Source organism: Streptomyces sp. VTCC 41912 (assembly GCF_045799175.1).
GTDB classification, from domain to species: Bacteria; Actinomycetota; Actinomycetes; order Streptomycetales; family Streptomycetaceae; genus Streptomyces; species Streptomyces albulus_C.
The window spans coordinates 1-57,105 of the sequence record NZ_JBJMAB010000018.1; the positions used below are offsets into that span (position 1 = coordinate 1).

The following is a 57,105-nucleotide window of genomic DNA, read 5'->3' on the forward strand; positions in this document are numbered from 1 at the left end:
CATGTTCAGCCGCGGGAACGCCACGTCCGGCGCGCCGATCTGCAGCGGCATGATCCAGTTCGCGAACCCGGCGAACAACGGCGTCGCGAACATCAGCAGCATGATCGTGCCGTGCATCGTGAACGCCTGGTTGAACTGCTCGTTCGACATGATCTGCGTACCCGGACGGGCCAGCTCGGCGCGCATGAGGAGCGCCATGATGCCGCCGATGCAGAAGAACGCGAACGACGTGACCAGGTACATCGTGCCGATGGTCTTGTGGTCAGTGGTCGTCAGCCACTTGACGGCAGCGATACCGGGTTGCTTCTTGCGTACGGGTGGTGCTGCCGGAGCCGATTCGGCGGCGGCACCCTGAGGTTCGTTGAGGATGCTCACTGGTTCTTGGTCTCCGCATTCCTGGCGTGGTCAGTCTGCTCGATACCCGCCGGCAGGTACCCGGTCTGTCCCTTCGCCGCCAGGTCCTTCAGGTGCTGCCGGTACTTGGCAGGCGAGACGACCTTGACGTTGAAGAGCATCCGGGAGTGGTCGACGCCGCAGAGCTCCGCGCACTTACCCATGAAGGTGCCCTCCTTGTTGGGGGTCACCTCGAATACGTTGGTGTGGCCCGGGATGACGTCCTGCTTCATCAGGAACGGCACCACCCAGAAGGAGTGGATGACGTCCCGCGAGGTCAGCACGAACTGGACCGTCTCGCCCTTCGGCAGCCAGAGCGTCGGACCGGGGTTGCCGGTCTGCGGGTTGCGCGTGGCCGGCGTGCCGTAGTCGTAGACGCCGTCCGCACCCTGCGGCGCGGACTTCTTCCACTTGTCCGGGATCGCCTTGAGCTCCGGAGAATTGATGTTCGTCGTCTTCGGGTTGCCGTCGACGTTCTCCAGGTAGTTGAACGCCCAGCTCCACTGGAATCCCACGACGTTGATGACGTGGTCCGGCTTCTTGGACGTCTTGAGGAGCGCGCTCTCATCACGCGCGGTGAAGTAGAACAGCACCGCGATGATGATGAACGGGACGATGGTGTACAACGCCTCGATCGGCATGTTGTACCGCGTCTGGGCAGGAACCTCCACCTTGGTCCTGCTGCGACGGTGGAAGATCACGCTCCAGATGATCAGGCCCCACACCAGCACGCCCGTTGCGAGGGCGGCGGCCCAGGAGCCCTGCCAAAGAGAGAGGATCCGCGGCGCCTCGTCGGTGACGGGCGTTGGCATGCCGAGGCGGGGGAAGTCCTTGTATGTGCAACCAGTAGCGGTCGCCAGGACCAGGCCCGCAGCAAGCACCTGCGGCAGCTTCCGCCGCATCGGGCGCCGCGACGAGCGGTCGGAGCCGTTGGGACTCACGTAGCGCCTTCCCGAGAGTCTCGCCCGAGCGGTCGGCTGCGGCCTTACTCGCTGGTCGGTCGCCGCCCTGCTTCGGGCAGGGGTTTGGATGTTTATGCGGACCAAACCCTACTGGACGCTATTTGGGGTCGCGCGGGGAGGGTGCCCAACGCGCCGCATCGCACCCCTAAGGGGTGGCCGAGCCCTTCCCCCACCGGCGTCGCGGGCCCCGATCGCCGCCCGCCGCGGGGCATCTGACGGCCCGCCCGGCACCCCCGCGAAGGGTGCTCTACCGTCTCGTACGTGCCCTACTTCGACGCGGCGTCGGCCGCTCCGCTGCACCCGGTCGCCCGGGAGGCCCTGCTCGCCGCGCTCGACGAGGGGTGGGCCGATCCGGCTCGCCTGTACCGCGAGGGACGGCGGGCCCGGCTGCTGCTGGACGCCGCGCGGGAGGCCGCCGCGGACGCGGTGGGGTGCCGCCCCGACGAGCTGACGTTCACCCCTTCGGGGACACATGCGGTGCATTCCGGCATGTTCGGCGTCCTGGCGGCCCGTCGGCGTGTCGGGCGGCGGCTGGTGCACTCCGCCGTGGAGCACTCCGCGGTGCTGCACGTCGCCGAGGTGCACGCCGCGGCCGGCGGGACGGTGACCGAGGTACCGGTGGACCGGACCGGCCGGGTGGCCCGGGCCGCGGTGGCCGACGCGCTCGGCGAGGACGCCGCGCTGGTGTGCCTGCAGTCGGCCAACCACGAGGTGGGCACCGCACAGCCGGTGGAGGAGGTGGCCGCGGACTGCCGGGAGGCCGGGGTGCCGCTGCTGGTGGACGCGGCGCAGTCGGTGCCGTGGGGGCCGGTGCCCGGCGCCTGGTCGGTGCTGACGGCGAGCGCGCACAAGTGGGGCGGGCCGCCCGGGGTCGGACTGCTGGCCGTCCGCAAGGGGACCCGGTTCGCACCCCAGGGGCCGCTGGACGAACGGGAGTCGGGGCGCAGCCCGGGCTTCGGGAACCTTCCGGCGGTGGTGGCCGCGGCGGCGGCACTGCGCGCGCTGCGGGCCGCGGCGGCGGGCGGGGCGGACGAGGCGGGGCGGCTCGGCGGGCTGGTGGACCGGATCCGGGCCCGGGTGCCGGAGCTGGTGCCGGACGTGGAGGTGGTCGGCGATCCGGTGCGCCGGCTGCCGCACCTCGTCACCTTCTCTTGTCTCTATGTCGACGGTGAGGCGCTGTTGCACGAGCTGGACCGGGCCGGCTTCTCCGTTTCTTCCGGTTCGTCGTGTACGTCCAGCACCCTGACGCCGAGCCATGTGCTGCGGGCGATGGGGGTGCTGTCGGAGGGGAACGTCCGGGTCTCGCTGCCGTACGGCACGGAGGCGGCGGACGTGGAGCGGTTCCTGACGGTGCTGCCGGAGGCGGTGCGGTCGGTGCGGGAGCGGTTCGGGGTGCCGGTTCAGGAGCCGGCGGCCCGGGCCGCGGGGGCGGCGGAGGTCGCCGAGCCGGCGGCGGCGCCGGGGTTGGTGGTGGACGCGCTCGGTCGGCGCTGTCCGGTTCCGGTCATCGAACTGGCGAAGGTGATCGACCGGGTGCCGGTCGGCGGCACGGTGACGGTGCTCTCCGACGACGCGGCGGCCCGGCAGGACATCCCCGCGTGGTGCGCGATGCGGGAGCAGGAGTACGTCGGCGAGGAGCCGGCGGAACGCGGCGCCGCCTACGTGGTGCGGCGCCGCGTCTGAGGCCGGGCGGCCCGGTGGGTCAGAGCAGGAACTGACGGACCTCGCCCGCGGCGTCGTGGCCGTACGCCTTGGTGAAGCGGTCCATGAAGGAGCTGCGGTGCAGCTCGTACTCCTGGGTGCCGACGGTCTCGATGACCAGGGTGGCCAGCATGCAGCCGACCTGGGCGGCGCGCTCCAGGCCGACGCCCCAGGCCAGGCCGGACAGGAAGCCGGCGCGGAAGGCGTCGCCGACGCCGGTCGGGTCGGCCTTGGCCTTCTCCTCGGGGACGCCGACCTCGATGTCCGGCTCGCCGACCCGCTGGATGCGGACGCCGTTGGAGCCGAGGGTGGTGACGCGGGTGCCGACCTTGGCCAGGATCTCCTCGGCGGTCCACCCGGTCTTGGACTCGATGAGCCCGGCCTCGTACTCGTTGTTGAAGAGGTAGGTCGCGCCCTCCATGAGGATGCGGATGTTCTCGCCGTCCATCCGGGCGATCTGCTGGGAGAAGTCGGCGGCGAAGGGGATGCCGCGGGTCCGGCACTCCTCGGTGTGCCGGATCATCGCCTCGGGGTCGTCCGCGCCGATCAGGACCAGGTCCAGTCCGCCGACCCGGTCGGCCACGGTCTGGAGCTCGATCTGCCGGGCCTCGCTCATGGCACCGGTGTAGAAGGAGCCGAGCTGGTTGTGGTCGGCGTCGGTGGTGCAGACGAAGCGGGCGGTGTGCAGGACCTCGGAGATGTGCACCGAGTGGGTGTCGACACCGTGCCGGTCGAGCCAGGCGCGGTACTCCTCGAAGTCGCTGCCGGCGGCGCCGACCAGGATCGGCCGGATGCCGAGCTGGCCCATGCCGAAGCAGATGTTGGGCGCGACCCCGCCGCGGCGGACGTCGAGCTGGTCGACCAGGAAGGAGAGGGAGATCGTATGCAGCTGGTCGGCGACCAACTGGTCGGCGAAGCGGCCGGGGAAGGTCATCAGGTGGTCGGTGGCGATGGAGCCGGAGACTGCGATACGCACGGCGGGTCTGCTCCTGCGGAGGGCGTGGGGTTGTGCGGACGGAGGGCAACGCTACCCGGCGAGGGGCCCGGCTTCTGCCCATTCCTGGACACTTCGAAAAGCGCGAAAACATCTCATGATAGGTCGTTTCGATCGGGGCGTACGGACGTCTCACGTGGTGCGCACCGTCCGCTGTGAGGGCCGTCACAGGGGGTGCGGGGCGGCGGGCCGGACGGCGCGCAGGGAACCGTCCGCGCCCCCGCTCCGTCCCATCGGCGTCCACCCTGCCGGGTGGCACGTCAGATGACCGGCGGAGCTGAAGGAGCGAAGCGGTGAGCACCGAGGAGACCCCGGAGACCCAGGACACCCCCCAGGCCACCCGACCCGAACGGCGCGGCCGGCGCACTCCCCTGGTGGTCGCGTCGGTGGCCGGCGCGGTGCTGGCCGTCGGAGGCGGCGCGGCGTACTGGGCCTCGTCCGCGTCCGACGGCGCCGGGCCGGCCGGCGCGGCCGACGGCGGGCCGCCGCCACTGGCGCTGGATTCGGCGTCGATCGCGGTCGGCGAGCCCGCCCCGCACCACGATCAGTACCGCGTGGTGGGCAAGCTCCCCGACGGCCCGCGGTCCGCGCCCGTCTACCGGCCCACGGGCGGAATCGACCAGTCCGCCGTGGCGCGACTGGCGAAGGCGTTGGACGTGGCCGGATCGGTGCGGTCGGACGGCAACTGGTGGGCGGTCGGCACGCCCGGCCCGGACGGCCGGGGCACCACGCTGCGGGTCGCCAAGACCGGCGCGGGGAACTGGGTGTTCAGCCGGTTCGGCAGTGGGGACGGGACCAAGTGCCCACTGACCGACGGCCCGTCGGGCTGCCCGTCGTACCGGGGCGGGACGGACGGCGGGAGCGGGGCCGGCGGGGACGCCGGCAGCGGTCCGGCGTCCGAGGCGACGGCCCGGCAGGCGGTGCGGCCGGTGCTGGCGGCGCTCGGCCAGCCGGACGCCCGGCTCGACACGCACCAGACGTTCGCCGCGGTGCGGGTGGTCACCGCCGACCCGGTGATCGGCGGGCTGCCGACGTTCGGCTGGCAGAGTCGGCTCCAGGTCGGCTCGGATGGGCAACTGGTCAGCGGCAGCGGCGAGTTGGCGAACCCGGTGAAGGGGGCGGAGTACCCCGTCCGGGATGCCCGGACGACGCTGACCGAGCTGAACGGCGACGGTCGGACGATGCACCCGCTGGGCCACTGCCCGTCGGCGCCCACCTTCCAGCACAAGGGCGACAAGGCCCCCCAGGGCGGCGGGATAGCGCCCTGCGAGCCGTCGCCGAACGGCAAGCCGGCGGTGTCCGAGGTGACCGGTGCGGTCTTCGGTCTCGCCACGCGGTACTCGCACGGCGGGCAGGTGCTGGTGCCGTCCTGGCTGTACACGGTGCGCACGCCGGGCGCCGCGGGCACGCCGGGCACCACCTCGACGATCGCCGGGACCGCGGTGGACCCGAAGTTCCTGCGGGGCAGCGAGCCGGCGGGGCCGAAGCCGTCCGAGCCGGGGACGACGGCGATGACGCTGTCCGGCTACCAGGTGGCGGACGACGGTCGGACGCTGACCGTCCACTTCTGGGGCGGGGTGTGCAGCACCTACGAGGCCAGCGTGCAGGAGTCGGGCGGCACGGTACGGGTCACGGTCACCGGGAAGGACAAGCGCCCCCACCAGATCTGCGTGAAGATCGCCAAGGACTTCAGCAAGACGGTGACGCTGGAGAAGCCGCTGGACGGCCGGAAGGTGGTGGACGCCACGTCCGGCAAGACGGTGGCACCGCGGTAGCCGGCGGTCTCACGCGTGAGAGGCAGCACGCGTGAGAGGCGCCACGCATGAGAGGCGCCACGCATGAGAGGCAGAACGCGTGAAAGGCGGCACCCCCGGCCGGGGGTGCCGCCTTTCTCACGTGCCGTGGCCCGTGGGCCCGAGCAGGATCAGCTGAAGGAGTCGCCGCAGGCGCAGGAGCCCGTGGCGTTCGGGTTGTCGATCGTGAAGCCCTGCTTCTCGATCGTGTCGACGAAGTCGATGGAGGCGCCGCCCAGGTAGGGAGCGCTCATCCGGTCGGTGACGACCTTGACGCCGTCGAACTCCTTGACGACGTCGCCGTCGAGCGCGCGCTCGTCGAAGAAGAGCTGGTAGCGCAGGCCCGAGCAGCCGCCGGGCTGGACCGCGACGCGCAGCGCGAGGTCGTCCCGGCCCTCCTGCTCCAGCAGGGTCTTGACCTTCGACGCGGCCGCGTCGGACAGGATGATGCCGTCGGTGACGGTGGTCTCGTCCTGAACGCTCATCTACATCTCTCCCGGGTTGTACGGACCGCTTGCCATCGGTTGCGAACAGGTCTAACCAGTGGCGTCCCGGATTAATTCCGGCTGCGCGTGATCTGTCCTTCTCTTCCTTCATGCTCGCACACCGACGGGCGGACGCCCCAGGCCCGACCGGCGGGCGGAGCGGCCCGCGTACCCCGCGGCTGACGCGTCACATCGACGCTATGGCCATCGTCAAAGTGACGTGAACCAGCTATGATAGATAGCGTCAAATAGACGAAAAGGCGGAGCCGCAGCGCATCCCGCCGCCCCCGCAGAGACCGTCCGCAAGGACTTTCCGCAGAGAAGAGAGGGTGCGTGTCGTGACCACCGCCCAGCCCCTGGACGTCCAGCCGACCCCGCTGGCGCTGCTCCTCCTCGGCCGCGAGGCCGACCCGAAGAGCGAGCGCGGCGTGGAGTGCCCCGGTGACCTGCCGGCGCCCTCCGACCCGGACCTGGTCGAGCGTGCCCGCGCCGCCAAGGCCAAGCTGGGCGAGAAGGTCTTCGTCCTCGGGCACCACTACCAGCGCGACGAGGTCATCGAGTTCGCCGACGTCACCGGCGACTCCTTCAAGCTCGCGCGGGACGCCGCGGCCCGGCCGAACGCCGAGTACATCGTCTTCTGCGGTGTGCACTTCATGGCCGAGTCCGCGGACATCCTCACCGGCGACGACCAGCAGGTGATCCTCCCCGACCTGGCCGCGGGCTGCTCGATGGCCGACATGGCCACCGCCGAGCAGGTCGCCGAATGCTGGGACGTGCTGACCGAGGCGGGCGTCGCCGACCAGGTCGTGCCGGTCTCGTACATGAACTCCTCGGCCGACATCAAGGCGTTCACCGGCAAGCACGGCGGCACGATCTGCACGTCGTCGAACGCCGAGCGGGCGCTGGAGTGGGCCTTCGGGCAGGGCGAGGACCGGGCGACCACCAAGGTCCTCTTCCTGCCGGACCAGCACCTGGGCCGCAACACCGCCGTGCGGGACCTGGGCCTGTCCCTGGACGACTGCGTGGTCTACAACCCGCACAAGCCGAACGGCGGCCTGACCGCCGAGGAGCTGCGGGCCGCGAAGATGATCCTGTGGCGCGGTCACTGCTCGGTGCACGGCCGCTTCTCGCTGGACTCGGTGAACGACGTGCGGGCCCGCATCCCGGGCGTGAACGTCCTGGTCCACCCCGAGTGCAAGCACGAGGTCGTGGCGGCGGCGGACTACGTCGGGTCGACCGAGTACATCATCAAGGCCCTGGAGGCGGCGCCGGCCGGCTCGAAGTGGGCGATCGGCACCGAGCTGAACCTCGTCCGCCGCCTGGCCAACCGCTTCGCGCCCGAGGGCAAGGAGATCGTCTTCCTCGACAAGACGGTCTGCTTCTGCTCGACCATGAACCGCATCGACCTCCCGCACCTGGTGTGGACGCTGGAGTCGCTGGCGGACGGCAAGGTCGTCAACCGCATCCAGGTCGACGAGGAGACCGAGCACTTCGCCAAGCTGGCGCTGGAGCGGATGCTGGCGCTGCCGTAGCGGCGCGCCGCAGCAGGGCGGGGCGTCCCTCCGGGGGCGCCCCGCCCTGCCGTTTCCGCCGCCTGGTGCCCGCTGGTCGGTGAACTCGACTAGCCGGTGTACTCGACCGTCACCGGCGCGGAGTTGTTCTCCTGGTTGGGATCGGCCGCGGGGTCGGAGGGCGCGGAGACCGTGCCCCGGGCGCCGTCGACCCGCTCGTCGATGCGGACCACCAGGGTTGTGCCGTGCGGGCCCCAGGAACAGCTCGCGCCCCCGTCGGCGGGTCGGCAGAACGTCATTTCGCTGGGGTGCTCCTCGGGGTTCACCGGGGCCGGGCTGACGCCCTCGGGCAGGGTCACCCTGACGTCCCCCTCGCCGAGGTTGCGCGGCCACGGCACGTCGACCTCGACCACCTCGCCGACCTTGCCCTTGATGGCGAACCCGACCGCCTGCACGTCATGGATCTGGTCGGTGTCGAAGGCCAGGTCGCCGCCTGCCATCTCGGCCTTCCAGTGCGCGGACGTCGCGAACTCGGCGCCACTGCCGTCGATCGGCCGGAGGCCCAGCGGCGCGCCGGTGCCCCGTACGGCCGTGGCGGGCAGCTGCTCGCCGGGGTAGCGCGCGTCCAGCCGGTCATGGGCCCGGTACACGGCGTAGGTGAGCTTGCCGTGCATCGCGGTCGCGTCGGCCACCGCGGTGAGCGGCCCGTCGGTCTCGTACGCCGCCCCGACCCGCAGCGGTCCGGGGAACGTGCACTCCGCCTTGGTGGGCGCAACGGGCTTGTCGTAGCGGCAGTTGCGGTACTGCGGCCGCAGCGTGGCCTCGGTCGCGCGCACCGTCACGAGGATGTCGTCGTCGACGTCGGTGTCCCCCTTGTTGCCGAAGGCCGGTGTCAGCGGCACCTCGGAGCCGGGCTTCACGCCGGTCAGCGGCTTGTCCTGGCGCGCGGTCAGGCGGGGCGCACCGACGACGATGTCCGTGGTGCGCCGGACGGTCGGTGCGTTGGCGCTGGTCACGGTGATGTGCAGGGCACCGGCCGGGCCCTTGGGCGCGCCCGGCAGCACGGACACCGCGAACGGCGAGAAGGACGCACCGAGTTCGACATCCTTCAGGTCGCAGGTCAGCTCGTCACCGGAGCGGACGCAGGTGTCCGGATGCCGGTTCCCCTGGTTGATCCAACGGACGGTGGCGATGTCCTTGAAGACCGACAGGTCGAAGTGCGCCTTGACGTCCTTGACGACCGACGGCTTCGCGCCGGTCCATCCGGTGGACTGCAGGTTGACTTGGTACTCGGTGGGCTCGTCGTTCGCGTCCGATCCGGTTGGCCGCGGGAGGTAGTACGTCCGCATCGCCGCCGTGATCTCAAGCTTCGTCCCCTGGGGGTGCTTCACGCCGGCCGGCGACGAGTGCGCTCCTGCCGTGGCCGGTGTGGTCACTTCCTTTCCGACACCCGGAGACCGCTGCTCGCCGCAGGCGGCCATCCCGGGTGCGAGGACGACCAACAGGGCGACCGCCCCCGTCCGCACCGCACGCCGCCTTCGCCCGCTCGTGAGTGATCCCTTCATGCGGGTCCAGACCACGAGGCCGGCCGAACGGTTGCACGATGCACGGAGGGTGTGCCGATCCGTTACCCGGCCTCGTCACAGTCGAGATCCGGCAACCGCTCGCCCCGGCTGACGGCGATCCGCCGGACGTCGCGCAGCGCCGCACGCAGCCCGGCGACCAGCCCGCGCAACTCCCGTCGGCCGGCCTCCGGCCCGGGCGGCGGGTCGGTGGCGGCGAGCAGTTTCCCGGCGGCGGCGAGCATCTCCTCCTCCACGTCGTCGGCCAGCAGCGACATCCGGCTGCACGGGTCGTCCGTGATCAGGTAGCACGGCGCCCCGTCGTCCCGGGTCCAGGGCAACAGCCTTGGCGAGGTGGTGCGTTGGGCCATGGGGGCGTCCTTTCGGCGGGCTCCGCCCCGGGGCGAGAAGCACGCTTGCGGGGGCTGGAGTTCGGATCTCGACTGCGCTTACCGTCTGTATCGCCATCGTCGCGCTGTGAGACATGGCCTCAATAGGTCCGCACCGTCCCCGCGTTGAGAGCGGGAGCATTCGAAAGCCCGAAACCCCGGAAGGCGCAACAGTGAAGTACGCACCCAAGTCCCTGACCCCGTACGTATCGGCCCGGCACTACTTCGGCTCGGAACTGCGCCGCCACCGCGAGGAGGTCGGGATGTCGCTGGTGCAACTGGCCGACATCGTGAACTCCAGCAAGAGCAACCTGGCCCGCGTCGAGACCGCCGAGATGATGCCCCCGCCGGAACTCCCGTCCGCCCTGGACGCGGCCTTCGGCACGGGCCAGCACTTCCACGGGCTGTACCAGTTGGCGAAACGGGAGGTGCATCCGGATCAGTACCGGCGTTACATGGACCTCGAAGCGCAGGCCGAGAACATCACGCAGTACGGGGGCCAGGTGCTACCCGGATTGCTACAAACCAAGGACTACGCGTACGCGTTGCTGCGTTGCCAGGAAGACCGGACCGAAGCGCAGGTCGAAGAACGCGTCACCGCCAGGATGGCCCGCCAGGAACGACAGCGCTCAGACTCGCCCCCGCTCCGTTGGGCGATCATCGACGAGGCCGTGTTGCGCCGGCAGGTTGGAGGCCGGAAATGCATGGCAGAGCAGCTGACTTCGCTGCTTGAGCAGGCGGATACTCCGGACAGTAAGGTTCAGGTCATGCCGTTCCGAGCGGGCCCGCACTCGCTCATGGGCGGTGCGCTTACTCTGCTGAGGCTCCCCAACGGGGCCGAAGTCGCCTACGAAGAGGGCATCGAGGCCGGTCACCTCAACGAGGATGCGGAAGCGGTGAAGAAGTGGCAGCGGCGGTACGACGTACTGCGCGCCAATGCCCTGTCCCTAGGCGAGTCGGCAGAGCTGATCCGGCAAGTACTGGAGGACTACTCGTCATGCGACACACCCCCGAACTGAGCACCGCCCGCTGGCGCAAGAGCAGCTACAGCAACACCAACGGCGGGGAATGCGTCGAGATCGCCGACCACTTCCCCGGCGTCGTCCCCGTCCGCGACAGCAAGACCCCCGACGACCCCGCACTCGTCATTCCCACCACCGCCTGGACCGCCTTCGTCCAGACACTCAAGGGCTGAGGCAGAAGAGCCGGACAGCGCGAGGAAGCCCAGGTCAGCCCGTCCCGATCGACTCTCGGGACGGGTTGATGCCGATGCGGTGGGCGGAGCGCGGCGGGCTGCCGGCCGCGTGCCAGTCGCGGTAGGCCGCCGCGACCTCGCCCCACAGGCGGCAGAACGTCGCGTACATGACACCTCTTGTCGCTCTCCGCGCGAGAGACCCCGTGACCAGCAGAAACAAGACTCCGCCCCCCTTCCTCTTTTCCGGTGCGGCGCGGGAACCTCGGGACCGCGGGAACCGGGGAAACCATCGGGCCCGGTACGGCACAGGGGCCAAGGAGGCAGAAGGACCGTGAACACCACAGCGGACGACCGGTCGGCGCCCTTAGCGAAGGACGGCGGCGGTGAGTGGTACGTGGACGACCGGTGCACCAACTGCGACGTGGCGCGGCAGCTCGCGCCGGAGCTGATCGAGGAGGTCGACGGGCGGTCCGAAGTGGTCCGGCAGCCGCGCGGGGACGCGGAGGAACGGCAGCTGCACGCGGTGGCGTTCGCCTGTCCGACGCGGTCGGTCCGGCGGCGCGAGGGGCGGGTTGCGGCGGAGCTGGACCCGTTCCCGCTGCGGCTCGACGACGCGGTCAGCTTCTGCGGGCACAACTCGCCGCACACCGCGGGGGCCAACGCGTACCTGCTGCGGCGGCCGGGCGGCACCCAGATGATGGTCGACACCCCGCGGTTCAGCGAGGCGTTGGCCGGGCGGTTCGAGGCGGCCGGGGCGGTGACGGACGTGCTGCTCACCCACCGGGACCACGCCGCGCACGGGCGCCGCTACGCCGACCGCTTCGGGGCGCGGCTGTGGATCCACGAGGGCGACCTGGACGCGGCGCCGGACGCGGACCGGGTGCTGCGCGGCACCGATCCGGTGGAGGTCGCCGCGGGGGTGGTGGTGCACCCGCTGCCCGGCCACACCCTGGGCAGCGTGCTCTACGTCGCGGACGAGCGGTACTGCTTCAGCGGCGACAGCTTCTACTGGTCGCGGGCGACCGGGGACGTCGCGGTGGCGGACAGCGTCACCTGGTACTCCATCACGGAGTTGGCGGCGTCGCTGGCCCGGACCGCCGGCCGGCTGCGCTTCGAGTGGCTGCTGCCCGGGCACGGGGACCGCAAGCGGCTGCCGGCGGCGGAAATGGCCCGGCGGATGCGGGAGTTGACCGAACGGACACAGGCCCTGCGGCCGCGGCCGGTGGACTTCACGGTCGTCCGGTGGTGAGCCGGGCCCGGGCGTCCCGGGCCTGACGCGGGAGCCCCCGCGGCCGTCGGACGCGGTCGCGGGGGCTCCGTGGGGTCGTGCGGTGGAGGGCCGTCAGACGCCGGCCGGCTCCGGGGTGCGGTCGGCGTCCGCGGGGGCCGCGGGGCCGCCGCCCTGCCCGGCCCGCTTCGCCGCCTTCTTCTTCGCCCGGCGCTCCTTGCGGAGCTCGATGATCGCGTAGAGCGTCGGGACGAGGAGGAGGGTCAGCAGCGTGGAGGTGATCAGACCGCCGATCACGACCACCGCCAGCGGCTGGGAGATGAAGCCGCCGCTGTCGCCGGTGATGGACAGCGCCATCGGCAGCAGCGCCATGATCGTGGCCAGGGCGGTCATCAGGATCGGGCGGAGGCGGTGCCGGCCGCCCTCGATGACCGCCTCGACGACGCCGTAGCCCTGCGCCCGGTACTGGTTGATCAGGTCGATCAGCACGATGGCGTTGGTGACCACGATGCCGACCAGCATCAGCATGCCGATCATCGCCGGGACGCCCATCGGGGTGCCGGTGGCGACCAGCAGGCCGAGCGCGCCGGTCGCCGCGAACGGGATCGAGATCAGCAGGATCAGCGGCTGGACGATCGACCGGAAGGTGCCCACCAGCAGCAGGAAGACGATCGCGATGGCCGCCAGCATGGCCAGGCCCAGCTTGCCGAACGCGTCGGACTGGTCCTGGGAGACGCCGCCGATGGTGGCGGTGGCGCCGGCCGGCAGCTTCAGTGCGTCGATCTTGCTCTGGAGCTTGGTGGAGACCGCGCCGGTGTTGTCACCGGTCGGCTTGGCGGTGACGGTCGCCGAACGGGCGCCGTCGATCCGGGTCATCTGGACCGGACCCGCCACGGTCTTGACGGTGGCGAGGTCGCCGAGCCGGGCCATCCCGGACGGGGTCGGCAGCGGCAGGTCCTTCAACTGGGCCTCGGTGGTGGCCGGGTGCGCCGACTTGATCACCACGTCGCGCTCGGTGTCGTCGAGCACGGCCTTGCCGCTGGGGGTGCCGCTGACGGCCTGCGCGACGGCCTGGCCGAGCGTGGCCTGCGAGTAACCGGCCGCGGCGGCCTTCTCGTTGGGCGTCACGGAGATCCGCGGCACCGACTGCGAGAGGTCGCTCTGGACGTCGGTGACGTGGTCCAGGCTCGCGACGGCCTTGCGGACCTGCTCGCTGGCCTGCGCCAGGACGTCGGCGTCGCCGGCCTTGACGACCACGCTGAGGTTCTGGTTGCCGAAGCCGCCGCCGCCCGCGGAGACGGAGGTGTCGCCGGCTGCCTTGCCGAGCTTGGCCAGGTCGGCGCGGAGGTCCTCGGTGACCTTGTCGGAGTCGGCGGAGCCCTTGAGCTTGACCTGGTAGCTGGCCTGGTTGGCGCCGGAGCCGCCGCCGAAGGCCGCCATCATCCCGGAGGAGCCGACGGTGACCTGGTAGTCCTGCACGTCCTTGTTGGCCGCGAGGACCTTCTCGACCCGCTTGGCCTGCGCGTCGGCCGCGCTCAGGCTGGTGCCCGGCTTCAGCTCCTGCTTGATGCTCAGGGTGTCCTGCTTGCCCTGGTCGAAGAAGGTGGTCTTGAGCAGCGGGGCCATCCCGAAGGTGCCCAGGAGGACCACCACGGCGATCAGCACGCTGATCGCGCGGCGCCGGGTGGCGAAGCGCAGCACCGGGACGTAGAGCCGCTGCAGCGCGCTGCGGGTCTCCTTCTCCTCGGCCTTGCGGCGCAGTTCCTCGGGGTCGGCGCCCTCGGGCAGCCGCGGGGCGCGCAGGAACCAGTAGGACAGCACCGGCACCACGGTCAGCGAGACCAGCAGCGAGGAGAGCAGGGCGACGGTGACGGTGATGGAGAAGGAGCCGAAGAGGGCGCCGACCATGCCGCCGACCACGCCGATCGGGAGGAAGACCGCGACCGTGGTGAGGGTCGAGGAGGTGATCGCGCCGGAGACCTCCTTGACGGCCTTGAGGATCGCCTCGCGGCGCTCCTCGCCGTAGCCCAGGTGCCGCTTGATGTTCTCCAGGACGACGATCGAGTCGTCGACGACCCGGCCGATCGCGATGGTCAGACCGCCCAGGGTGAGCACGTTCAGGGAGAGGTCACCGGTCCACAGCACGATCAGGGTGATGACCACGGACAGCGGGATGGAGACCGCGGTGACCAGCGTGGAGCGCAGGCTCAGCAGGAAGACCAGGATCACGATCACGGCCATCACCAGGCCGAGCAGGCCCTCGGTGGTCAGCGACTCGATGGACTTGGAGACCTGCGGGCCCTGGTCGGAGGCGATGGTGACGCTCGCGCCGGTGCCCAGGTCCTTGCGGATGGCGTCCAGCTTGCCCTTGACCGCGTCGGAGATGGCGACGGCGCTGCCGTCCTGGTTCATCGTCACGGTGACCGAGAGGCTGGGCTTGCCGTCGGTGCGGGTGATCGAGGTCGGGGTGGCCGACGCCTCCTTGACGGTGGCGACGTCGCCCAGCCGGACCGGCTTGCCGCCCTGGCCGCCGCCCATCGGGCCGGCCGCCGGGGTGACCATCAGGTCCTTGATCTGCGCGACGGAGGTGAAGCCGGCGCCGACCTGCACGGTCTTGCTGCGGCCGTCCTCGGAGAAGGCACCGGCCGGCACCGACGTGCCGTTGGCCTGGAGCGCCTGGCCGAGCGCGGCGGAGTTCAGGCCCGCGGCGGCCATCTTCTTGTCGTCCGGGGTGACCGCGACGATCCGGTCCTGCACGCCGCCGACGTTGACCTGGCCGACGCCGTCGATGTTCTTCAGGTCCGGGACGACGGTGCGGTTCAGCTGGTCGGCGAGGGTCTGCTGGTCCTTCGTGGTGGAGGAGACGGCGAGCACGACCGTGGGCAGGTCGTCGGTACCGCCGGAGACCACCTGCGGGTCCACGTCCTTGGGCAGCTTCGCCCGGGCCCGGTTGACGGCCTGCTGGACGTCGGCGACCAGGGTCTTGGAGTCGTTGCCGTAGTCGAACTGCGCCATGATGACGCCGGAGCCCTCGCTCGACGTCGAGGTGACGCTCTTGATGCCGTTGACCGCCTGGATGCCGTTCTCCAGCGGCTCGACGACCTGCTTCTCGACGACATCGGGGGAGGCGCCCTGGTACGGGGCGATCACGGAGACCATCGGCAGGTCGATGGAGGGCAGGAGCTGCTGCTTGAGCTGCGGGATCGCGATAGCGCCGAAGGCGATCGCGACGATCGACATCAGCGCTATCAGGCCCCGTTGTACGAGGCTGATTCGGGACAGCCAGGACATGGGTGGGGTCTCTCTCTTCGGTTCAGAAAAGCGGGTACCGAGGGCGGGGAACGCCGGCGGGAGCCGTGTTCGGGCCCGGCGGGAGGGCCGACACCGGCCCACCTACACCTTCGGCCATGGCCAGGCCGGTTTTCCTCGCTCGCAGGTCGGTTTCCGGCCGCCGCCCGTACCGCGTTCGGAGTACGGGGGACTCCACCCGCCCTGCACCCCTGGGCGTACGGGCCGGGCCTCCGCTCAGTGCGCCCGCGGGCGGACCAGTCCCGACTCGTAGGCGATGACGACCAGTTGGGCGCGGTCGCGGGCGCCGAGCTTGGCCATCGCGCGGTTCACGTGCGTCTTGACGGTGAGCGGGCTGACGTCGAGCTGCACGGCGATCTCGTCGTTGGACAGACCGCCGGCCACCAGCACCAGCACCTCGCGCTCCCGGCCGGTCAGCGTGGCCAGCCGCTCGGCGCCCGCACCGCCGGGCCGTTCCCCGTCCGCGTCCTCGCCCTGGGCGAGGAACTTGGCGATCAGTCCCTTGGTGGCGACGGGCGACAGCAGCGCCTCCCCGCCGGCCGCGATCCGGATCGCGTGCAGCAGTTCGTCCGGCTCGGCGCCCTTGCCGAGGAAGCCGCTGGCGCCGGCCCGCAGCGACTGCACGACGTAGTCGTCGACCTCGAAGGTGGTGAGGATGACCACCTTGACGTCGGTCAGGTCCGGGTCCTGGCTGATCATGCGGGTGGCGGCCAGGCCGTCGGTGCCGGGCATCCGGATGTCCATCAGGACGACGTCCGGGCGCTCCTCGCGGGCCAGTTCGTACGCCTGCGCCCCGTCGGACGCCTCGCCCACCACCCGCATGTCCGGTTCGGAGTCGACCAGGATGCGGAACGCGCTGCGCAGCAGCGTCTGGTCGTCGGCCAGCAACACCTTGATGGTCATCCCCGTCGCCCTCGCGCTCATGTCGTTCCGCCGGTGCGCGCGCCGCCCAGGGGCAGGGTGACCCGCACCTGGAAGCCACCGGCCGCGCGGGGGCCGGTGACGACCGTGCCGCGCAGCGCCTGGACCCGTTCGCGCATGCCGATCAGACCATGCCCGCCGCCGCCCTCCGGCACGGCCCCCTCCCCCGAGGTGCCCGCGGCGTGCGCCCCGGCGCCGCGCCCGTCGTCCTGGACGGTGACGGTCAGCGCGCCCTCGGTCCGCACGATCCGCACCGCGGCGCGGGCCCCGTCGCCGGCGTGCTTGTGAACGTTGGTCAGCGCCTCCTGGACGACCCGGTAGGCGGTCAGGTCCACCGAGGCGGGCAGGGCGGGCTGCGGTCCGGGCGGCAGCTCCAGGGCGACCGGCAGCCCGGCCCGGACGAACCCGTCGACGAGCTGGTCCAGGACGCCGAGGCCGGGCGCCGGCTCGGTGGGCGCCTTCGGGTCGTCGGACTGGCGCAGCAGACCGACGGTGGCGCGCAGCTCCTCCAGTGCCGACCGGGACGCCTCCCGGACGTGCGCCAGGGCCTGTTTTGCCTGGTCGGGGCGGTTGTCCATGACGTGGGAGGCGACCCCGGCCTGGACGTTGACCAGGGCGATGTGGTGGGCGACCACGTCGTGCAGTTCGCGGGCGATGCGCAGCCGCTCCTCGGCGACCTGGCGGCGGGCCTCCTCCTCGCGGGTGCGTTCGGCGCGCTCGGCCCGTTCGCGGATGGCGTCCACGTAGGCCCGGCGGCTGCGGACCGCGTCGCCGGCGGCGGCCGCCATGCCGGTCCAGGCGAAGATCGCGAGGTTCTCCTGGGCGTACCAGGCGCGGTGCCCGAAGAACATCGCGGCGGCGGTCAGCACCACGCAGGTGAGCGCGCCGATCCGCCAGGTGGTGGGCCGGTCGGTGTGGGAGGCCACGGTGAACAGGGCGATCACCGCCGCGCCGGCGACCGGGGCGCGCGGGGCGTTGGACTGGGCGACCAGCTCGACGATGGTCAGCGCGCCGGTCACGGCCAGCACCGTGCGGGGCAGCCGGCGGCGCAGCACCAGCGCGCCGCAGGCGAGCGCGGCCAGCAGCACCGTGGTGACGGTGAGCTCGCGGGCGGCGAACCGGGGCAGGTGCGTGCCGTGCGCGCCGTGCGGGCCGGCCACCGCGCCGCACAGGATCGCCACGAACGCCACCACCGCCACGGCCGCGTCGAACGCGAGCCGGTGGTGGCGGTGCCACTGGCGAAGGCGGGCGACGCGGGTCGCGTCCCCGTCGGCCTTGTCGCCGTCGCGGCGCGACGCGCCGGGGCTCGGGGCGGTGGCGGGCCGGGGGCACCTCCCGGCGGCAGCCGGGGCACGAAGGGGTGTCACAGCAGGCAACGGTAACGCCCCGGTCCCCCGAAGGGGCCGGGGCGCTGTCGGTAGTGCGCTGGGTGTGCGGTGCGGCCCGGGACTCAGCCCGGGATCAGGCCGTCGTCGCTGAGCATCTCCCGGACCTCGGCAAGACTGGCGTCGGGGCCGGGCAGGATGAGTTCGGAGGGTTCCAGGGCGTCGTCCGGCAGCGGGGTGCCGAGGCGGCGGACGGAATCCAGTAGGGCCCCGAGGGTGCGCCGGAATCCGGCTTCGTCACCGCTCTCCATTTCGGCGAGCAGCTCGTCGTCCAGCTTGTTGAGCTCGATGAAGTGGGCGTCGTCCAGCTTCACCTGCCCCTCCCCCATGATCCGTACGATCACGACGGTCTCCCTTGTTCCGGTCGGGCGGGGTCGCCGCGGCGTCGCCGGACCTGCCGCGGGGGCGGTCCGGCGACGTCCGTCACTGCTTGTCGAGACGCGGGTGCTGCTGCTGCGGAGCCTGCTGGGCGGCACCGCCCTGGCCGCCCTCGATGGCCTGCTGCTGGGCGGACGAGCCGCCCGCCAGCTCGGCCTTCATCCGCTGGAGCTCCAGCTCGACGTCGCTGCCGCCGGAGAGCCGGTCCAGCTCGGCGGCGATGTCGTCCTTGGCCATGCCGGACGGGTCGTCCAGCGCGCCGGAGGCCATCAGCTCGTCGATGGCACCGGCCCGGGCCTGGAGCTGCGCGGTGCGGTCCTCGGCGCGCTGGATCGCCAGGCCGACGTCGCCCATCTCCTCGGAGATGCCGGAGAACGCCTCGCCGATCCGGGTCTGCGCCTGGGCGGCCGTGTACGTGGCCTTGATCGTCTCCTTCTTCGTGCGGAAGGCGTCGACCTTGGCCTGGAGCCGCTGCGCGGCGAGCGTCAGCTTCTCCTCCTCGCCCTGGAGGGTCTGGTGCTGCGTCTCCAGGTCGGTGACCTGCTGCTGCAGCGCGCTGCGCCGGGACAGCGCCTCGCGGGCCAGGTCCTCGCGGCCGAGCGCCAGCGCCTTGCGGCCCTGGTCCTCCAGCTTGGCGGACTGGCCCTGGAGCTGGTTGAGCTGCAGTTCCAGGCGCTTGCGGGAAGTCGCCACGTCGGCGACTCCGCGGCGTACCTTCTGCAGCAGTTCGAGCTGCTTCTGGTACGAGTAGTCGAGGGTCTCGCGCGGGTCTTCAGCCCGGTCAAGGGCCTTGTTGGCCTTCGCGCGGAAGATCATCCCCATCCGCTTCATGACACCATCGCTCATGGGCCTCGCGCGCCCCCTTCTGACCGACTTGCATCGGGCTTCGGCTCCAGCACATCTACAGACCCCACAGTACGGGCCCTGGTTCCATTACCGCACTGTTCGGGCCCGGATGCGCTCCTCCTCCAGGACGATCGGACCGCCCGGCTTCTCCAGCCCAGGGAGTAGTGCGGCCCCCAGATGCCACCGCGCCGCCCGGTCCGTCCCTTTATGCCCCCACGGGAGGGCCGGTGCCGTTGCCGGATCGTTCCCCGTCGCCCCGTGGCCCATTCCCGGCGAGCACGTACTCTTGGGTGTTGTGTTCCGAAGCCGTTCGAAGGATGAGCAGGCCGCGGCCGCCAAGGTGACCGCGTCCCAGCCCCAGCAGCCCCGCGATCCGCAGGCCCCCAAGGGCCGTCCGACGCCCAAGCGCAGCGACTCCCAGTCGCAGCGCCGCACCCGCGCGCAGACGCCGACCAACCGCAAGGACGCCTCGAAGGCGCAGCGGGAGGCCCGCCGCGCCGACATGGCCCGCCAGCGCGAGGCGCTGGCCAACGGCGACGAGCGCTACCTGCCGGTGCGCGACAAGGGACCGGTGCGTCGCTTCGCCCGGGACTACGTCGACTCCCGGTGGTGCGTGGCGGAGTTCTTCCTGCCGGTCGCCGTGGTGATCCTGGTGCTGACCATGATCCGGGTGCCGCAGATCCAGAACCTCGCCCTGCTGCTGTGGATGATCATCATCGTGTTGATCGTCCTGGACTCGGTGGTCATCTGGATCCGCCTGGGCAAGCGGCTTCAGGAGCGCTTCCCGAAGGAGAACGTCAAGGGCGCCCGCGCCTACGCGGTGATGCGCACACTCCAGATGCGGCGCCTGCGCCTGCCCAAGCCGCAGGTCAAGCGGGGCCAGCGGCCCTGACGCCGCACTGAGCTCGGACGACTTCCCACGGGGGCCGGCGGCACGCCGGCCCCCGTTCGCTCATTCCGCGTCGGCGTGCAGGCTCATCGCCTGCGGGTAAATCTCCGTGTCGTCCTCGAACAGCCGGACCTGGTCGACGCCGCCGTCGCGCAGGTCGCGCCACTGCTCCCCGATCCAGGACTCGGCGTCCCCCTGGGTCGTGAACTCCTCCGGTTCCACGGTGGGCACCGCCTCCGAACCGTCCGTCTTCTCGAACCGCCACGTCCACGCCATGTGCGCCTCCTGGAGTCCCACCGGGTCCGCCGGGTCCGCCGATCCCACCGCGCACGCCGGGGACCCCCGTCGTGCGCCGTGCCCGAGATCGCGCCTTCCCGCTTGATCGGAAGCCTAACGGCCCTGTCGAGGGGCGTCCGGTGCGTTCGGCAAGCCCAACGGCGGCGCCCGAAGGCGCCCCGCGCGCTGGTGCCGGTGGGACGCGAGAGACTTACCCGGGTGGACCTGACTCTTCTCGGCACCGGGGCCCCGCAGGGGCTGCCGCGCCCCGACTGCCCGTGCGCGGCCTGCGCGACCGCCGTCGGCGACGCGGCGCGCGCCGCGACCGCCCTGCTCCTCGACGGCGCGCTGCTCATCGACCTGACCCCCGGCCCGGCGTTCGCCGCCGCCCGGGCGGGCCGGTCCCTGGCCGGAATCCGCCAGGTCCTGCTCTCGCACCCGCACGACGGGCCGGCGCTGGAGGTGCCCGCCGGGCTGCCGCAGCCGGGCCGGGTCGCCGACGGGCGGGAGCTGGCGCTGCTGGACGGGCACCGGGTGCGGGCGGTCGCGGTGGACGTCCCCGGCACCGGCTACGAGGTCACCGGCGCCGACGGCGAGCGGCTGCTGTACCTGCCGCCGGGTGCCGCGCCGGCCGGACTGGGCGAGCCCGGCGGCCCGAACGACGGGGGCGCGGCACCGGGTGGTCCGGCGCCGTACGACCTGGTGCTGTTGGACGCGCTGGCGCGGCCGGACGCGCTGGCCCGGCTGCGGGCCGGCGGCGCCGTGGACGCGGCGACCGACGTGGTCGCGGTGCACCTGGACCACTCCGTGCCGTCCGGGCCCGAGCTCCACCGCCGGCTGGCGTCGCTGGGCGCGCGGGCGGTGCCGGACGGCACCTCCCTGGTGGTCGGCGAGTACCACGCGGTGCCCGATCTGCCGCGCCGGACGCTGGTGCTGGGCGGGGCGCGCAGCGGCAAGTCGGTGGAGGCCGAACGACGGCTGCTGGCGTTCCCCGAGGTGCTGTACGTGGCCACCGGGGGCACCCGGGAGGGCGACGAGGACTGGGCGCAGCGGGTGGCGCTGCACCGCGAGCGGCGGCCGGCGGGGTGGCGGACCGCCGAGAGCTGCGACCTGGTGCCGCTGCTGGCGGAGCCGGCGACCGCGCCGCCGCTGCTCGTCGACTGCCTGGCGCTGTGGCTGACGCACGCCATGGACGAGGTCGGGGCGTGGGACGACGCGAGTTGGGAGGCGGGCGGCCGGCGGGCGCTGCGGGAGCGGTGCGACGCGCTGGTGGCGGCCGTGCGGGCGACCCGGCGGCGGCTGGTGGCGGTGAGCAACGAGGTCGGTTCGGGGGTGGTCCCGGCGACCCCGGCGGGCCGTCGCTTCCGGGACGAACTCGGCCGGTTGAACGCCGCGTTCGGCGCCGAGTGCGAGCAGCTGTTGCTGGTGGTCGCGGGTCAGGCGCTTGCGCTGCGCGGCTGACAGCGGCCCGGTGCGGCCCGTGTCCGCTTGCCCGGGGGCGCGGCGGCGGGTCCGCTGGGGACGTGACCGAACTTTCCCGTCATCACGGACATCGCCTACCTTTTCGCCACTCCCCCGTACCTTCGTCGCCGCTCCGTCGGCCGCTGCGGTGGCTGTCCCGCACCCTGGGGCGGCCCCACACCGGGCGTTCCGGGCCGGGCGGGCCGGGTGAGTTGAGCGCCCCGGCCGAGGCGGCCGTCCGCGGCTACCTGGCACACCGGCCGGACGCCACCGTGGTGGTGCTCGGCGAGGGCCTGGGAACCGGCTTCGGCCGGCTGGACAACGGGCGGCTGACCTGGCTGTCGGTGCTGCCGCCCGGCGACGCGGCGGCCCGCCGGCTGCTGCTGCCGGACGGCCCCCGGCGCCGCACCCTCGACCGCCCGGGAACCGGCGCCGACTGGCCGAGCCTGGTGGCCGCGCCGGAGCACGGGGTGGTGGTGGCGGTGCCGGACGCGCCCGCGCGCCTGTCCACCGTCGCGGTGCGGGAGTTGCTGGCGGTGTGCGCGGCGCGCTTCCCCGGCGGGGCGCTCGTCCTGGACGCGCTGCCCCGGTGGAGGGCGGCGGCGGTGCTCGCGGCCGGCCGCCACCCGGCCGTCGCGGCGGTGCGCACCCGGCCCGTACCGGCGGGCGCTCCGTCGTCCGGCCGGCCCCGCCGGGGGTGGCGGTGGCCGGTGCGGACGGTGGTCTGCGAGGTGCGCTTCGCGGTCCGGGCGGCCGCCTGACGGACCGTGGACGGCACCGGCACCGGCCGGTTCCCCACGTGCGCCGCGTCACCGCGCGGTTGCGGGTAATCTGCGCCGAATGAGCGCCCTGAACCTCGATGACTTCGCCCAACTGATCGAGCGCCCCGACGCCGACCTGCGTCGGGCCGCCGAGGACCGACGGGCCCGCACCCCGGTGCCGCCCGGCGCCCTGGGGCGGCTGGACGAGCTGGGCGGGTGGCTGGCCGCCGTGCAGCAGCGGGTGCCGGTGCAGCCCGTGAAGCGGCCGCGGGTGGTGCTGTTCGCCGGCGACCACGGCGTGGCCGAACTGGACGTCTCGGCCCGGCCGGCCGGCGGGACCAATGACCTGGTGCGGGCCGTGCTGGACGGCGTGAGTCCGGTGGCGGTGCTGGCCCGCGACGCCGCGGTGCCGGTGCGGGTGGTCGACATGGCCGTGGACTGCGATCCGGCGGAGCTGCCCCAGGAGGTCACCCGGCACCGCGTCCGCCGGGGTTCGGGGCGGATCGACGTCGAGGACGCGCTGACCGCCGAGGAGGCCGAGGCGGCGTTCCGGGCCGGCATGGCGATCGCCGACGAGGAGGCGGACGCCGGCACCGACCTGGTCGTGCTGGGCGATCTGAGCGTGGGCGGCACCACCGCCGCCGGCACCCTGATCGCGGCGCTGTGCGGGACGGACGCCTCGGTCGTCACCGGGCGGGGCGGCCGGCCGATCGACGACCTGGCGTGGATGCGCAAGTGCGCGGCGATCCGGGACGCGCTGCGCCGGGCCCGGCCGGTCCTGGGCGACCAGTTGGAGCTGCTGGCCACCGTCGGCGGCGCCGATCTGACCGCGACCACCGGCTTCCTGTTGCAGAGCGCGGTGCGCCGCACCCCGGTGATCCTGGACGGCGTGGTGTCGGCGGCCTGTGCGCTGGTGGCGCAGCGGGTGGCGTTCCGGGCGCCGGACTGGTGGGTGGCCGGGCAGGCCAGCGGCGAACCGGCACAGGCCAAGGCGCTGGACCGGATCGCGCTCAACCCTCTGCTCGATCACGGCGTCACAGCGGGCGAGGGGGCCGGGGCGCTCCTGGCCCTGCCGCTGGTCCGGGCCGCCGCCGCCCTGGCGGCGGAGCTTCCGGTACGCGACTGAATCCACCGGACGCGCCCGCGCACCGCCCGCTGGCCACCGCACCGCGTCGGCCCCGCGTCGGCTCCCCGTAAGATCGCGTTTTGCACGTTTTTATCGGGAGACATCGCTGTGAATCCGGAGGATGGACGCCGGCCGAGACCGACGGCCGCGGCGTGGTGCCACGGGCCCGCCGACCGCGGGGTGCGCGTCGAGGGCCGTCGCGCCGCGCCGGCCGGGGCCGGGCGACGCCGCGGGCCCGCGGAGCGCACGCGATGAGCACATCCGGGGCGGACCGCCGGCGCGGCACCGCCCTGCGCCGCGCCGCACGCGTCGAGTGGGGCCCGCTCCTGCGGACCGTGTGGCCGGCCCTGGTGGCCCGCCGGCTCCGGGCGATCCCGCTGACCCTCGCCGCGGTGGGCCTGACGCTGGCGTTCCACTTCATCCAGCAACAGCCCTGGGGCTACCGGACCGTCCAGAACATCGGCTCGGTGCAGGCGTACGAGCACCTGTGGTTGGCACTGCTGCGGACCCCGCTGTCGCTGTTCGTGCCGGCGCTGGACCTGCCGGTGTGGGGCGCGCTGGCGCAGGTCCTGGTCGTCTTCGGGATCGCCGAGATCTGCCTCGGCCGGTGGCAGACGCTGCTGGTCGCCTACGCGGCCACGCTCGCCGGGACGACGTACGCCCGGATCGGCCTGTGGCTCGGCCCGGACAGCCCGGTCGGGCTGTCGGAGGTCGACAAGTTCGTGGTCGACACCGGCCCGTCGGCGGCGGTGGTCGGCCTGGCGGTGGTCGTCTGCTGGCGCTACCGGGCCCGCTTCACCTGTGCCGCGGTGGTCGTCGCGATGGTCGTCGAGGTGGTGTTCATCAAGAACAACCTCGCCGGCAAGGAGCACGTCGCGGCGGTGCTGGTGGTGCTGGCGCTGTGCGCGGTGTGGGACTGGTGGCGGCCGCGGAAGCCGTGGGACGTCCAGTACGCCCGGGGCCGGACCGGCCCCTGAGCGGCGGCGCGGGCCGCCCCGGCCGGGCCCGACCGGGCCCCGGGTACCCTGCCGCGGTGAACGACACCGCCCCCGCCTCCCCTGCCTCCCCCGCCGACGCGCTCCGCTTCGCGTTCGGCACGCTGACCGTGCTGCCGGTGCGGGTGACCCGCTGGGACCGGGCCGCGGCCCGCGGCGGGATGCTGTGCGCGCCGGTGGCCGGGCTGGTGGTCGGCCTGTGCGCGGCGGCGCTCGGCGGGCTGCTGTTGCTGCTCGGCGGCGGGCCGCTGCTGGCCGCGGTCGGCAGCGCCGTGGTGCCCGCGGTGCTCACCCGCGGACTGCACCTGGACGGGCTCGCGGACACCGCCGACGGCCTGGGCAGCGGCAAGCCCGCCGAGGAGGCGCTGGCCATCATGAAGCGCTCCGACATCGGACCGTTCGGCGTCGTCACCCTGCTCTTCGCGCTGCTCGCCCAAGTGGCCGCGCTGTCCGGGCTGTACGCGGCGGGCTGGGCGGTCGGCGCGGTCGGCGCGGTGGTGATGGCGGTCACCGCGCGCGCCGCGCTGACCCTGGCCTCCCGGGCGGGGGTGCCGGCGGCCCGTCCGGAGGGGCTGGGCGCGGCGGTCGCCGGGAGCGTTCCGGTGCCGGCCGCGGCGGGGTGCGCGGCGGTGGTGGCGGTCGGCTGCGCGGCGGCCGGTGCCGGGGTGGGCGGCCCGTACGGGGCGCTGCACGCCGGGTTGGCCGCGCTGTTGGGGCTGGCGGGCGGGGAGTTGCTGCTGCGGCACTGCCGGCGGCGGTTCGGCGGGGTGACCGGCGACGTCTTCGGGGCGCTCGCGGAGGGCGCCGGGCTCACCGCGCTGGTGCTGCTCACGCTCGGCTGAACATCCGACGGAACCGACAACTGCTCCATATGGCGGGATAGTTGGCGCATCCGCCCGTCGCCAGCCGACGCCCCGTCAGATCCCGGTGCCGTAACCGGCCGGGCCAGGCGCCGCTCCCGAGCGTAGGCTCGGCCGCAGCAGCGCGTACGCGCGAAACGGATTCCCCGGACGGAACAGGACCTTCATCACCGTGACTGCACTGAGCCTCAGTACTTCTTCCGCCGCAACGGTGCGTGCGGATGCCGTCGTCGTCGGCGTGGCCAAGGGCGCCAAGGGCGTCGTGGTGGCCCCCGGCGCCGAGGCCGTGGACGACGCGTTCGGCGGCAAGCTCGCCGCCGTCCTGGAGACCCTCGGCGCCACCGGCGCCGAGGGCGAGGTGACCAAGCTGCCCGCCGCCGACGGCATCAAGGCGCCGGTCGTGCTGGCGGTCGGCCTGGGCGGCGCCCCGGCCAAGGACGACTCCTACGACCACGAGGCGCTGCGCCGCGCGGCCGGCAGCGCCGCCCGCACCCTGACCGGCGCCAAGAAGGCCGCCTTCGCGCTGCCGGTCGAGCACGCCGGAGCGGCCGCCGCGGTGGGCGAGGGCGCCCTGCTCGGCGCGTACTCCTTCACCGCGTTCCGCAGCAACGGCGCGAACGGCAAGGGCGCCAAGGCCCGGAAGGACGACGCCAAGTCGGCGCCGCTGGGCGAGGTCGTGGTCCTCGGCGGCAAGCCGCGCGACAAGGAGTTCAAGGCGGCCGCGGAGCGCGCCGAGGTGCTGGCCGCGGAGATCAACCGCGCCCGCGACCTGATCAACACGCCCTCCAACGCCCTGGACCCCAAGCAGTTCGCCACGCACGCGCAGGCGGCGGCCAAGGAGTTCGGCCTCACCGTCGAGGTGCTGGACGAGAAGGCGCTCAAGAAGGGCGGCTACGGCGGCCTGATGGGCGTCGGCCAGGGCTCGGAGGCGCCGCCGCGGCTGGTGCGGATCGCGCACACGCACGCGGCCGCTGAGCGCACGCTGGCGCTGGTCGGCAAGGGCATCACCTACGACTCGGGCGGCATCTCGCTCAAGCCGGCCGGCCACAACGAGACCATGAAGTGCGACATGAGCGGTGCCGCCGCGGTGTTCGCCGCGGTGGTGGCCGCCGCCCGCCTTGACCTCCCGGTGAACGTCACCGGCTGGCTGGCGCTCGCCGAGAACATGCCGTCCGGCTCCGCCACCCGCCCCGGCGACGTCCTGACCATGTACAGCGGCAAGACCGTCGAGGTGCTCAACACCGACGCCGAGGGCCGGCTCGTGCTGGCCGACGCGCTGACCCGGGCCTCGGAGGAGACGCCGGACGCCATCGTGGACGTGGCGACGCTCACCGGCGCGATGGTGCTGGCGCTGGGCCACCGCCACTTCGGGATCATGGCCAACGACGACGCCTTCCGCACCTCGATCCACGAGATCGCCGAGGAGGTCGGCGAGGAGTCCTGGCCGATGCCGATGCCCGCCCACCTCCGCAAGGGCATGGACTCCCCGGTCGCCGACATCGCCAACATGGGCGAGCGGATGGGCGGCGGCCTGGTCGCCGGCCTCTTCCTCAAGGAGTTCGTCGGCGAGGGCATCCCCTGGGCCCACCTGGACATCGCCGGCCCGGCCTTCCACGAGGGCGCGCCCTGGGGCTACACCCCCAAGGGCGGCACCGGCTCCGCGGTCCGCACCCTGCTGCGGCTGGCCGAGCGCACCGCCGAGGGCGACCTGGGCTGACCCGGCGGCACGACCGCAGGACCACCGACGGCCCCGGGTGCCCCCCGGGGCCGTCGGTACGCTTACCACGTCGTGTTCGCCCTCAACGAAATCCGTACGTGAGTACGCAGCAGTAACCCCCGATGGAGCGGCTGATCGGCCGTCCAGAGCCCGGCCCCGCGTCCCGCCTTCGTTGAACAAGTGCGAAGATGGGTTCTCGGCAGGACAGGGCCCCCCTTACCCAGGGCCGAAGCAAAGCGGCCGAACAACAGCCGCGGTCCGGTCATCGCAGACCGGCTCCGGCGCACCCATGCATGGAGGACGTGACGTGGCGAACGACGCCAGCACCGTTTTCGACCTAGTGATCCTCGGTGGCGGCAGCGGTGGTTACGCCGCCGCCCTGCGCGGGGCGCAGCTGGGTCTCGACGTCGCCCTGATCGAGAAGGGCAAGGTCGGCGGCACCTGCCTGCACAACGGCTGCATCCCCACGAAGGCTCTGCTGCACGCCGGCGAAATCGCGGACCAGGCTCGCGAAAGCGAGCAGTTCGGTGTCAAGGCCACCTTCGAGGGCATTGACATCGAAGCGGTCCACAAGTACAAGGACGAGGTCATCTCGGGCCTGTACAAGGGCCTCCAGGGCCTGATCGCTTCCCGCAAGGTGACCTACATCGAGGGTGAGGGCCGGCTGTCCTCGCCGACCTCCGTCGCGGTCAACGGCCAGCAGGTCCAGGGCCGTCACGTCCTGCTCGCGACCGGCTCCGTTCCGAAGTCGCTGCCGGGCCTGGAGATCGACGGCAACCGCGTCATCTCCTCGGACCACGCGCTCACGCTCGACCGCGTCCCGAAGTCGGCGATCATCCTGGGCGGCGGCGTGATCGGCGTCGAGTTCGCCTCGGCGTGGAAGTCCTTCGGCACCGACGTCACCGTCATCGAGGGCCTCAAGCACCTCGTCCCCGTCGAGGACGAGAACAGCTCCAAGCTGCTGGAGCGGGCCTTCCGCAAGCGGGGCATCAAGTTCAACCTCGGCACCTTCTTCGACAAGGCCGAGTACACCGCCGACGGCGTCAAGGTCACCCTCGCCGACGGCAAGACCTTCGAGGCGGAGGTGCTGCTCGTCGCCATCGGCCGCGGCCCGGTCTCGGCCGGTCTCGGCTACGAAGAGCAGGGCGTCGCGATGGACCGCGGCTACGTCCTGGTCGACGAGTACATGCAGACCAACGTCCCGACCATCTCGGCCGTCGGCGACCTCGCCCCGACCCTCCAGCTCGCCCACGTCGGCTTCGCCGAGGGCATGCTGGTGGCGGAGCGGCTGGCCGGCCAGAAGGTCGTCCCGATCGACTACGACGGCGTCCCGCGCGTCACGTACTGCCACCCCGAGGTCGCTTCGGTGGGCATCACCGAGGCCAAGGCCAAGGAGCTGTACGGCGCCGACAAGGTCGTGGCTCTGAAGTACAACCTTGCGGGCAACGGCAAGAGCAAGATCCTCAAGACCTCGGGCGAGATCAAGCTCGTCCAGGTCAAGGACGGTGCCGTGGTCGGCGTCCACATGGTCGGTGACCGTATGGGCGAGCAGGTCGGCGAGGCCCAGCTGGTCTACAACTGGGAAGCCCTGCCGGCCGAGGTTGCGCAGCTCATCCACGCGCACCCGACGCAGAACGAGGCGCTCGGCGAGGCCCACCTGGCCCTCGCCGGCAAGCCCCTCCACTCCCACGACTGACCCCCAGTCCCGGGCGCGACCACATCCGTACTTGCGATAGGAGCAACTGAAACCATGGCGGTTTCCGTAACCCTGCCGGCGCTCGGCGAGAGCGTCACCGAGGGCACCGTCACCCGCTGGCTGAAGGCCGAGGGCGAGCGCATCGAGGCCGATGAGCCGCTGCTCGAGGTCTCCACCGACAAGGTTGACACCGAGATTCCCGCGCCGGCCTCCGGCGTGCTGGCCTCCATCAAGGTGGCCGAGGACGAGACCGTGGAGGTCGGCGCCGAGCTGGCCATCATCGACGACGGCACCGGTGCGCCGGCCGCCGCGCCGGCGCCGGCCGCGGCCGAGGCTCCGGCCCCGGCTGCGCAGCCCGAGCCGACTCCGGCCCCCGCGGCCGAGGCCCCCGCCCCCGCCGCCGCCCCCGCGGGTGGCGCCGAGGGCACGGACGTCCTCCTCCCGGCGCTCGGTGAGAGCGTCACCGAGGGCACCGTCACCCGTTGGCTGAAGGAGGTCGGCGAGGAGGTCTCCGAGGACGAGCCCCTGCTGGAGGTCTCCACCGACAAGGTCGACACCGAGATCCCCGCCCCGACCTCCGGCACCCTGCTGGAGATCCTCGTGGCCGAGGACGAGACCGCCGAGGTCGGCGCCAAGCTCGCGGTGATCGGTGCCAAGGGTGCGGCTCCGGCCGCCGCCCCGGCCCCGGCCGCCCCGGCTCCGGCCGCGGCACCCGCCCCGGCGCCCGCGCCCACCCCGGCGCCCGCCCCGGCTCCGGCTCCGGCCGCTGCCCCGGCTCCGGCTCCGGCCCCCGCGCCGGCTCCCGCTCCGGCTCCGGCCCCGGCCGCCGCCCCCGTCACCCCCGCCCCGGCGGCCGGTGAGGCGGACGGCGCCTACGTCACCCCGCTGGTCCGCAAGCTCGCGGCCGAGAACGGCGTCAACCTCGCCACGGTCAAGGGCACCGGCGTCGGTGGCCGGATCCGCAAGCAGGACGTCATCGCCGCCGCCGAGGCCCTCAAGGCCGCCGTCCCGGCTCCGGCCGCGCCGGCCGCCGCCCCGGCCAAGGCCGGCGCTCCGGTCATCGAGGCGTCGCCGCTGCGCGGTCAGACCGTCAAGATGCCGCGGATGCGCAAGGTCATCGGCGACAACATGATGAAGGCCCTGCACGGCCAGGCGCAGCTGACCTCCGTGGTCGAGGTGGACATCACCGCGATCATGCGGATGCGCAACAAGGCCAAGGACGGGTTCGCGCAGCGCGAGGGCGTCAAGCTCTCCCCGATGCCGTTCTTCGTCAAGGCCGCCGTCCAGGCGCTGAAGGCCCACCCGGTCGTCAACGCCCGGATCAACGAGGACGAAGGCACCATCACCTACTTCGACACCGAGAACGTCGGTATCGCGGTGGACGCCGAGAAGGGCCTGATGACCCCGGTCATCAAGGGTGCCGGTGACCTCAACATCGCCGGCATCGCCCGCAAGACGGCGGAGCTGGCGGGCAAGGTCCGGGGCAACAAGATCACCCCGGACGAGCTGTCCGGCGCGACCTTCACCATCAGCAACACCGGTTCGCGCGGCGCCCTGTTCGACACCGTCATCGTGCCGCCGAACCAGGTCGGCATCCTGGGCATCGGTGCCACCGTCAAGCGTCCGGTGGTCATCAACCACCCGGACCTCGGCGAGACCATCGCGGTGCGCGACATGACCTACCTGGCTCTCTCCTACGACCACCGTCTGGTGGACGGCGCGGACGCCGCCCGCTACCTGACCACGGTCAAGCAGATCCTGGAGGCCGCGGAGTTCGAGACCGAGATCGGTCTCTGATTCCGACTCCCGTCAGGGAAGCGGTAGTTGTGCAAGGGGTCGGCCCCGGTTCGTTCCGACGAGCCGGGGCCGGCCCTTTTGCGTGCCCGAGTCCGGCGATAATGGCCCCCGCACCACCCGCGGCCCCACCCGCTCTGAAGGAGCACCTCATGACCCCGCCCGTCGTCCACTCGCTGCGCGAACAGATCCGCGAGCACATCCTGGAGGGGATCGTCAGTGGCCGCTGGCAGCCGGGTGAGCGGATCGTGGAGCGGCGGATCGCGGCGGAGCTGGAGGTCAGCCAGACGCCGGTGCGCGAGGCGCTGCGGGAGCTGGAGTCGCTCCAGCTGATCGAGTCGGCACCGAACAAGGGCGTGCGGGTCCGCAACCTCACCGCGGACGACCTCAAGGAGAGCTACCCGGTCCGGGCCGGTCTGGAGCAGGTGGCGGCGGAGCTGGCTGCGGGGCGGCTGGCCCAGGACACCGCGGCGCTGGAGCGCGAGGTGGCGGCCCTGCGGGACGCGGACGCGGCGGGTGACGGCGAGGCCCAGGTGCGGCACACGGTGGCCTTCCACCGGGAGATCGTCCGGGCGGCCGGGAACGCCGTGCTGCTGCACACCTGGGAGTCGCTGGGCGTGGAGGTCTGGACGACGCTGTCGATCCGCTGGTTCAGCCCGGAGCCGCGCTCGCACGCCCAGGACCACCAGGAGCTGGTGGACGCGTTCCGGCGGCGCGACCCGCGGATCGGGGCGCTGTTGAAGGCGCACGTGCTGAGCTGCGCGCCGCGGGTCTAGCCGGCCTCGGACATCCCGGTCGGGCGGCCCCGCCGAGCGTCGTGCGGGGCCGCTTCGCCCTGTCGGGCGGGAGCGTTCCGGGGTGGTCGGTTCCGGGGTGTGCCGGAGGGGCTCCGGGGCGTAACGGAGGGGGGCTCCGGGGCTGGCACGCGGTGCCCTGCATCGCGGCACCCCGTGCCGACCTGCGGTTTTTCCTCCGGCCGGCGTTGATCGATCATCGATCAGAGGGTTATCGTCGATGACTGGGGCGCGACACCCCTGCCTGCCGAATGCCTGCCGAACTCGCATTCCCACCCGTCCGGAAAGGGGCCACCCATGCCCGACCCCGTGCGCCTGCCGTACAGCCAGCTCGACCAGCTCCCGGACCGCGACCCCGAGGAGACGGCCGAGTGGCGCGAGTCGCTGGACGCCGTCGCCAAGGCCGCGGGCCCGCATCGCGCCGCATACCTGATGCGCCGCGCCCTGGAGCACACCGCCCGCACCGAAGGCACCGACCTGCCGTCGCTGCTGGAGACGGACTACGTCAACACCATCCCGACCTCCGCCGAGCCCGCGTTCCCGGGTGACGAGGCGCTGGAGGCCCGGATCACCGCCTGGAACCGCTGGAACGCGGCGGCCATGGTCACCCGCGGCTCCAAGCTGGGCCTCGGCGGCCACATCGCCACCTTCGCCTCGGCGGCCTGGCTCTACGAGACCGGCTTCCAGCACTTCTTCCGCGGCAAGGAGGGCGACGGCTCCGGCGACCAGCTCTACATCCAGGGCCACGCCTCCCCCGGCATCTACGCCCGCGCCTTCCTCGAAGGCCGGCTGACCGAGGAGCAGCTCGACCACTTCCGCCAGGAGGCCGGCGGCGAGGGCCTGCCCTCGTACCCGCACCCGCGGCGGCTGCCCTGGCTGTGGGAGTTCCCCACCGTCTCGATGGGCCTCGGCCCGCTGTCCGCGATCTACCAGGCGCGCTTCAACCGCTACCTGGAGCACCGCGACATCAAGGACACCAGCAACTCGCACGTCTGGGCCTTCCTGGGCGACGGCGAGATGGACGAGCCGGAGTCGACCGCGGCACTGGCGCTGGCCGGCCGCGAGGGCCTGGACAACCTGACCTTCGTCATCAACTGCAACCTGCAGCGCCTCGACGGTCCGGTCCGGCCGAACTTCAAGATCGTGCAGGAGCTGGAGGCCCAGTTCCGCGCCGCCGGTTGGAACGTCGTCAAGGCCCTGTGGGGTCAGGCGTGGGACGAGATCTTCGCGCTCGACGCCGACGGCGCGGTCATCCAGCGCCTGCGCGAGACCCCCGACGCGCAGTTCCAGACTTACGCCACCCGCGACGCCGCCTACCTGCGCGAGCACTTCTTCGGCGCCAACGACGCCCTCAAGGCGATCGGCGCGCAGCTCTCCGACGCGAAGCTGCTGGAGCTGTTCCAGACCTCCCGCGCCGGCCACGAGCCGCGCAAGGTGTACGCCGCGTACAAGGCCGCCGCCGAGCACAAGGGCGCGCCGACGGTGATCCTGGCGCAGACCGTCAAGGGCTACACCCTCGGCACGGGCTTCGAGTCCCGCAACGCCAACCACCAGATGAAGAAGCTGACGATGGCGGAGTTCCGCACCATGCGGGACCTGCTCGAACTCCCCATCCCGGACAGCGCGCTGGAAGGCGACACGGTGCCGTACTGGCGCCCGGCCGAGGACTCGCCGGAGATGCAGTACCTGCGCACCCGGCGCGCCGCCCTCGACGGCCCGGCCCCGGCCCGCCAGGTCGCGGCCAAGCCGCTGCCGATGCCCGCCGACAAGAACTTCGACGCGCTGAAGAAGGGCTCCGGCAGCCAGGAGATCGCCACCACCATGGCGTTCGTCCGGCTGATCAAGGACCTGATGCGGGACAAGGAGACCGGCAAGCGCTGGGTCCCGATCGTCCCGGACGAGGCCCGCACCTTCGGCATGGAGTCGCTCTTCCCGACCGCCGGCCTCTACTCCCCCAAGGGCGCGACCTACGACCCGGTCGACCGGGACCAGCTGCTCTGGTACAAGGAGGCCAAGAACGGCCAGATCCTCAACGAGGGCATCACCGAGGCCGGTTCGCTGGCCGACTTCACCGCCGCCGCGACGTCGTACGCGACGCACGGCGAGCCGATGATCCCCTTCTACATCTTCTACTCGATGTTCGGCTGGCAGCGGACCGCCGACCAGTTCTGGGCGCTCGCCGACCAGCTGGGCCGCGGCTTCGTGATCGGCGCCACCGCCGGCCGCACGACGATGACCGGTGAGGGCCTCCAGCACGCCGACGGCCACTCGCACCTGATCGCCTCGACCAACCCGGCGGCGCTGTCGTACGACCCGGCGTTCGCCTACGAGGTGGCGGTGATCGTCAAGGAGGGTCTGCGCCGGATGTACGGTCCGGACGCCGAGGACGTCTTCTACTACCTGACGGTCTACAACGAGACCAAGGTGCAGCCGGCGATGCCGGAGGGCGTCGAGGAGGACATCCTCAAGGGCCTCTACCGCTTCAAGGAGGCCACCACCATCGAGGGCGCCGAGGTCCCGCGGCTCCAGCTGCTGGCCTCCGGCACCGCGATCCACTGGATCCTGGAGGCGCAGCAACTGCTCGCCGCCGACTGGGGCGTGGCGGCGGACGTGTGGTCCGCGCCGTCCTGGACGGAGCTCCGCCGGGACGCCCTGGAGTGCGACGCGGCCCGCCTGGAGGGCGAGGACCGGGTTCCGCACGTCACCCGTGCGCTGGCCGGTGCGCCCGGCCCGGTCGTCGCGGTGAGCGACTGGATGCGGGCGGTACCCGACCAGATCGCCCCGTGGGTGGAGCAGGACTGGACCTCCATCGGGACGGACGGCTTCGGCCTGTCCGACACCCGTGACGCGGCCCGCCGCCACTTCGGCGTCGACCCGCAGTCGGTGGTCGTCCAGGCGCTGGCGGCCCTCGCCCGGCGCGGGGACGTCAAGCCGGAGACGGTCAAGGAGGCCCGCGAGCGCTACGGGCTGTGACACCGGGCCCTCGACGGTGCCGAGGCGCCGCAGGGCCCCCGGGACGCGGGCGGCCCCGGCCGACACCGGGCGCCGCCCGCCCATGAACTCCCGTGCGGAGACCACCCACCGCGCCCGGGGTCTTCGCACGGGATCCCTCCCGTCCCGCGTCCGCGGGGCGTTGTCAGTGCCGGCACGCATGATGGATCCATGCGTGCCGCACGGCTGATCAAGATGGTGTTGCTGCTCCAGTCCCGGCCGTCGATGACGGCCGGCGAGCTGGCGCGGGAGCTGGAGGTCTCGGAGCGCACCGTCGCCCGGGACGTGCTGTCGCTGTCGGAGGCCGGCGTGCCGGTCTACGCGGACCGCGGCCGCTCCGGCGGCTACCGCCTGATAGGCGGCTATCGCACCCGGTTGACCGGGCTCGGCCGCAGCGAGGCGGAGGCGCTCTTCCTGTCCGGAGTGCCCTCCGCGCTGCGCGAGATGGGCCTGGCCGACGTCGCCTCCGCGGCCCGACTGAAGGTTTCCGCGGCGCTGCTGCCGGAGCTGCGGGACGCCGCGTCGGGCGCCGCCCAACGCTTCCACCTGGACGCGCCGCGCTGGTACCACGATCCCGAGACGCCCGAGCTGCTGCCGGTGCTCGCCGACGCGGTCTGGGACGACCGCCGGCTGACCGTCCGCTACCTCCGACGGGACCGCGAGGTGGTCCGTGAACTGGAGCCGTACGGCCTCGTGCTGAAGGCCGGCGTCTGGTACGTGGCGGCCCGGGCGGCATCGGAGCGGGCCGCGTCGCCGCCGGCCGGTGCGCCGCCCGACGGCGACGGGGAGCGGGCCGGGTTCCGGGTCTACCGCGTCGACCGGTTCACCGCCGCGGCGCCGACCGTCCCGCCCGAGGACCTGCGGAGCGGCCCGCCCGGCGCCGACCCGGTGCGCGCCGGGCGGTTCGTCCGCGATCCGGAGTTCGACCTGCCCGCGTTCTGGGCCGAGCGGGCCGCGCAGTTCCGCCGCTCACTGCTGCGCGAGGAGGTCGTGGTCCGGCTCTCCCCGCGCGGGGTCCGGCAGTTGCCGTACGTCACCGAGCCGGCCGCGGCACGGGAGGCCGTCGAGCGGGCGACCGCCGCGGGCGGGCCGGACGCCCGGGGGTGGTTGACGGTCACCCTGGCCGTGGAGTCCGAGGAGGTCGCCTACGGCCAGCTGTTGGGGCTCGGCCCGGAGGGCGAGGTGTGCGAACCCCCCGCCCTGCGGGAGCGGTTCGCGGTGGCCGCCCGCCGCGCCGCCGCGCTCTACGCGCCGTCGGAAGAAGCAGCCGCCGACTCGCGGTAGTCCTCGGGGCCCGCGTCCTTGCCGCCCATCACCACGTCCAGGAAGTAGCCGAAGCAGTCGGGCCGGGTGTCGTCCGTGTCCGTGAAGTCGTACTCCTTCGCCAGTTGGCCGCTGGAGAGCGAACGGCCGGTCCAGCGCGCCCGGTCCGGGTCGGCGGCCAGGGCCCGCACCGCGCGGCCGATCAGCGCCGGTGACTCGGCGATGGCGAAGTGCGGTTCCTGGGCGATCGCGTCGCGCCAGGTCTCCTCGGTGACGCCGAAGTGGTCCAGCATCTCCTCGGACCGCAGGAAGCCCGGGGTGAGCGAGACCGCCGTGCCGCCGTACTCCGTCAGCTCGCTGGCGAGTCCGAAGGCGATCCGGTGCGGGACGTTCTTGGTGATGTCGAAGCAGAGGCTGTCGCGGTAGGTGCCGTTGAACTCCGCGGTGCCGTCGGTGACCTCGACGACCAGTCCGCCGGGCCGCCGGATCAGCAGCGGCAGCGCGAAGTGGTGGGTGATGACGTGGGAGTCGATGCCGAGCCGGAACATCCGCAGTCCGCCGGCCAGGTCGAGGTCCCACACCTTGGTGTCGAACTGGATCAGCCGGTCGCCGCCCCAGATGCTGTTGACGAGGACGTCCAGCCGCCCCTGCTCCCGGTCGATGCGCTCGACCAGCGCCTTGACCTGGTCCGGTTCCAGGTGGTCGGTGGGTACCGCGATCCCGGTGCCGCCCGCGGCCGTCACGAGTTCCGCCGTCTGCTCGATGGTCTCCGAGGGCCGGCCGACCTCGCTGGTGCGGTGCCGGGTCGTGCGGCCGGTGACGTAGACCGTCGCGCCGGCCCGGCCCAGTTCCACCGCCATCGCCCGTCCCGCGCCCCGGGTGGCCCCGGCGACCAGGCCCACCCGGCCGGTCAGGTCACCCGCGGGGTGCCGCCCGCCGGGTGCCGCCGCTGCCGTCCGCCGGTCCGCCGCCTTCTCCTGCGCCGTCACGTGTCACTCCTCGCTCTGCTGCCTGCTGTGCGGTCGTACGCGGTGACCCTGACAGCCAATCCCGACACCTTCTGTCGGGATTCCTCGGGCGGTTGCCGGGCGTCGCCACGGACCCGCCGGCGGCCGGCGCGCCCCGTCCGCTGGCCCCGCCGGAGCCGCCCTACGGGCGCAGCGCCAACAGGCTCCGGCCGTCCCGCAGCCGCCCGGCGACCTGCGCCGGGGCCTGGGGCCCGGCCGGCACCGCCAGCGTCGTCGCCGCGGCGCCGGCCCGCACCCCGCCGGTCACGTCGATCCCGGCCACCTCGCTGCTGCCCGCCGCGAGCAGGTACCACTTCCCGGACTTCGCCTGCCAGTGGACGTCGCCGAGCACGTGCCGCCCGAACGGACTGCACGCCGCGGTGCCGACCGCCCGGCCGGCGGTCCTCCCGGGGTCGGCCGGCCCGGTGGCGGGCGGCAGGAACTGCACCACGGCCCGGCCCGGTCCGCGCCAGGTGTCCGCGCGGTTGCAGACCCAGGTGGCGGTGCCGCCGCCCTCGGGGAGGTCCTGCTGCGCGTAGGCCCAGTTGTTGACCGCCCGCACGCCGGTGCCGCGCAGCGACCTCAGGGTGCACGCGGTGCGCGCCCAGCTGTGCAGCGCGGGTGCGCCGGTCACCTCGCCGGGGCCGCCAGCGGTGGGCGACGCCAGGTACGTCAGGTGCGCCGGCGCCAGGTCGCCGAGGTCGGTGACCAGGAACGAGCGCCGGTCGTCGATCCGCGGTGAGGAGCGGAACTCGGCCACCGGCCAGTGCCCGCAGGGGGCACCGTCCGCCGGTGGGAGCGGGATGCGGTCGGTGACGCCGTCCGGGGCCAGGTGCAGCCCGTGCGGCGGCGCGTCGGGGGCGAGCAGGTCCCGGACGGCGACGTCGGAGACCCAGGGGGCGATCAGGTACCGCAGCCAGCCGTTGCCGCGGCCGATCACCAGTCCGCCGGCGGAGGTGAGGTCGGCGGCGTCGACCCGGGCGAAGTGCAGGGTGGGCGTGGCCCCTTCGGGCTCCGCGTACCGCACCAGCCGCTCGCCGTCGTGGAGGACCACCACCATGACGTTGTCGATCAGGCCCGCGTACAGCAGCCGGGGCGGGGCGGCGGGCGGCCGGGTGGAGGTGTCCGCCGCGGCGACGATGCGGGTGCCCGGGGGCGGCGCGGCCCAGACCCGCAGCGCCCGCGCCAGCAGCTGCCGGTCGCCGGCCTGCCGGCCGCGCGGCGGCCAGGCGGTGAAGTCCACCCGGGAGGTCTCCGCCCACTGCTCGTGCGGCGTCCGCAGCAGCCGGTCGGGGTCGAGGGCCTGCTGGGCGGCGGTGGGGACGGGGCCGGCCGCGGGGCGGCCGCCGGGCAGCGCCGCCACCGCGACCGTCCCGGCCACCAGCACCGCAGCCAGCACCGCCGTCGCCCGCACCCGCTGTCGACGGCGCAACAGGTCCGTCGGCCGGGCCTGGACCGTGCAGGGGTCGAACTCGCCCGAGTTCAGCAGGGCCGCGGTCCCGGCGGTCCGCCGGTCCAACTGGCCGGCCGCCCGCTGCGCCGCGTCGGGGTCCGCGACGCCGGCCCGCACCAGGACGGCGCGCGCCGCGTCCGCGTCCAGCCCCTCCAGCTGCCACAGCCCCAGGGCGGCCCGCACCGCGGCCGGGACCGCCGACAGGGCCTGGTCCAGGGCGAGTTCGTCGGCGCCCCCGGCGCGCGGGAAGAGCCGCAAGCCCCAGACGAACGGCACGGTCGGCAGCAGCACCGCGGGCCGCTGACGCTCCTCGTAGGCCAGCGCCAGCTCGACCGTGCGCTGGCGGACCAGGTCGTAGCCGGCGCCGGTGTCCGCGCCGCGCTGGGCGGGCAGCGCACCGGCCGGCCGGCGCGGCGCGCGCCATGGCAGCGCCCGCTGCACCAGGCCGTGCGCGGTGAGGACCTTGCGGTGCCGGCCCATCGACGGGGGCAGCACCAGATAGGCGAGGCGGACCAGGCGCGGGTAGTGCTCGACGAGGGCCGCCTCGGCGCGTTCGACCTCGGCCCGGGTTCGTTCGTCCATGGGCATGGCGGTGTGCGCCCTTCACGAAGTGGGAGTGCCGGTGGGGGGAGGAGAGGTGGGGTGCGGGGGGCTGCGGTGGGGGGCTGCGGTGGGGGGCTGTGTGGGGTGTCTGTTCTGCCGTCGTTGCATGCCGCACAACGAGGGAGTCCCGGCGCGGTCACCCGCCGGAGCGTCGCTCCTGACGCCCCGGCGCGCCGCCCGGAAGGGCGCCCGGCCGGGTCCGGGGCACTCCGCGTGCGGGCCGCGGCGGCAGGACGGATGCTGGAGCGGTGATGGACGAGACGGAGTTCTGGGAGCTGGTCGACGGCTCCCGCGCGGGGGCCGCCGGCGACCCCGAGGAGCAGGCCGACGCGCTGGTCGAGCGGCTGCTCGGGCTCGACCCGGACCGCATCGTCGACTTCGCCCGCCACTTCGAGGCCCGCTACAACCGGGCGTACACCTGGGACCTGTGGGCCGCCGCGGCGTTGATGCTGGACGGCGCCAGCGACGACGCCTTCGACTACTTCCGCTGCTGGCTGATCGGTCAGGGCCGGCACGTCTTCGAGGGCGCGCTGCACGACCCGGACCAGTTGGCCGCCCTCGTCGGGGACTTCGACGAGGAGACCGACGGCGACGCCGAGGAGCTCGGGTACGCCGCCGACGAGGCGTACGAGCAGCTGACCGGCGTCGTCATGCCCGACCTGGAGCTGCCCCCGGCCCCGCCGGAGCCGCTCGGCACCTACCTCGACCTCGACGACGACCCGGCCCTCGCCGAGCGCCTGCCGCGGCTGTGGGACCGCTTCCGGCGCTGAGTTCCCGCGCCGCCGCCGCGGACTCCCGCCCGGCGCACCCCTGACCCTCCCCGGTGGAGCCCCGGATTGCGGGCAGGATGGCCCCATGCGGATCGCGATCACCGGCTCGACCGGACTCATCGGCACGGCCCTCGTCCGGAACCTGCGCGCGGACGGCCACGACGTCGTCCGGCTGGTCCGCCGGCCGTCGAAGGCGGCCGACGAAGTGACCTGGGACCCCAAGGGGCGGCGGCTGGATCCGGCCGCCCTGGCCGGCTGCACGGCGGTGGTCCACCTCGCCGGGGCGGGCATCGCCGACCGCCGCTGGACCGCCGCGTACAAGCAGGAGCTCCGCGACAGCCGGGTGCTGGGCACCCGCACGCTGGCCACCGCGCTGGCCGCGATGGACGACCCGCCGCGGGTCCTCGTCTCGGGCAGCGCGATCGGCTACTACGGCGACACCGGGGACCGGCGCACGGACGAGGACGCGCCGCCCGGTACGGGCTTCCTGCCGGAGCTGTGCGTGGCGTGGGAGGACGCCGCGACCCCCGCCCAGGACGCCGGGGTGCGGACCGTCTTCGCCCGCACCGGTCTGGTCGTGGCGGGCTCCGGGGGCGCCTGGGGGCGGCTCTTCCCGCTGTTCCGGCTGGGGCTGGGCGGCCGGATCGGCGACGGCAGCCAGTACTGGAGCTTCATCTCGCTGCGGGACCACGTCGCGGCGCTCCGCCACGTGCTGGCCACCGAGGAGCTGTCCGGGCCGGTCAACCTCACCGCGCCGGAGCCGGTCACCAACCGCGAGGCGACGGCGGTGATGGGGCACGTGCTGCGTCGCCCCACGCTGTGCACCGTGCCGGCGCCGGCGCTGCGGATCGCCCTCGGGGAGTTCGCCGAGGACGTGCTGGGCAGTCAGCGGATCGTGCCGCGGCGGCTGCTGGACTCCGGTTTCGCGTTCACGGACCCGCGGATCGGCGACGCGGTGCGCGCCGCGCTGGCGTCGTAGAGCGCCGGGGGCCGGGGCGTGGCGCGGGGACGCTCCGACGCGCCCCCAGGGCGCCCCTGTCGGCCGGGCGGCGGTGGTCCCTACGGTCCTCGGACACACCACTGGCATCCCGGCGGCCCGCACCGGGCATGAGAACCGTGCGCTGCCGCTGGGACCGACCTCGGGAGGGGCATGTGCTGCGCTCCGCATCGGCCGTCGACGTCGTCATCGTGGGGGCCGGGCCGGCCGGCCTCGCCGCCGCCCGCCACCTGACCTCGGCGGGGCTCGCGGTCACCGTCCTGGAGGCCGCGTCACGGGTCGGCGGCCGGTCCGTCACCGACGAGGTCGACGGCTTCCGCCTGGACCGCTGCGGGCGCCCGCTGGCGGTCTCACCGGCCGCGCTGCGCCGCACGCCCGGCCTGGGCGAGTTGACGCTGCGTCCGTTCGCGGCCGGGGTGAGCCTGCACAACGGCCAGCGGGCGCAGCGCATCAGCCCGCTGCGGTGCACGAGGGGCGCACTGTCCGCGGCACGCGCCCTCACGCGCGCCGACCGGCGCACGGAGCGTTCCGCCGACCGTCCGGTCAGCGACGTGCTGGCCGGCCGCCCGGCGTTCCCGCCGCGCACCCACGACACCTTCCTGCGACCGCTGTTGGGCGCGCTGCTCTGCGACCCGCGGCTGCACGGCTCCGGCCGGGGCGCCGCACAGGTCCTGCGGGCCTTCGCGGAGGGGCGGCTGGCCCTCCCGGCGGGCGGCGCCTCGGCCGTCCCGGAGCTGCTGGCGGCCGGTCTGCCGCCGGGCACGGTGCGGACGTCCGTGGAAGTCACGGCCGTCGACACCAACGGGGTCAGCACCCGCGAGCACGGGCGGATCCCGTGCCGGGCGGTGCTGGTGGCGACCGGCGCGCGGGACGCCGCCGCGCTCCTGCCGGGGCTGCGCCGGCCGGCCTTCCACCCGGTGACCGTGCTGCACCACACCGCCGCCGCCCCCGCCGGCACCCGCGGCGGCCCGGTCCGCGACACCGCCCTGATCCTGCCGACCGAGGGCCCGATCGGCTTCAGCTACCTCGCCGGCGCGATCGACCCGTCCCGCACCCCGCCCGGCCGGTCGCTGGTCACCACCGTCGTCCTGGGCCCGGCCTCCGCGCTGCCGCTGGACGTCCTCGACAAGACCGTCCGGCCGCAGCTGGACCGGATCTACGGGGTGCGGACCGACGACTGGCAGCTGCTGACCGGCCACCACGATCCGTACGCGGTGCCCGCGATGGCCACCCCGCACGACCCGCAGCGCACCGTACGGGTGTTGGCCGGGCTCTACGTGTGCGGTGACCACCGCGACACCAGCACCGTGCAGGGCGCGCTGCGCTCCGGCCACCGGGCCGCCCGCGCCCTGCTCCAGGACTTCGGCATCCCCGCCCGCACGGAACCGGACGCCGTGCGGGCCGCGGCGTGACGGGCCGGGACGCGTCGCCACCGGCCCGTCGTCACCCCAGCGCGGCCACCCGCTCCCGGTAGCCGCGCACGGCCGCCGCGTCCCGGTACGGCTCCAGCCGCCGCTCGAAGTCCCGGACGTACTCGTGGGCGCGGGCGGAGCGCATCTCGGACGCCTGGAGGGCCGCCTCGGCGCCGAGCGTGCACGCCTGCTCCAGCTCGCCCAGGCCCAACCGGGCGGTGGCCAGCACCACCCGGCAGAACAGCCGGCTGCGGGCGAACCCCGCGGCGCGCAGTTGCAGGGAGCGCTCGGCGTGCTGGGAGGCGGCGCGGAACTGCTGGAGGTCGCGGTGGCAGTGCGCGAGTTCGTCCGCGAGCTGGGCCTCGTCGAAGAACCGCGCCCAGTAGGGGGTGTCGTCGCCGGGGCGGGCGCCCTCCAGGGCCCGTTCGGCGCGGGCCAGTGCGGCCGTGCAGGCCCGGACCTCGCTCAGGACGCCGTGCCCGCGGGCCTCGGCGGCGTGCAGCAGCGCCTGCACCGCGGGCGGCACGCTGCTGCCGACGCCCTGCTGGGCGACCCGGGCCAGTTGGACGGCCTCCCGGCCGTGCCCCAGATAGACCGCCTGCCGGCTCATCGTCACCAGGACGTAGGCGCCGTACCCCCGGTCCCCCGCGGCCTGCGAGAGCCGCAGCGCCTGCACGAAGTACCGCTGCGCCAGCCCGTGCGCGGCGATGTCGTACGAGGTCCAGCCGGCCAGCCTGGTCAGGTCGGCGGCGGCCGCGAACAACCGGCGGCCGATCGCCTCCCCGTAGGTGCCCCGGAGCATCGGCTCCGCCTCGTGCTCCAGATAGCGCACCAGGGCCTGGCGGGCGTGGCCGCCGCCGTAGGCGTGGTCCAGGGCGCGGAACAGCTCGCCGACCGAGCGCAGCGCCGCGATGTCGCCGGAGGTGACCCGGCCGCCCTGGGTGCGGTCGACGCGCTCCGTCTGGCGCTGCCGGGGCACCGACGTCCGGCCGCCCTGGACCGGCACCCGCTCGACGGTGTCGGCCGGTTGCTCGCCGTGCGCGACGCGTTCGTCGGGGCGGCCGATCAGCCAGTCCCGGCTGGGCACCACGAGCCCGGCCGGGGTGAAGGCGATCTTGCGGAGCTCGGCGTGACTGCCGGAGTCCTTGCGCCACAGCCCGCTGACGATGTCCACCGCCTCGGCGGGGGTCGAGGCGAATTCCAGCCCGGCGTACACCGGCGCGCAGGCGTCCAGGCCGAGGTCCTGGGCGGACAGCCGGCGGCCCAGCCGCCGGGTGAAGACCTCCGCGATCAGCGCGGGGGTGGTGCCTCTGGGCTGCTGGCCGCGCAACCAGCGCGTCACCGAGGTCTTGTCGTAGCGCAGGTCCAGGCCATGCTCGATGCCCAGTTGATCAACCCGTCTGGCCAGCCCTGCGTTGGAGAAGCCCGCCTCGGAGATGAGCGCGGCGAGCTGGCGGTTGGGCGTGTGGTGCGGGGGTCGTTCCGTCATCAGCTTTACCGGTCTCCTGCCTTCCGGGCCGGGCCGCCGGCCTCGACTGACCCCGTCCGGCGTGCTCTTCGCCCTTGTGGAACGGCGTGAATGTAACGGCCTTCAGCGCCTTTCTCGCGACTTGCGCCTCGCGTTCATCCGATCGTGTGAGCACGTCACAGGCGCGTCGAGGGCCGTGCGGCGCACCGACCCCGTGCGGGGGGCGCGCGCGGCGGCCGTACAGTTGCATGGGCGCGATGTGGCATCGCAAGTGCTTCGCGTGAGGCATCAAGCGTCGCGAAGAACTGCGACAACAGTTCGAAGAGGAGCTGCCGTGACTGCGATCTCTCGGGGGGAGACCCCCGCACCCGAGGGGCTGCGCTTCGTTCATCTGGGCTTCGGGGCGGACGCCGTCGCGTACGAGCCGGCGTGGCAGGAACAGCGTCGCGTCCACGCCGCCCGGTTCGCCGACGAGGTCCCCGACACCTGCCTGCTCCTGGAGCACCAGGAGGTCTACACGGCGGGTCGGCGCACCTCCGACGACGAGCGCCCGTTGGACGGCACACCCGTCGTCGACGTGGACCGCGGCGGGAAGATCACCTGGCACGGTCCCGGCCAGTTGGTCGGCTACCCCATCCAGAAGCTGCCGCGCCCGGTCGACGTGGTCGCGCACGTCCGCCGGCTGGAGGACGCGCTGATCCGGGTCTGCGCCGAGTTCGGCGTCAAGGGCACCCGGGTCGAGGGCCGCAGCGGCGTGTGGGTCCTGGGGGACCCGGTGGAGCAGCGCCCGGCCCTGGGCGGTCTCCAGCTCGACTTCGACCCGCGGACCACGGACGAGCTGTTCGACCCGCGGCTGAACGGCCCCGAGTACGCGCCGTCCAACGCCGGGCAGCGCCGCGAGGACCGCAAGCTGGCCGCGATCGGCATCCGCGTCGCCAAGGGCGTCACGATGCACGGCTTCGCGCTCAATGTGAACCCGGACACCACCTCGTTCGACAAGATCGTGCCCTGCGGCATCCGGGACGCCGGCGTCGCCTCGCTCTCCGGCGAACTGGGCCGCGAGGTCACCATCGCCGAGGTCCTGCCGGTGGCCGAGAAGCACCTGCGGGACGTCCTGGAGAACGCCGACCTCCTGCCCCGCGCGGTCTGAGCGCCGCACCCGCGGCATGACCGTGGGAATGCCGTCCTCCCGTCCGAGGTTGGCCCTGCACCACCCGCACGTGGATATGCGTGCGAATTGACGGGCGTACCCTGGTGTACGCCGAAGAATCGAAGTTGTTAGGGAGCCGACGTGTCCGCAGTCGCACCCGACGGACGCAAGATGCTGCGCCTGGAGGTCCGCAACAGCCAGACCCCCATCGAGCGCAAGCCCGAGTGGATCAAGACCCGGGCGAAAATGGGTCCCGAGTACAACCACCTCCAGGGCCTGGTCAAGAGCGAGGGCCTGCACACGGTCTGCCAGGAGGCGGGGTGTCCCAACATCTTTGAGTGCTGGGAGGACCGCGAGGCGACCTTCCTCATCGGTGGTGACCAGTGCACCCGCCGCTGCGACTTCTGCCAGATCGACACCGGCAAGCCGCAGGAGCTGGACCGCGACGAGCCGCGCCGGGTCGCGGAGTCGGTCCAGACCATGGGCCTGAAGTACGCCACCATCACCGGCGTCGCCCGCGACGACCTGGAGGACGGCGGCGCCTGGCTCTACGCCGAGACCGTGCGCCAGATCCACGCCGCGATGCCCGACACCGGCGTGGAACTGCTGATCCCCGACTTCAACGCGGTCCCGGAGCAGCTCGCCGAGGTCTTCTCCTCCCGCCCCCAGGTGCTGGCGCACAACGTCGAGACGGTGCCGCGGATCTTCAAGCGGATCCGCCCCGGCTTCCGCTACGAGCGGTCGCTGGAGGTCATCACCAAGTCCCGCGAGGCCGGCCTGGTCACCAAGTCCAACCTGATCCTGGGCATGGGCGAGACCCGCGAGGAGATCAGCCAGGCGCTCCAGGACCTGCACGACGCGGGCTGCGAGCTGATCACGATCACCCAGTACCTGCGCCCGTCGGTGCGGCACCATCCCATCGAGCGCTGGGTGAAGCCGGCCGAGTTCGTGGAGCTCAAGGAGGAGGCCGACGAGATCGGCTACGCCGGCGTCATGTCCGGCCCGCTGGTCCGCTCCTCCTACCGCGCCGGTCGGCTGTACCAGCAGGCGATCGAGCGGCGCGAGGTCGAGGCGTCCAGTCAGGCGGTTTGACGCGTCCGACGCGCCATCTTGTGAAACGTGGCACATGCTGAGAGACGCGGCCCCGCACTCCCCCAGGCTGGGGGGGCGTGGGGGCCGCGTCAACGTTTCATAGGTGTTTGACCGGCAGGTCATCCGTTGGTAACACCCTTCAGTGACGATGGATGTACGCACCGCTCGACACCTCCCATCCCCGCATCCCCCTGCTCGTTCCGTTCGTCCGAGGGAGACCACCACCATGGAGGCCGCGCCGCTCCGCGCCACCCCCCGCCCCATCCCCTCCGTCACCGGTACCCTGCGCGCCATTGAGGCCGTGCTGCTGCGCAACGGCCAGCGCACCGCCCGCCGCAACGCCTGGACGTCGGTCCTGGAGGACCGCCGGCGCGCCAAGGACCGGTACGACGCCGAGTACGTCCTGGAGGCCGCGGCCACCCGACGCCCGCACGCCACGTAAACTTCGCTGTATGGCGAGGAAGGCAAACGCAACCGGCGCTGGCGGCGCTGAGAACACCGGGCGGCTGAAGCAGATCGCCCTGACCTACAAGATGACCCGTCGGGTCGATTCCAAGGTCGGTCTTGTCGTCGCTGGCACAGGAATCGTCGTCTTCGGCGTGCTCCTCGCCATCGGCTTCCTGATCGGCCACCCCGTCTACGCGGGCATCCTGGGCTTCGTCCTGGCGTTCCTCGCGATGGCGATCATCTTCGGGCGGCGTGCCGAGCGGGCGGCGTTCGGACAGATGGAGGGCCAGCCCGGCGCGGCGGCCGCCGTCCTGGAGAACGTGGGCCGCGGCTGGACGGTGACCCCCGCCGTCGCGATGAACCGCAACCAGGACGTGGTGCACCGCGCCGTCGGCAAGGCCGGCATCGTCCTGGTCGGCGAGGGCAATCCGAACCGGCTGCGCGGGCTGCTGGGCGCCGAGAAGAAGCGCATGGCGCGCACCGTCGCCGACGCCCCGGTGCACGACGTGATCATCGGCGAGGGCGAGGGCCAGGTTCCGCTGAAGAAGCTGCGCACCCACCTGCTGAAGCTCCCGCGCGTGCTCCCCGGCCCCCAGGTGACGGCGGTCAACGACCGCCTGCGCGCACTCGGCGACCTGATGAGCAACATGCCGGTCCCGAAGGGGCCGATGCCCAAGGGCATGCGGATGCCCAAGGGCGGCGGCAAGGCCCGCTGACCCCGACGCCCCACTCGTCCCCGGCCGCACGGAAACCACCGCCCGGCCGACACCCACAAGAACAACACAAGAGCAACGCCCGACGCCCCGAGGCTTGGCCTCGGGGCGTCGGGCGTTGGGACGGGTGCGCTGCTCCGCCGCGGGCGGCGGGCGAAGTCATGAACGGCGGACGGACCCCGCCGGGCCCCGCCGGGAGCGGACCGCGCAACGGAGCCGATGAGGCAGCGGAGAGATCAGCGCATGAGACCAGCGGAGCAGAGATCAGCCCCCGTGGCGGATCGGCGAGCCGGTCAGATCCGCACCTGCACCGAGCGGCTGAGCCGGTCGTGCAGCCCTCGGCCGTCCCGGTCCCAGATCGCGGCGGGGATGACCAGCACCAGCAGCACCGTGCGCAGCACCACGCGCGGCAGGGTGATCCGGCCGCCGCCCTCGGAGACGACGCGCAGCCCGAGCAGCCGCTTGCCGGGGGTGCAGCCGACGGTGCCGACGGTCAGCACGCTGAGCACCGCGAACACCACCAGCGCCCAGTTGCTCGCCGACTGCGCCTTGCCGCCGCTGAGCAGCCCGTAGGCGACGAGCAGGCACAGCGCCCAGTCGATGAAGAGCGCGCCGAAGCGGCGGCCGACCCGTGCGATCGAGCCCGGGCCCTCCTCGGGCAGCCCGAGTTGCTGACCCCGGTACCCGAAGTCGACGCCCATGTCCTCGGCTGCCGCCCGGGGCCCGGAGATCCACGATCCGAATGCTTGCCTGTTGTCCACCCGTCCACGGTACTGCGACCGCATCCGTTCCCCCGGTGGCGGGTTGCCGGGCCCCGGTTTCCGACGCGTTTCCGACACGTCCCCCTGCCCGGGGCCGGCCCGGGACCACCGGGTCGGCCGGAGACAACCGGGAGCCCCCGGGCGGCCCGGAGTCCCCCGAGGCGGACGTCGGGGCCGGCCCGTCGCGGCCCCTTCTCCCGGCCCGCCGAACCCGTTTCCACAGGCGTCCCCGCACCCGCCCCGACAGGCGCACACTGGGGGTGGGCGGACAGCGTGCCGGTTAACCTCGGCGAAACAAATGGGTCATGCTTGGGAAATCCCGCCTGCCTATGGTCGGGCGAGCGCACCACTGCACGAGGTCGCGCTCCGAGTCGCAACCCCGCGTCCGCCGAGCGGTGACCGGGCTAGGAGGAGTTGGATGTTCCAGAACGCCGACGACGCGAAGAAGTTCATCGCGGATGAGGACGTGAAGTTCGTCGACGTCCGTTTCTGCGACCTGCCGGGCGTGATGCAGCACTTCACGATCCCCGCTACGGCGTTCGACCCGGACGAGGAGCTGGCGTTCGACGGTTCGTCGATCCGCGGTTTCCAGGCGATCCACGAGTCCGACATGGCCCTGCGCCCGGACCTGTCGACGGCCCGCGTGGACCCGTTCCGCCAGGAGAAGCACCTCAACATCAACTTCTTCATCCACGACCCGATCACGGGCGAGCAGTACAGCCGCGACCCGCGCAACATCGCCAAGAAGGCCGAGGCGTACCTCGCCTCCACCGGCATCGCGGACACCGCGTTCTTCGGCCCCGAGGCGGAGTTCTACGTCTTCGACTCGGTCCGCTTCGAGACCTCCGCGAACCAGGGCTTCTACCACATCGACTCCGAGGCCGGCGCCTGGAACACCGGTGCCCTGGAGGACAACCGCGGTTACAAGGTCCGTTACAAGGGCGGCTACTTCCCGGCCCCGCCGGTCGACCACTTCGCCGACCTGCGCGCCGAGATCTCCCTGGAGCTGGAGAAGTCCGGCCTTCAGGTCGAGCGCCAGCACCACGAGGTCGGCACCGCCGGCCAGGCCGAGATCAACTACAAGTTCAACACCCTGCTCGCCGCCGCCGACGACTTGATGCTCTTCAAGTACATCGTCAAGAACGTCGCCTGGCGCAACGGCAAGACCGCCACCTTCATGCCCAAGCCGATCTTCGGTGACAACGGCTCCGGCATGCACGTCCACCAGTCCCTGTGGCAGGGCGGCCAGCCGCTCTTCTACGACGAGCAGGGCTACGCGGGCCTCTCCGACACGGCGCGCTACTACATCGGCGGCATCCTCAAGCACGCCCCGTCGCTGCTGGCGTTCACCAACCCCACCGTGAACTCCTACCACCGCCTGGTCCCCGGCTTCGAGGCCCCGGTCAACCTGGTCTACTCGCAGCGCAACCGCTCCGCCGCCATGCGCATCCCGATCACGGGCTCCAACCCGAAGGCCAAGCGCGTCGAGTTCCGCGCCCCGGACCCGTCGTCCAACCCGTACCTCGCCTTCTCGGCCCTCCTCCTCGCCGGCCTCGACGGCGTCAAGAACAAGATCGAGCCGGCCGAGCCGATCGACAAGGACCTCTACGAGCTCGCCCCGGAGGAGCACGCCGGCGTCCCGCAGGTCCCGACCTCCCTCCCCGCGGTCCTCGAGGCCCTCGAAGCGGACAACGAGTACCTCCAGCAGGGCGGCGTCTTCACCTCCGACCTGATCGAGACCTGGATCGACTACAAGCGCACCAACGAGATCGCCCCGATCCAACTCCGCCCGCACCCGCACGAGTTCGAGCTTTACTTCGATCTCTAAGAGGCGTGCAGGTCAGAGTCGCCTTGTAGCGCTCTGGCGATACTTGGGCCGTGTCCTTTCCCGTCGGGGAGGAGGGCACGGCCCAGTGTCGTTGGACAGGTCGTCTGCGCGGCGGGGCGTTCCCGATCGCGTCGCGCAGTCGCCCAGACGCGTGTGTCCGACCTATCGATCCCTGGCCGACGGATTCTCCTCGGTAAGACGAGTGCCGTCCGTACCGGGCTACTACGCGGCCCTGGCATCACACTCGGGCCGACCATCGGCCACCTTCCTGCTTCGGAGATCTTCAGCGGGTCCGGGCAAGCGCCATCGCTACGCCGCTCGCCGAGACGGCACGTGGCCCGTGGGGCAGCATGGACGACATCGGACCGTGCGACCCGCTACCCGGCGTACCCCGCCCCGTTCTCCACGTCATCCATGTGAACGATCGCATCCGGAATTTCCATATGATGCATGACCGCTCGCACGAACACCTGATAGCTCCGGCCAGATGAATTCACAGGGCAGGGGAAGTCCCCATCCCTTACCTTTCGATATGCAGCAGACTCGGCGATTCCCATCACTTTGGCGGCGTCACGCAGTCCCATGAATTTTGGGTAGAAATCAGATACGTAGTAGTACCGCTCCGCGCCGTCAACCCAGGCCCTTGTCACCGTCCCACTCTTCAGAACCTTCTGCGCGATTCCAGGATGCAGTCCGCCACGGATCTCCTGATGGAACGACGCCATGCGTTCGACATACCCCATCTTCCGCAGAAGCGCACCGAAGCGCTCACCACGAATCTGCTCGGCAACGACGGGATCTCGCACGTCGGCAAGATTTACGACGGCCGAAGCCTTGATCGTAAACCCTGACGAGACCTCCGGCAACGAGGGAAGATCGTCCATTCCATCAGATGATCGCTCTTCCCCATACGCCTTAGCTCTCTTGTAAGCGAGATCGTAAGCGCTCTTGACCACATGATGGCGCACACTCCCTGGTGGGCACCCTCGCTCCGTGTCCCCCCACGCGAGAAGTGTGGCCTCGAACATATCCGAGAGCACATCCTCAAAATCCGTACGGAGATCTCGCGAAATAATTCTTGAACGTCGCCGAAGTACGGGTGAAAGGCAGTCGACGAAGGCCATTTTCCACGTATCGTCACCGACCGTGTCTGCCAGTCTCCCCATGGCAATGAGCGCTTCCCAGCGCTTAGAGCGACCCCCCTTCCTTCTAGTCAGGTCATCCACCATCTCGCTACGGAAACGCGAGTATTCAGGATGCCTCTGGATAGCGCACTCCCGCACATCGCCCGTATGCACACAGACTGCAGCGCCAGCGAATGCCTCGAGAACATACCTCTCTGTACAAGAAAAAACATCCAACATGATTCGACCTCCGAATAAGCTCCTCAGCAGGTGGTCGATAGAAGCATGGCGCGACAACGTTCCCCTGAATCCCAACTTCCGGCGAATGCTCTTTTCGGGTGAACCATGTTTACCGATGCGTCCCACCCCAATACGGCCGGATGCGCGGGAGGCACACATATCACTTGGACCGTGTCCTTTGTGGTGAGGCAGATGTTGGCCCCTATCGTTCGCAGCGACTACTCGTCAGTCGTGGTTGGGGTTACCGACCGCCATGTGCCGATCCTGCGCCGTCGACTCTCTGCGGTCGCTACTCCGCATTTCGGGTCGGGCCTGCCTCGAACGCCATGAGCGTCAAGCCCATGACGTGGATGACGGCGTTCCACTCGTCGTGGGTCGAGTCCGGAAGTTCCTCCCGTACGCGGCTGAGGACAGGGCAGCCGTCAGCGCTCAGCGCTAACTTCGCGAGGGCCAACCCCGAGCGGCTGAGGCACAGGCGCGGCCCCTTCCAGGGCTCCCACGGTGTGCAGCACCGTGATGCGCCGAGTGGCCTCCTTGTTGTCGGGCGTCTCCGATGCGAAGTTCAGGAGCGCGGCCCGCAATTGCGCGGTGAGTTCGTCCTGGTACAGGTCAGGGCGGTCCGAGATGGCGGCCAGCGCCAGACAGAACCGCTCTCGCGCTGCCGACCGGGGTGGCCCGCTGGTGCCGGCCGGCATCGTCGTGCACAGGCTCGGACTCCGACTGAAGACCCGTGAAGATGAGCTTGGAGACCAGCAGTGCGGCCTGCCACTCCTCCTGGTTCAGAGTCGGGCAACTCTCCTGGACCTGGGGCGGAAGGTCGCTCTCGTCTGCGTGCCAGAGCACGTCCCACAGCCCTACGTCATAGTCCGCAAGCCGAAGACCGAGGCTTCGTCCCCAGGGGTGATCCTCAGCGCCCACGGTGACCAGGTCGACGCGCGATCGCTCGCCCAGCGTCTCCGAAGCCAGTTCGCGCAGCGCGGTGGCGACTGCCGCACCGAGGTCGGCCTCGTCCACGTCACTTCCTTCTCCGACGCGCAGCAGCGCATCGCGCAGGCGTCCGCGCGGCGATGACGGATTCATCTCCTCCTCCGACGGCCGCCGCCGGAGTCGAGCGGCTGGACGGTGTTGAACTCATCGGTCTTGCCCGCCGGTACCGCATGGCGACCTGGCTCGTTGGTCGGCTCGACCTCGTACGGTTCCGCCAGGCCAACACCTCTGGTTCACCGCGCGCTGGTATAGGTCAGCTGCTCGGCCCGCAGGTGCGGGGCAGCGCAGCATTTCTTCGTGGTTCGAGAAGCGCCCCAACCGCCCCTTGGGGCAGGTCGGTTGGTCGGGGCGGTGAGGGCCGTCACCCGTGGTGGGTGGCGGCCCTCGGGGGTGTGGAGGGTCAGGTGAGGTGGGTGGGCGGGGTCAGCAGTTGTCGTAGATGAGGGTGCGGACCAGGCGGCAGGTGGTGTCGGAGGGGTGGTGGACGCCGATGGTGTGGGCGGTGGCGCGGATCTTGGTGTTGGTGGCGTGCTCGGGGCGGTAGGTGCCGGTGTCGAGGAGGGCTATGGCCAGGCGCATGGCCTTGAGGCGGCGGTTGTGGGATTCGTACCGCTCGCGGGGCCAGCCGGCGGGGAGCGGTTTCTTGGGCAGCGGGTGGGCCGGGAGGGGTTTCGTCATGAGTGTGGCAGCAGCCATCCGGCGGACCTCCTGGAGCTTCGGTGAACCCTCATTTACTGGTTCCCATTTTACCGCCGGGCACTGACAAAGGCCCCTGGCCAGGGGGGATTTGGCGGGGTCGGACGGGGGGCCGCCGGTGGATTCAGGCGGTGGGGGTGGGGGCCGTGCGGGCGCGGAGGAGTTTCTTGTCGGGCTTGCCGACGGAGGTGAGGGGGATGGCGTCGACGACGTGGACGGCGGCGGGGGTGTAGAGGGCGCCCTTGTGGGTGGTGACGAAGTCGCGGAGGGCGGTCGGGGAGAGTTCGTCGGCGGCGTGGCCGGGGGCGGGGACGACCGCCACGTGCACCTCCTCGGTCTCGTCGGGGGTGCGGACGCCGTAGACGGCGGCGTGGGCGACGGCGGGGTGGGTGTGGAGGAGGTCCTCGAGTTCGGAGGGGTGGACGTGGCCGCCGACGACGATGATCACGTCCTTGACGCGGTCGACGAGGTAGAGGCGGCCGTCGGCGTCCAGGTAGCCGACGTCGCCGGTGCGCACCCAACCGTCCTGGAGGACCTGGGCCGTGAGGTCGGGGCGCTTCCAGTAGCCGCGCATCACGCCGGCGGAGTGGACGTGGACCTCGCCCGGTTCCCCTTGGGGCAGGTCGCGGCCCTCGGGGTCGCGGACGGCGAGGGTGACGCCGGCCATCGGGCGACCCACGGTCATCGGGCGGTCCGTGCGGATGTCGGCGTGGTCGTCGGGGCCGGCCTCGGTGATGGACATCGCCTCGGACTGGCCGTACAGGCCGTAGAGGACCGGCCCGAACGCCTCGGCCGCCTGGCGCATCCGGGGCGCGGAGGCGGTGCAGCCCCCGTAGGAGATGCGGGTGAGGGAGCTGAGGTCGGTGGTGGGGAGGGTCGGGTCGTCCAGGAGGCGGTAGAGGAGCGGCGGGAGCAGCCAGAGGTGGGTGATGCGTGCGCGGGCGACGGTGGCCAGGACGGCGGTGGGGTCGAAGCTCTGGTGCAGGACGACGCTGCCGCCGGCCACGAGGGTGATGTCGGCCACGATGCCCGCCAGGTGGGCCAGCGAGGTGCAGGCCAGGAAGCGGGGCGAGTCGCCGGCGGACTGCCAGGTGGCGTGGGTGAGCAGTGCGGCGATCGCGCCGTGGGTCATCCGAACGCCCTTGGGGACGCCGGTCGTTCCGCCGGTGTGGCGGATGCACCAGTCGTCCTCGGGGCGGGCCGAGCCGGTGACCGTCGGGGTGCCGGGCAGGGCGGCACAGGCGGCCAGCAGGTCCGGGCCGAGCGGGGTGGCGCCGTCGGTGGTCGGGCCGAAGGTCATGACCTGGGGGCGGGTGCCGGTGAGTCCGTCCAGGAGGGCGTGGGCGGTGGCGTGCAGGTCGGGGTCGACCAGGAGGACGGCGGTCTCGGCGCTCTCGGCCACTAAGGCCAGGGTTTCGGCGGCCATGCCGTCGTAGAGGAGCACCACGCGCGCGCCCAGGAGGTTGACGGCGTAGCGGGCGGCGAGCGCTTCGGGGCGGTTGCGGCTGAGGACGGAGACGGTCTGGTCGCGTCCGACGCCGTGGGCGCGGAGGGTGGCGGCCATGCGGTGGACGGTGGCGTGCAGCGCGCCGGCGGTGACCTCGTGGCCGTCGGCCGCGGTGACGACGGGGCGGTCGGGGTCGCGGGCCAGGACGGCGAGGACGAGGTCGACGTAGCTGGTGAAGGGCGGGGCGGGGGTGGTGGACGGGTCGGCGGTCATGGTGGGTGGGCTCCTTGGTGAGCGAGGGGACGGGATCGGGTGGGGCAGGTGGGGAGGGAGGGGCGGGGGTGGAGTGGGGAAACGGTCACTTGTGACGTTAGGCGGGGTCGGGGGTGTGATCCATGACCAAATGCGCCATGTGGTCATGCGGCGGCCGGCATAAGGGCGGTCGCGCCGCGGACGGGGGCGTCGGCGAACTGGGGCGCCGGGGAGGGCACTTGGGAGCGCGGGGCCGCCGGCGGGTGAAACGACCTCGCGCCAGACACAGGAATGCCAGGCGATTTATGGCGAATCGTCGCGGAATCAGAGGATGTCCGAGTGGGTAACCTGTGGTTCACATACGGGCAACGGACGGGAAACGGCCTGTTGCGAGAGTGCTCCGGTACGCCCGCACGCGTACCCGCACCGACCCGTATAAGAGGACCCCCGTGAGCATCAAGGCCGAGTACATCTGGATCGACGGCACCCAGCCCACCCCCAAGCTCCGCTCCAAGACCAAGATCCTTGCGGACGCCGGCTCGCTGCCGCGCTGGGGCTTCGACGGGTCCAGCACCAACCAGGCCGAAGGCCACTCCTCGGACCTCGTGCTCGACCCGGTGTTCAGCTGCCCGGACCCGATCCGCGGCGGCGAGCACCTGCTGGTGCTGTGCGAGGTGCTCAACACCGACCTCACGCCGCACTCCTCCAACACCCGGGCCCTGCTGCGCCCGGTGGCGGAGCGCTTCGCCGCGCAGGAGCCGATCTTCGGCATCGAGCAGGAGTACACCTTCCTCAAGGGCGACCGTCCGCTGGGCTTCCCCGAGGGCGGCGGCTTCCCGGCCCCCCAGGGCGGCTACTACTGCGGGGTCGGCGCCGGCGAGATCTTCGGCCGGGAGATCGTCGAGACGCACCTGGACCGTTGCCTGGCCGCCGGTCTCGGCCTGTCCGGCATCAACGCCGAGGTGATGCCGGGCCAGTGGGAGTTCCAGGTGGGCGCGCTGGCGCCGCTGGTGGTCTCGGACCACATGTGGGTGGCGCGCTGGCTGCTGCACCGCACGGCGGAGGAGCACGGCGTCACCGCCTCCCTGGACGCCAAGCCGGCCCGGGGCGACTGGAACGGCGCGGGCGCGCACACCAACTTCTCCACCCGCGCGATGCGCGAGGGGTACGACCCGATCATCACCGCCTGCGAGGCGCTGGGCGAGGGCGACAAGCCGATGGAGCACGTCAGCCAGTACGGCACCGGCATCGAGGAGCGGCTGACCGGCGCCCACGAGACGGCGCCCTGGAACGCGTACTCCTACGGGGCCTCCGACCGCGGTGCGTCGGTGCGCATCCCGTGGCAGGTCGAGGTCGAGAAGAAGGGCTACATCGAGGACCGGCGGCCCAACGCCAACGTCGACCCGTACGTGGTGACGCGGCTGATCGTGGACACCTGCTGCACGGAGCTGGAGCGGCGCGCGCAGGTGTGACCCACCACCCGCCGGAGCGCGGGAACGGACGGGGCCGGACCGGCGGGTCCGGCCCCGTCCGCGCGTCCGGGCCGGGTGGCGGCCGGGCGGCACAGGCGGTCGGGGCCGGCGGTCGGGACGGGTTGTCAGTGCGGGATGGCACGCTGGAGTCATGCTTGCGATCACCGTGCAGACCGAGTCCGGTCCGGCCCTCGCCCGGCCGTCCGCGGACGAACTGGCCGCGCTGCTACGGCGGATCGGCGGCGACGACGACCACTTCGCCATCGCCGAGCGGATCCCCGGCGCGGACCAGGTCTTCCTCCAGACCTGGCGGGAGGGCGCCGGGCCGTTCGCCGTGGAGCACCGCGACGGCGGGCCGGACCGGCACTTCCGGGCCGAGTGCGCCGACGCCGGCGCGGTCGCCGAGGTCTTCCTCGCCTGGGCGCGCGGCACGGAGTCCTGGCAGAGGGCGCTCGACTGGCGGCCGGCGGACCCGTACTCCACGCCCGGTCTGGATGCGCAGACCCGGGCGGCGGCCGAGGAGCGGGCCCGCACCGACATCCGGACCGGCTTCTGGACGGCCGAGGAGGTCGCGCAGGGGGTGTGCGACGCCTTCGCCCCCGACGAGACACCGGTCACCGTGGAACAGGCGCGGCGGATCGTGGCGCAGCTGTGGCAGGAGCGGCTCGCCGAGCAGGCGCAGTGGCCCGCGCAGACCGATCCGGACCGGGTGGCGCGGGCGTTCGGCGCGCTGGCCTCACAGGGGCTCACCGCGCTGATGAACTTCGCCTGTTGCAGCAGCTGCGCCCTGAGCGAGGTGGCCGGTGAACGGGCCGAGGGCGACCGGGGTTTCGTCTTCTTCCACTACCAGGACACCGCGGCCGCGGCGGACGGGCACGGCCTGTCGATACGTTACGGCGGGTACCCGGACTCCGGGGCGGAGGCGGACAGTGCCGCGATCGGGCGGGCGGTGACGGCCGCGTTGGCCGCCGTCGGACTGCCGGTGGCGTGGGACGGCGACCCGACGAAGGTCATCGAGGTCGCCCCGCTGCGGTGGCACAAGCGTCTGCCGTCCGGGAGGTGAGGCCGCGACGAGGAGGGGGCGTACGGATGGGCGTACGGAGGGGCGCAGGGGAAGACGGCGCGGTGGGGGGACGCGGGGCGGGGCGCGGCCCGCGGCGCGGGGCGGTGCCGTGGGTGACGCCGCTGTACGTGGGGGCTTTGCAGTGCGGGGCGCTCGCCACCGCCCGGCTGCCGGCGCCGCGGCGCACCGCGCTGCTGCGGGCGCACTCCACCAACGTGGCCAATCTGCGGGCCGGCCGGTGGGGCACGCTGGCCACCAGCGCGGCCTTCGTGGAGGAGCCGCTGCCGGTGGCGTACGGGGCCGCGCTGCTGGCGACGCTCGGGGTGGCCGAGGTGCGCTGGGGCACCGCCCGCGCGGCGACGGTGTTCGCGGCCGGGCACATAGGCGCCAGCCTGCTGGTCTACGCCGGGCTGCGGGCGCGGCGGGGCGGCGGCGCCCGGCCGGCACC

General features: G+C 72.6%; 50 protein-coding genes (1 of these 50 only partly in view). 29 read left to right on the top strand and 21 right to left on the bottom strand.

Annotated elements, in window-relative coordinates:
• Both ACJ6WD_RS23610 and coxB read right to left on the bottom strand, forming a co-directional pair.
• The coding region (locus ACJ6WD_RS23610; RefSeq protein ID WP_407616444.1) for a cbb3-type cytochrome c oxidase subunit I at window positions 1-375 on the bottom strand (375 nt) is incomplete at its 3' end.
• A complete protein-coding gene (gene coxB, locus ACJ6WD_RS23615; protein WP_020929738.1) occupies window positions 372-1,334 on the bottom strand; it encodes a cytochrome c oxidase subunit II in 963 nt (320 codons plus the stop codon). The genes ACJ6WD_RS23610 and coxB, both read right to left, overlap by 4 nt.
• A 282-nt stretch (window positions 1,335-1,616) precedes the next feature.
• Here coxB and ACJ6WD_RS23620 point away from each other — a divergent pair, with 282 nt between their 5' ends.
• Entirely contained in the window at window positions 1,617-3,038 is a 1,422-nt protein-coding gene (locus tag ACJ6WD_RS23620; protein ID WP_233659898.1) for a cysteine desulfurase/sulfurtransferase TusA family protein, read from the top strand.
• Window positions 3,039-3,057: 19 nt separating this feature from the next.
• Here ACJ6WD_RS23620 and ACJ6WD_RS23625 read toward each other — a convergent pair whose 3' ends face one another.
• The gene (locus ACJ6WD_RS23625; RefSeq protein WP_038518899.1) at window positions 3,058-4,032 is read right to left on the bottom strand and encodes a carbohydrate kinase family protein; all 975 of its coding nucleotides are present in this window, start codon (window positions 4,030-4,032) and stop codon (window positions 3,058-3,060) included.
• Between the two features lie 311 nt (window positions 4,033-4,343).
• Between ACJ6WD_RS23625 and ACJ6WD_RS23630 the strand changes: the two genes are divergently transcribed.
• Complete coding sequence (locus ACJ6WD_RS23630; RefSeq protein ID WP_407616445.1) at window positions 4,344-5,825, top strand: hypothetical protein; 1,482 nt, start codon at window positions 4,344-4,346, stop codon at window positions 5,823-5,825.
• A gap of 149 nt (window positions 5,826-5,974) precedes the next feature.
• Here ACJ6WD_RS23630 and erpA read toward each other — a convergent pair whose 3' ends face one another.
• Entirely contained in the window at window positions 5,975-6,328 is a 354-nt protein-coding gene (erpA, locus tag ACJ6WD_RS23635; protein ID WP_233659895.1) for an iron-sulfur cluster insertion protein ErpA, read from the bottom strand.
• 338 nt (window positions 6,329-6,666) lie between these two features.
• On the opposite strand from erpA, the gene nadA reads away from it, so the two are divergent.
• Window positions 6,667-7,860 (top strand): quinolinate synthase NadA, encoded by a 1,194-nt coding sequence (gene nadA, locus ACJ6WD_RS23640; RefSeq protein WP_016572336.1) that lies wholly within the window; start codon window positions 6,667-6,669, stop codon window positions 7,858-7,860.
• An 89-nt stretch (window positions 7,861-7,949) separates the two neighbouring features.
• Here nadA and ACJ6WD_RS23645 read toward each other — a convergent pair whose 3' ends face one another.
• Together ACJ6WD_RS23645 and ACJ6WD_RS23650 are read right to left on the bottom strand one after the other, a co-directional pair.
• On the bottom strand, window positions 7,950-9,230 hold the full coding sequence (locus tag ACJ6WD_RS23645; RefSeq protein WP_407616446.1) for a hypothetical protein: 1,281 nt from the start codon (window positions 9,228-9,230) through the stop codon (window positions 7,950-7,952).
• A 236-nt stretch (window positions 9,231-9,466) separates the two neighbouring features.
• Entirely contained in the window at window positions 9,467-9,772 is a 306-nt protein-coding gene (locus tag ACJ6WD_RS23650; RefSeq protein WP_376442360.1) for a hypothetical protein, read from the bottom strand.
• A 191-nt stretch (window positions 9,773-9,963) separates the two neighbouring features.
• Here ACJ6WD_RS23650 and ACJ6WD_RS23655 point away from each other — a divergent pair, with 191 nt between their 5' ends.
• Entirely contained in the window at window positions 9,964-10,809 is an 846-nt protein-coding gene (locus ACJ6WD_RS23655) for a helix-turn-helix transcriptional regulator (RefSeq protein WP_331248340.1), read from the top strand.
• Complete coding sequence (locus tag ACJ6WD_RS23660) at window positions 10,788-10,985, top strand: DUF397 domain-containing protein (protein WP_331248341.1); 198 nt, start codon at window positions 10,788-10,790, stop codon at window positions 10,983-10,985. Before ACJ6WD_RS23655 ends, ACJ6WD_RS23660 begins: the two co-directional genes overlap by 22 nt.
• Window positions 10,986-11,019: 34 nt before the next feature.
• On the opposite strand, the gene ACJ6WD_RS23665 is transcribed toward ACJ6WD_RS23660, so the two are convergent.
• Window positions 11,020-11,154, bottom strand: coding sequence for a hypothetical protein (locus ACJ6WD_RS23665; RefSeq protein ID WP_267953102.1), 135 nt, complete (start codon window positions 11,152-11,154; stop codon window positions 11,020-11,022).
• A gap of 162 nt (window positions 11,155-11,316) precedes the next feature.
• Here ACJ6WD_RS23665 and ACJ6WD_RS23670 point away from each other — a divergent pair, with 162 nt between their 5' ends.
• Window positions 11,317-12,234, top strand: coding sequence for an MBL fold metallo-hydrolase (locus ACJ6WD_RS23670; protein ID WP_407616447.1), 918 nt, complete (start codon window positions 11,317-11,319; stop codon window positions 12,232-12,234).
• A gap of 93 nt (window positions 12,235-12,327) precedes the next feature.
• Here the strand turns inward: ACJ6WD_RS23670 and ACJ6WD_RS23675 are convergent, their stop codons facing one another.
• The 5 genes from ACJ6WD_RS23675 to ACJ6WD_RS23695 form a co-directional block, all read right to left on the bottom strand.
• On the bottom strand, window positions 12,328-15,504 hold the full coding sequence (locus ACJ6WD_RS23675) for an efflux RND transporter permease subunit (RefSeq protein WP_233659889.1): 3,177 nt from the start codon (window positions 15,502-15,504) through the stop codon (window positions 12,328-12,330).
• 234 nt (window positions 15,505-15,738) lie between these two features.
• Window positions 15,739-16,425 (bottom strand): response regulator transcription factor, encoded by a 687-nt coding sequence (locus ACJ6WD_RS23680; protein ID WP_020929734.1) that lies wholly within the window; start codon window positions 16,423-16,425, stop codon window positions 15,739-15,741.
• 17 nt (window positions 16,426-16,442) lie between these two features.
• The gene (locus tag ACJ6WD_RS23685; protein WP_331248343.1) at window positions 16,443-17,810 is read right to left on the bottom strand and encodes a histidine kinase; all 1,368 of its coding nucleotides are present in this window, start codon (window positions 17,808-17,810) and stop codon (window positions 16,443-16,445) included.
• Window positions 17,811-17,893: 83 nt separating this feature from the next.
• Complete coding sequence (gene pspAA / locus ACJ6WD_RS23690; RefSeq protein ID WP_016574234.1) at window positions 17,894-18,172, bottom strand: PspA-associated protein PspAA; 279 nt, start codon at window positions 18,170-18,172, stop codon at window positions 17,894-17,896.
• A 79-nt stretch (window positions 18,173-18,251) separates the two neighbouring features.
• Window positions 18,252-19,037 (bottom strand): PspA/IM30 family protein, encoded by a 786-nt coding sequence (locus tag ACJ6WD_RS23695; protein ID WP_020929733.1) that lies wholly within the window; start codon window positions 19,035-19,037, stop codon window positions 18,252-18,254.
• A gap of 310 nt (window positions 19,038-19,347) precedes the next feature.
• Here ACJ6WD_RS23695 and ACJ6WD_RS23700 point away from each other — a divergent pair, with 310 nt between their 5' ends.
• Window positions 19,348-19,944 carry a DUF3043 domain-containing protein gene (locus ACJ6WD_RS23700; protein WP_233659887.1) on the top strand — a complete coding sequence of 199 codons (597 nt, stop codon included), beginning with the start codon at window positions 19,348-19,350 and terminating at the stop codon, window positions 19,942-19,944.
• 60 nt (window positions 19,945-20,004) lie between these two features.
• On the opposite strand, the gene ACJ6WD_RS23705 is transcribed toward ACJ6WD_RS23700, so the two are convergent.
• Window positions 20,005-20,217, bottom strand: a complete 213-nt coding sequence (locus ACJ6WD_RS23705; RefSeq protein ID WP_016579044.1) for a hypothetical protein — start codon at window positions 20,215-20,217, stop codon at window positions 20,005-20,007.
• Window positions 20,218-20,436: 219 nt separating this feature from the next.
• Between ACJ6WD_RS23705 and ACJ6WD_RS23710 the strand changes: the two genes are divergently transcribed.
• The 11 genes from ACJ6WD_RS23710 to ACJ6WD_RS23760 all read left to right on the top strand — a co-directional run bounded on the left by ACJ6WD_RS23710 (window position 20,437) and on the right by ACJ6WD_RS23760 (window position 35,696).
• Window positions 20,437-21,678, top strand: coding sequence for a bifunctional adenosylcobinamide kinase/adenosylcobinamide-phosphate guanylyltransferase (locus ACJ6WD_RS23710; RefSeq protein WP_331248344.1), 1,242 nt, complete (start codon window positions 20,437-20,439; stop codon window positions 21,676-21,678).
• A gap of 212 nt (window positions 21,679-21,890) precedes the next feature.
• Entirely contained in the window at window positions 21,891-22,439 is a 549-nt protein-coding gene (locus ACJ6WD_RS23715; protein WP_233659885.1) for a class I SAM-dependent methyltransferase, read from the top strand.
• Between the two features lie 79 nt (window positions 22,440-22,518).
• Complete coding sequence (cobT, locus tag ACJ6WD_RS23720) at window positions 22,519-23,565, top strand: nicotinate-nucleotide--dimethylbenzimidazole phosphoribosyltransferase (RefSeq protein WP_407616448.1); 1,047 nt, start codon at window positions 22,519-22,521, stop codon at window positions 23,563-23,565.
• 251 nt (window positions 23,566-23,816) lie between these two features.
• Entirely contained in the window at window positions 23,817-24,542 is a 726-nt protein-coding gene (locus tag ACJ6WD_RS23725; protein ID WP_233659883.1) for a hypothetical protein, read from the top strand.
• Window positions 24,543-24,598: 56 nt separating this feature from the next.
• Complete coding sequence (locus ACJ6WD_RS23730; RefSeq protein WP_233659882.1) at window positions 24,599-25,402, top strand: adenosylcobinamide-GDP ribazoletransferase; 804 nt, start codon at window positions 24,599-24,601, stop codon at window positions 25,400-25,402.
• 190 nt (window positions 25,403-25,592) lie between these two features.
• Window positions 25,593-27,137 carry a leucyl aminopeptidase gene (locus tag ACJ6WD_RS23735; protein WP_233659881.1) on the top strand — a complete coding sequence of 515 codons (1,545 nt, stop codon included), beginning with the start codon at window positions 25,593-25,595 and terminating at the stop codon, window positions 27,135-27,137.
• A 307-nt stretch (window positions 27,138-27,444) separates the two neighbouring features.
• Window positions 27,445-28,833: a dihydrolipoyl dehydrogenase gene (lpdA, locus tag ACJ6WD_RS23740; RefSeq protein WP_233659880.1), complete on the top strand. Its 1,389-nt coding sequence runs from the start codon at window positions 27,445-27,447 to the stop codon at window positions 28,831-28,833.
• Between the two features lie 54 nt (window positions 28,834-28,887).
• Window positions 28,888-30,630 (top strand): 2-oxoglutarate dehydrogenase, E2 component, dihydrolipoamide succinyltransferase, encoded by a 1,743-nt coding sequence (sucB, locus tag ACJ6WD_RS23745; protein ID WP_331248346.1) that lies wholly within the window; start codon window positions 28,888-28,890, stop codon window positions 30,628-30,630.
• 149 nt (window positions 30,631-30,779) lie between these two features.
• Complete coding sequence (locus ACJ6WD_RS23750) at window positions 30,780-31,403, top strand: GntR family transcriptional regulator (protein WP_233659878.1); 624 nt, start codon at window positions 30,780-30,782, stop codon at window positions 31,401-31,403.
• Between the two features lie 315 nt (window positions 31,404-31,718).
• Window positions 31,719-34,394: a pyruvate dehydrogenase (acetyl-transferring), homodimeric type gene (gene aceE, locus ACJ6WD_RS23755; RefSeq protein WP_233659877.1), complete on the top strand. Its 2,676-nt coding sequence runs from the start codon at window positions 31,719-31,721 to the stop codon at window positions 34,392-34,394.
• Between the two features lie 189 nt (window positions 34,395-34,583).
• The gene (locus ACJ6WD_RS23760; RefSeq protein ID WP_407616449.1) at window positions 34,584-35,696 is read left to right on the top strand and encodes a helix-turn-helix transcriptional regulator; all 1,113 of its coding nucleotides are present in this window, start codon (window positions 34,584-34,586) and stop codon (window positions 35,694-35,696) included.
• On the opposite strand, the gene ACJ6WD_RS23765 is transcribed toward ACJ6WD_RS23760, so the two are convergent.
• Window positions 35,657-36,589 (bottom strand): SDR family oxidoreductase, encoded by a 933-nt coding sequence (locus ACJ6WD_RS23765; protein WP_407616478.1) that lies wholly within the window; start codon window positions 36,587-36,589, stop codon window positions 35,657-35,659. The genes ACJ6WD_RS23760 and ACJ6WD_RS23765 overlap by 40 nt on opposite strands.
• 235 nt (window positions 36,590-36,824) lie before the next feature.
• Complete coding sequence (locus tag ACJ6WD_RS23770; protein ID WP_331248347.1) at window positions 36,825-38,717, bottom strand: hypothetical protein; 1,893 nt, start codon at window positions 38,715-38,717, stop codon at window positions 36,825-36,827.
• A 272-nt stretch (window positions 38,718-38,989) separates the two neighbouring features.
• Between ACJ6WD_RS23770 and ACJ6WD_RS23775 the strand changes: the two genes are divergently transcribed.
• The 3 genes from ACJ6WD_RS23775 (at window position 38,990) to ACJ6WD_RS23785 (ending at window position 41,917) form a co-directional block, all read left to right on the top strand.
• Window positions 38,990-39,508, top strand: a complete 519-nt coding sequence (locus ACJ6WD_RS23775) for a DUF4240 domain-containing protein (RefSeq protein WP_233659905.1) — start codon at window positions 38,990-38,992, stop codon at window positions 39,506-39,508.
• An 85-nt stretch (window positions 39,509-39,593) separates the two neighbouring features.
• The gene (locus tag ACJ6WD_RS23780) at window positions 39,594-40,487 is read left to right on the top strand and encodes a TIGR01777 family oxidoreductase (RefSeq protein ID WP_233659874.1); all 894 of its coding nucleotides are present in this window, start codon (window positions 39,594-39,596) and stop codon (window positions 40,485-40,487) included.
• 173 nt (window positions 40,488-40,660) lie between these two features.
• Window positions 40,661-41,917 carry an NAD(P)/FAD-dependent oxidoreductase gene (locus ACJ6WD_RS23785; RefSeq protein ID WP_376442392.1) on the top strand — a complete coding sequence of 419 codons (1,257 nt, stop codon included), beginning with the start codon at window positions 40,661-40,663 and terminating at the stop codon, window positions 41,915-41,917.
• Window positions 41,918-41,948: 31 nt separating this feature from the next.
• On the opposite strand, the gene ACJ6WD_RS23790 is transcribed toward ACJ6WD_RS23785, so the two are convergent.
• Complete coding sequence (locus ACJ6WD_RS23790) at window positions 41,949-43,406, bottom strand: hypothetical protein (RefSeq protein ID WP_016572044.1); 1,458 nt, start codon at window positions 43,404-43,406, stop codon at window positions 41,949-41,951.
• Window positions 43,407-43,719: 313 nt separating this feature from the next.
• Here ACJ6WD_RS23790 and lipB point away from each other — a divergent pair, with 313 nt between their 5' ends.
• From lipB to ACJ6WD_RS23810, 4 genes are all read left to right on the top strand, one after another.
• Window positions 43,720-44,535: a lipoyl(octanoyl) transferase LipB gene (gene lipB, locus ACJ6WD_RS23795; protein ID WP_407616450.1), complete on the top strand. Its 816-nt coding sequence runs from the start codon at window positions 43,720-43,722 to the stop codon at window positions 44,533-44,535.
• Between the two features lie 141 nt (window positions 44,536-44,676).
• Window positions 44,677-45,627 (top strand): lipoyl synthase, encoded by a 951-nt coding sequence (gene lipA / locus ACJ6WD_RS23800; protein ID WP_016572046.1) that lies wholly within the window; start codon window positions 44,677-44,679, stop codon window positions 45,625-45,627.
• 226 nt (window positions 45,628-45,853) lie between these two features.
• Window positions 45,854-46,069, top strand: coding sequence for a hypothetical protein (locus ACJ6WD_RS23805; protein ID WP_016572047.1), 216 nt, complete (start codon window positions 45,854-45,856; stop codon window positions 46,067-46,069).
• Window positions 46,070-46,079: 10 nt separating this feature from the next.
• A complete protein-coding gene (locus ACJ6WD_RS23810; RefSeq protein WP_016572048.1) occupies window positions 46,080-46,790 on the top strand; it encodes a DUF4191 domain-containing protein in 711 nt (236 codons plus the stop codon).
• A 290-nt stretch (window positions 46,791-47,080) separates the two neighbouring features.
• Here the strand turns inward: ACJ6WD_RS23810 and ACJ6WD_RS23815 are convergent, their stop codons facing one another.
• The gene (locus ACJ6WD_RS23815; protein ID WP_174505067.1) at window positions 47,081-47,548 is read right to left on the bottom strand and encodes an RDD family protein; all 468 of its coding nucleotides are present in this window, start codon (window positions 47,546-47,548) and stop codon (window positions 47,081-47,083) included.
• A 418-nt stretch (window positions 47,549-47,966) separates the two neighbouring features.
• Here ACJ6WD_RS23815 and glnA point away from each other — a divergent pair, with 418 nt between their 5' ends.
• Window positions 47,967-49,376, top strand: a complete 1,410-nt coding sequence (gene glnA / locus ACJ6WD_RS23820; RefSeq protein ID WP_016572050.1) for a type I glutamate--ammonia ligase — start codon at window positions 47,967-47,969, stop codon at window positions 49,374-49,376.
• A 377-nt stretch (window positions 49,377-49,753) separates the two neighbouring features.
• On the opposite strand, the gene ACJ6WD_RS23825 is transcribed toward glnA, so the two are convergent.
• From ACJ6WD_RS23825 to ACJ6WD_RS23840, 4 genes are all read right to left on the bottom strand, one after another.
• Window positions 49,754-50,605 (bottom strand): helix-turn-helix transcriptional regulator, encoded by an 852-nt coding sequence (locus tag ACJ6WD_RS23825; RefSeq protein WP_407616451.1) that lies wholly within the window; start codon window positions 50,603-50,605, stop codon window positions 49,754-49,756.
• Between the two features lie 744 nt (window positions 50,606-51,349).
• Complete coding sequence (locus ACJ6WD_RS23830; protein WP_407616452.1) at window positions 51,350-51,754, bottom strand: hypothetical protein; 405 nt, start codon at window positions 51,752-51,754, stop codon at window positions 51,350-51,352.
• Between the two features lie 396 nt (window positions 51,755-52,150).
• On the bottom strand, window positions 52,151-52,423 hold the full coding sequence (locus ACJ6WD_RS23835; RefSeq protein ID WP_233659870.1) for a hypothetical protein: 273 nt from the start codon (window positions 52,421-52,423) through the stop codon (window positions 52,151-52,153).
• A gap of 124 nt (window positions 52,424-52,547) precedes the next feature.
• Window positions 52,548-54,143 carry an AMP-binding protein gene (locus ACJ6WD_RS23840; protein WP_233659869.1) on the bottom strand — a complete coding sequence of 532 codons (1,596 nt, stop codon included), beginning with the start codon at window positions 54,141-54,143 and terminating at the stop codon, window positions 52,548-52,550.
• A gap of 428 nt (window positions 54,144-54,571) precedes the next feature.
• On the opposite strand from ACJ6WD_RS23840, the gene glnII reads away from it, so the two are divergent.
• The 3 genes from glnII to ACJ6WD_RS23855 all read left to right on the top strand — a co-directional run.
• Window positions 54,572-55,594 (top strand): glutamine synthetase, encoded by a 1,023-nt coding sequence (gene glnII, locus ACJ6WD_RS23845; protein WP_016576027.1) that lies wholly within the window; start codon window positions 54,572-54,574, stop codon window positions 55,592-55,594.
• 151 nt (window positions 55,595-55,745) lie between these two features.
• Window positions 55,746-56,657 carry a DUF6891 domain-containing protein gene (locus ACJ6WD_RS23850; RefSeq protein ID WP_407616453.1) on the top strand — a complete coding sequence of 304 codons (912 nt, stop codon included), beginning with the start codon at window positions 55,746-55,748 and terminating at the stop codon, window positions 56,655-56,657.
• A gap of 113 nt (window positions 56,658-56,770) precedes the next feature.
• Window positions 56,771-57,105, top strand: the 5' portion of a protein-coding gene (locus ACJ6WD_RS23855; protein ID WP_407616454.1) for a rhomboid-like protein. It continues 403 nt past the right edge of the window; 335 of the gene's 738 nt are visible here — the first part of the coding sequence; it begins with the start codon at window positions 56,771-56,773; the stop codon falls past the right edge of the window.

Excerpts from the sequence above, each read along its gene's own strand:
- ACJ6WD_RS23780 (WP_233659874.1), top strand. The coding sequence starts at position 39,594 with ATGCGGATCGCGATCACCGGCTCGACCGGACTCATCGGCACGGCCCTC.
- ACJ6WD_RS23675 (WP_233659889.1), bottom strand. The coding sequence starts at position 15,504 with ATGTCCTGGCTGTCCCGAATCAGCCTCGTACAACGGGGCCTGATAGCG.
- ACJ6WD_RS23770 (WP_331248347.1), bottom strand. The coding sequence starts at position 38,717 with ATGGACGAACGAACCCGGGCCGAGGTCGAACGCGCCGAGGCGGCCCTC.
- ACJ6WD_RS23835 (WP_233659870.1), bottom strand. The coding sequence starts at position 52,423 with ATGGCTGCTGCCACACTCATGACGAAACCCCTCCCGGCCCACCCGCTG.
- ACJ6WD_RS23725 (WP_233659883.1), top strand. The coding sequence starts at position 23,817 with ATGAGCACATCCGGGGCGGACCGCCGGCGCGGCACCGCCCTGCGCCGC.
- ACJ6WD_RS23790 (WP_016572044.1), bottom strand. The coding sequence starts at position 43,406 with ATGACGGAACGACCCCCGCACCACACGCCCAACCGCCAGCTCGCCGCG.
- glnA (WP_016572050.1), top strand. The coding sequence starts at position 47,967 with ATGTTCCAGAACGCCGACGACGCGAAGAAGTTCATCGCGGATGAGGAC.
- ACJ6WD_RS23695 (WP_020929733.1), bottom strand. The coding sequence starts at position 19,037 with ATGAAGCGGATGGGGATGATCTTCCGCGCGAAGGCCAACAAGGCCCTT.
- ACJ6WD_RS23760 (WP_407616449.1), top strand. The coding sequence starts at position 34,584 with ATGCGTGCCGCACGGCTGATCAAGATGGTGTTGCTGCTCCAGTCCCGG.
- ACJ6WD_RS23650 (WP_376442360.1), bottom strand. The coding sequence starts at position 9,772 with ATGGCCCAACGCACCACCTCGCCAAGGCTGTTGCCCTGGACCCGGGAC.
- ACJ6WD_RS23825 (WP_407616451.1), bottom strand. The coding sequence starts at position 50,605 with ATGGTGGATGACCTGACTAGAAGGAAGGGGGGTCGCTCTAAGCGCTGG.
- ACJ6WD_RS23805 (WP_016572047.1), top strand. The coding sequence starts at position 45,854 with ATGGAGGCCGCGCCGCTCCGCGCCACCCCCCGCCCCATCCCCTCCGTC.
- ACJ6WD_RS23840 (WP_233659869.1), bottom strand. The coding sequence starts at position 54,143 with ATGACCGCCGACCCGTCCACCACCCCCGCCCCGCCCTTCACCAGCTAC.
- ACJ6WD_RS23810 (WP_016572048.1), top strand. The coding sequence starts at position 46,080 with ATGGCGAGGAAGGCAAACGCAACCGGCGCTGGCGGCGCTGAGAACACC.
- ACJ6WD_RS23705 (WP_016579044.1), bottom strand. The coding sequence starts at position 20,217 with ATGGCGTGGACGTGGCGGTTCGAGAAGACGGACGGTTCGGAGGCGGTG.
- ACJ6WD_RS23665 (WP_267953102.1), bottom strand. The coding sequence starts at position 11,154 with ATGTACGCGACGTTCTGCCGCCTGTGGGGCGAGGTCGCGGCGGCCTAC.
- cobT (WP_407616448.1), top strand. The coding sequence starts at position 22,519 with ATGAGCGCCCTGAACCTCGATGACTTCGCCCAACTGATCGAGCGCCCC.
- ACJ6WD_RS23850 (WP_407616453.1), top strand. The coding sequence starts at position 55,746 with ATGCTTGCGATCACCGTGCAGACCGAGTCCGGTCCGGCCCTCGCCCGG.
- ACJ6WD_RS23775 (WP_233659905.1), top strand. The coding sequence starts at position 38,990 with ATGGACGAGACGGAGTTCTGGGAGCTGGTCGACGGCTCCCGCGCGGGG.
- sucB (WP_331248346.1), top strand. The coding sequence starts at position 28,888 with ATGGCGGTTTCCGTAACCCTGCCGGCGCTCGGCGAGAGCGTCACCGAG.
- erpA (WP_233659895.1), bottom strand. The coding sequence starts at position 6,328 with ATGAGCGTTCAGGACGAGACCACCGTCACCGACGGCATCATCCTGTCC.
- ACJ6WD_RS23660 (WP_331248341.1), top strand. The coding sequence starts at position 10,788 with ATGCGACACACCCCCGAACTGAGCACCGCCCGCTGGCGCAAGAGCAGC.
- aceE (WP_233659877.1), top strand. The coding sequence starts at position 31,719 with ATGCCCGACCCCGTGCGCCTGCCGTACAGCCAGCTCGACCAGCTCCCG.
- ACJ6WD_RS23680 (WP_020929734.1), bottom strand. The coding sequence starts at position 16,425 with ATGACCATCAAGGTGTTGCTGGCCGACGACCAGACGCTGCTGCGCAGC.
- ACJ6WD_RS23750 (WP_233659878.1), top strand. The coding sequence starts at position 30,780 with ATGACCCCGCCCGTCGTCCACTCGCTGCGCGAACAGATCCGCGAGCAC.